Origin of the sequence: Tsukamurella pseudospumae (genome assembly GCF_001575195.1) — a bacterium.
Taxonomy (GTDB): Bacteria; Actinomycetota; Actinomycetes; order Mycobacteriales; family Mycobacteriaceae; genus Tsukamurella; species Tsukamurella pseudospumae.
The window spans coordinates 729,764-785,060 of the sequence record NZ_LSRF01000058.1 but is presented as its reverse complement, the minus strand read 5'-3'; the positions used below and the strand labels follow the sequence as shown (position 1 = coordinate 785,060).

Below are 55,297 nucleotides of genomic sequence, written 5' to 3'. Positions count from 1 at the left end.
CGGCCGACTACACCTCCTCCGGCACCTCCGCGGCGGCGGGAGCGGGAGCGGATCGTCGAAGCGCGTACCCGCCACACAGGGCGCAGGTGACCGCGGAGATCACCCCGCCCACCAGGAGCGGCGCGGCGGGCGTCGTGGCATCGGCGATGGCGCCGAGCAGCGGCGCTCCCAGGGGCGTACCGCCGAGGAAGGCGAGCATGTAGATGCCCATCACCCGGCCGCGGAACTCGGGATCCACGGACAACTGCATGATGCTCATCGCGGAGGTGGTGAACGACATCTGCAGCAGCCCGACCGCCACCAACAGCACCGCCACCGCCCAGAACCACGGCGCCAGCCCTGCCAGCACCGAGGCCGCACCGAAGGCGCAGCCCCCGATCAGCGCGGTCCGCATCGATGCGATCCCCGTGCGGCGGGCGGCGATCAGCGCGCCGCCGAGCGTGCCGACGGCGAGCATCGTCGACAACAGCCCGTACGCGTCGGCGCCCAGCCCGAACCCCTGCCGCGCCAGCAGCGACAACGCCAGCGGGAAGTTGATGCCGAAGGTCGAGACGAAGAACACCGCGACCAGCACCAGCACCAACTCACGCCGCCGCCGGACGTAGGCGAACCCGGCCCGCAACTGCCCCTTCGCCCGCTCCACCGGCGGTGACGGGAACAGCTCGCCCGGCCGCATCGCCACCAGCGCCACCACGATCGCGCCGGTGAACACCGCGTTCACGGCGAACACCCAGCCGGTGCCGACGCCCGCGATGAGCAGGCCGGCGATCGCGGGCCCGACGATCCGGGCGGCGTTGAACACCATGGAGTTCAGGCCGATCGCGTTGGGCAACAGCTCCGGCCCGACCATCTCGATGGTGAAGGCCTGCCGGACCGGCCCCGCGATCGCGGCGTTGCAGCCGAAGACGAAGGCGAGCAGCAGCACGTGCCAGAGTTCGACCACACCGGTCAGCGTCAGCACCGCCAATGCCGCCGCGCAGAGCGCCGCCGCGGTCTGCGTGACCATGAGCATGCGGCGCTTGTCGTACCGATCCGCGAGCAGCCCCGCCCACGCCGACAGGAACAGCGTCGGCCCGAACTGCAGCGCCATCACCACACCCAGCACCCAGCCCCGGCCGTGTGCGAGGTCGAGTACCAGCCAGTCCTCGGCGACGCGCTGCATCCAGGTCCCGGTCAGGCTGACCGCCTGGCCTCCCGCCCAGAGCCGGTAGTTCCTCGCTTTCAGGGACACGAAGACACTCGGCACTCGTCCGATAGTAGTCCTAAGTTTCTGGCCGGATCTCAGACCAGCCCGCTCGTCAGCGCTCCGACCACCGCGCACCAGGCGATGACGACCGCCCCGGCGAACCCCGCGCAGAACCATCGCGTCACGGGGCGCCGACGGTACGCCGCCAGCACCGGCACGGAGCCCGCGGTCCCCAGCGCGAGGAGGAACAGTCCCAGCCACCGGTTCACCATCATCACCGCCACGAACAGCCCGGAGAACACCCCGCCGGCGAGCAGCGCCACCAGCGCCGCGACGGCGACACCGGTGAACCACGGCGGATACCGCGGCGGGAACGACCGGGGCGCGCTCACGTGCGGGCGCGCTCGTAGAGGGCCAGGGCTGCGGCCGTCGCGACGTTGAGCGAGTCCGTGCCGCGCGACATCGGGATCCGGGCGCGGACATCCGCCGCGGCCATCGTCTCCGGGGTGAGGCCGGGTCCCTCGGCGCCCACGAGGTACGCGACCCGGTCCGGGGTGCCGGCGACCGCGCCGGCCACCGTCGTCTCGCCCGACGGGGTGAGCGCCACCGTCCGGAACCCGTTCCGCGACAGCAGCGACAGGCCGTCCCCGGGCCAGCCGTCCGCGGGCAGGTGCGCGAAGGGCACCAGCAGCACGTGCCCCATCGACACCCGCACCGCGCGCCGGTACAGCGGGTCCGAGCAGCGCGGACCGAACAGCACGGCGTCGGCGCTCAGGCCCGCGCCGTTGCGGAAGATCGAGCCCAGGTTCTCGTGATCGTTGACGCCCTCGAGCACGACGACGGTGCGCGCCCCGGCCAGCAGGTCCGCCACTGCGAGCGGTTCGGGCCGCCGCGCCGCGGCGAGCACGCCACGATTGAGGTGGAAGCCGACCACCCGCGCCATGAGGTCCGCGGTCACGAGGTAGCGCGGCACGTCCGGCGCGACGCCTCCGAGGCGCGCGAGCTTCGACTCGACCCCCATGATCGCGTGCGGCACGAACCGCGACGCCAGCATCCGCTCCACCACGGGCACGCCCTCGGCGAGCACCACGCCGCGTGCCAGATCGGGTCGCCTGTCCGCCGCCGACAGGTCGCGGAAGTCGTTCAGCCGCGGGTCATCCGCGTCGTGAATCGGATAAATCGGTTGCGCCTGCACACCACCAGCCTAATATCGGGCCACGTGATCGAGATCCGTACCGCCGTCGAGGCCGACTGGCCGGAGATGTTCGCGCAGGACGTGCGCGCCTTCGGCTCCCCGTTCGAGACCGAGGCGCGCCCGCTGATCCGGCGCACGCTCGACCTCGACCGGTTCGTCGTCGCACGGGACAGCTCCGACGGTGCCCTGGTCGGCGTCGCGGGGTCCTTCGCGCTGACCCTGACGGTGCCCGGCGGCGCACAGCTGGACGCGCCGGGCGTCACGTGGGTGTCGGTGGCGCCCAGCCACCGGCGGCTGGGCGTCCTGCGGAGCATGCTCGACGAGCTGCACGCCCGCTACCGCGCCGAGGGCGCCGCCGTGGCGGTCCTCACCGCCAGCGAGGGCACGATCTACGAGCGGTTCGGCTACGGCGTCGCGACCCTGGTCGACGAGGTGACGATCGCGCGCCGCACCGCGCGCCTGCGCGATCCGCTCCCCGGTCCGCTGCGCTCCCGCGCGGTCGAGGCCGACGCGGCCCGCGAGCGCGTCGAGGAGCTGTACCGCCGCTGGCACGCCGCGACACCGGGATCCGTCTCGGCGGAGCAGTTCTGGGAGCTGTTCCACGCGGATCCCGAGTGGGCGCGCTGGGGCGGCTCGGCCCGCCGGTACCTGCTGCACCCCGACGGCTTCGTGACCTACCGGGTGGACGAGAAGGACCGGGCGCAGCTCGACGACGTCAAGGCGCTGACCGACGACGCGGCCGCCGACCTCTGGCAGACCGTGTTGGGACTGGACATCTTCGACGTGGTGACCGCCGACCTGCCCTCGGACCATCCGCTCCGCGAGATGCTCGTCGACCCGCGGTCGGTGAAGACCACCGACCGCAAGGACCGGCTGTGGCTGAAGTTCCTGGACGTGCCGGCGGCGCTCGAGGCCCGCACCTACGCGAGCGACGGCGACCTCGTGCTCGCGGTCGACGGGGTCCCGTACCGGCTCACCGTCTCCGACGGCACGGCGCGCTGCCGGGCGACGGAGGAGGCACCGTCGGTCTCGATGACCGGGCCCACCCTGGCCGGCCTGTACCTGGGCGCGACGGCGCCGAGCACGCTGGACCGCGCCGGGCGGTTCGCCGGAGAAAGCACCGCGCTGCGGATTTTCTCGACCTCCCGGCAACCGGAACTCGGCACGTCGTTCTAACCCGCCGAGAAATTCATCCCATGAATAAGTAATTGCCCGAGAAAAGGAACGGCCCTATCGGAATCAATCCGATAGGGCCTGATGATGAAACCGGGTGAATCCGCCTTACTTCTCCTCGGCCGCAATGAGTCCGTTGAGAATGTCCACGGCGCCGTTCAGCGTGGACCGCTGCTCCGCGGTGAGGTCCGCGAGCTTGCCGCGCAGCCACGCCTCGCGCGCCGCGGCCTCGCCCGTGATGACCCGTTCGCCCTCGTCCGAGAGGCTGACGATCACCTGACGCCCGTCCGTGGGGTGCGGAGCTCGCCGCACCAGCCCCAGGTCCGCGAGGGATGCGATGACCCGCGTCATCGACGGCGGCTGCACCCGCTCGCGGGCGGCGAGTTGGCCCGGCGTGAGCGGCCCGTCGTTCGCAAGAGCGTTGAGTGCGGAGAGCTGCGTCAAGGAGACGAGCGAATCACGCCGCCGGCCACGCAAGTGGCGGGCGAACCGCACGGTGGCCAGCGCGAGTTCTCCAGCCAGCCGATCGTCATTGTCAGTCACGGCGTTAGACTACATCCGTCAGAATGTTTTCCGCGCACGAACCCCGGGAGAACCCGTGAACCTTCAAGGAAGCGATCCCGAACACGCCACGGAAGCCCCTGAACTTCCCCGCGCTCTCACCGAACCGCGCCCGGTCGTGATCGCCGGAACGGTCTTGTTCGCAGCATTCTTCGTCGTCGCGCTGCTCGCCCGGAACACCTTCGGCGCGGCCTGGATCGTGTGCGCGTGCGGCATCGGGGTCGGGGTTCTCGGCGCGACGGTGCTCACCCTGCAGCGTCGGGCGGCCCTCCGGGGCGATCGAGGGGCGCAGCGCGGGCTGGTCTGATCCGGCGCAACACCGCCGCGCGCACCGCGAGTCCCAGCGCCACCACCACCAGCCCGATCGCCCAGCCGGCCAGAACGTCGGTCATCCAGTGCGCCGCGAGGTACACCCTGCTCAGGCCGATCGCGATCGAGCCCGCGAGAGCGGCGGCGAGCGGCCACCGCCGGCCCGTGAGGGCGTGGGCGGCCACCGCGAGGGTCGTGAGCACCACCATCGAGTTCAGCGCGTGCCCGGACGGGAAACTGAGACTGTCGATCTGGAGCAGCCGCGGCGGGATCGGCGGGCGCTCCCGACCGAGGGCGTTCTTGACCGCGATCATGAGGAAGAGCCCCGACAGCGAGGTCAGGCCGCAGTACAGCGCCCACTCGATCCGGCCGCGGTACAGGAGGACGAGGAAGCCCACGATCGCGATCGCGAACATCGGGATCGTGTTGCCCACTGTGGTGATCGCTCGGACCACCGCCGTCAGGGCCTCGGACCGGATCGACACGACCCAGTCGAGCACCGCGCGGTCGACCGGATTGGGCCAGGCACCGTCCTGCATCACCATCGCCCCGACTGTACGTGCAGGACACCCCCCACGAGAACGTACGGCACCCGCCGCGCGCCGGCGGCCACCCGCACGATCAGCTCGTCGTGGATCTCCGTCTCCGGTGCGTCCGGCAGCTCGCCGAGGGCCTGCGCCAGCGTCACCCCGGGATGCGCGCCACGTACGAACCGGTCACCGCCGCTGACGATCTCGATCGGCTCCGCACTCGCCAGCGGCAGGTCGAGGGTGTCCGCGAGGTCCACCGCCACGTCGAGTCCGCCGAACACCAGGCCATCGGCGGTGAACCTCGCGTGCGGCACGTCGAGCACCGCGGCGGCCTCCGCGTCGAGGACCGCGCCGTCGATGCCCCGTACCCGGGCGGGCAACCGCGCCAGGCGATGTCCCGCGATCGCCCGGTGCGCCGCGGACACCACCGCGGGGGTCGGCGACCGGTCCGGGTCGGCCAGCCCGTCGGCGAGGACCTGCGCGTCCGCCCCGCCGCGCACCGCGGTGAACAGGGCCGCGCGCAGACGCCCCGCATCGGGATGGGTGCACGGGTCCAGCAGGCCGGCGAAGGTCCCGTCGTCGGGAGAGCGCAGGCTCCCCAGGGCCGTGCGCGTGCGCAGCCACCACGCCGTGTAGCCGTCCGGATCGTCCAGCACGCCCGGCAGTTCCGCGATCAGCGCCAGCGCGGGGTCCCAGTGCTCGACCAGGTCCAGGTCGCGCACCGCGACCAGCTCGTCCGGCTCGCCGGGCAGGTGCGCCCACCAGTCCTCGGCGCCGTCGAGGCTCGGCTCCGGTTCCGTCGGCAGCGCCTCGCGGAGCACGCCGAAGGACCAGCCCACCCCGATCGCCCGCAGCGCCGCGGCGGGGTGTCGCGCCTCGAAGTCCGGGTCGACGGTGCCGTACGGGTGGTCCGCCCCGAGCGCGGCCCGCAGCGGCGCCCCGGCGGCCAGGAGCTCGTCCGCGGGGTACAGCGCACCGTCGTCGCCCGGGACCGGGAGCGCGCCCAGCCAACCGGGCCCGACGATGCCGTCCTCCCCCAGCAGGCCCAGCACGGCCTCGGTGAGCTCGACGTCCTCGTCGGAGGGCCCCGCCTCCCAGTCGATCCGGCCGACCTCCTCACGGAGCGCGGGATCGCCGAGCAGGTCCGCGGCCGCGAGCCGGCGGGCACCGGCCCGCTCCAGCAGCGGGTGCTGCGCGGCCGGATGCACGACGCGGGCCCAGGTGACGAGGGCGAGCGCATCGGCGCCGCCCGCGACGAGCGCCGCGCCGCGCGCACCGGTGACGACACGGCCGTCGGCGAGCGGGACCGGCAGCGCGCCGAGATCGTCCGCAGACAGGCGTGCCGCGTCGAGCGCCCCGTACACCCCTGCGTACCAGCCGGGTTCGCGATCGCGGGGCATCGCGTCGGCGAGGTCGGCGGCGGTCAGCTCGCGCGCACCGAGCGCGATCAGCCGCGCCGCGTCGGGCGCCGACGAGAACGCCGGCGGCACCAGCGGCAGGGTCTCGGACAGCAGCGCGAACAGCTCGTCGGTGAGCCCCGGCAGCACCGCGGCGCGGTCCGGGCGCAGCCGCGCACCGTCGGGCCCGGGGACCCAGGCGTGCCCGCGCAACTCGTCCTCGATCACCTCGCGGAGCAGCGCGTCGACGGCCCCGGCGGGCGGGCGGCGCGGTGGGAGCAGGGGCATCGGGTCGGGCCGGGAGGCGACGAAGGCGGCGTAGCCGCGGGCCGCGCGCGCGATGTCGGCATCCGGGTGCAGGCGGCGGCGGTCGGGCGTGGTCGGCAGGTCGGCGATGACCCGCACGGGCAGGGTCAGCGGCTCGTCGGTGCGGGTCGGCGCGTGCAGGAACCGCGCGTCTGCGCCGATCACCCAGCGCGCGTGCGGGCCGTGTCCCTCGACCAGGTCGGGACGCCCGGTCCGCTCCCCCTCGACGACGACCGCGGCCAGCGCGGGCAGGTCCAGCAGGAGGTCCTCGGCCTGTTCGGCGAACTCGCCGACCAGCGCGGGATCCGCGCCCACCAGCACGATCTCGGTGGCGAAGCCCGCGCGGGGCGGCGTGTCCAGCGGGTAGGGCAGCCGCATCACGGCGACCTCGGCCCGGCCGGCGTCGGCGCGTGAGCGTTCCGCGGAGAACGCGATCCCGCCCTCCGCGGAACGGATCTCGACGTGATCGGTCACCGTGAGGACCGCGGCGAAGCCGACGCCGAACCTGCCGACGGAGCCCGCGGCACCGTCGGCCTTCGGGGAGACGCGCAGGGCGGCGAGCGAGGCCACGCCCGCCGTGGACAGCGGCGTACCGGTGTTGGCGACGTGCACCCCGTCGGGCTCGGCCCAGACGGCCAGCTCGCCCGGGACGCCGGCCGCGGTCGCGGCGTCGGCGGCGTTCTGCGCCAGCTCGACGGCGACCCGGTCGCGATAGCCGACGTCGACCAGATCGCACTCGGAGGCGAGGTCCTCGGCCGCGCGGGTGGGCGAATCACGCCAGGCGGCGAGCACGGCCGCCCGCAGCGCGGCGGTCCCGAAGGGGTCCCGCTCAGCCGTGTTCGACAGGGACCTTCTCCACTGCGCCGTCGTCGTAGGGCTCGTAGGCCGGGCTCCCCTGGCCCGACGGTGCCGCCACCGACGAGTGCGCGCCGCAGCCGTAGTGCGCGTGCACGACGTGCCCGTCGGCCGAGTACTCGTTGCCGCACGCGCCGAACGCCGCGCCCAGCACGCCGGCCAGCGGCAGGAAGAAGGCGCAGTCGCCGCAGTGGTACCGGGTGGAGCGGGCCATCTCCGACTCGGGGCCGAACGCTCCGGCCAACCACCGCTCCGCCGCGTCCACGCGGCCGATCCGGGACATCACGCGCTCGAGGTTCACACCGATCTCGCCGGCCACCTCGTCGACCGCCGGGTCGCCCGAGAGGGTGTACCCGGGCTCGATGCGCTCGTCGGCCTCCCGGGGCGGCAGCACGTCGCCCGGAGCGAGGTCGCCCGCGCGGACCCGCCGATCCCACGGCACCCACTCGGGGGCGGTCAGGGACCCGGGGCCGGGCAGCAGCGCCGTCTCGGACACCGTCAGCTCGCCACCGGGCGTGGCGGCGATGACGGCGCACCACTGCCAGCCGCGGTACGCGGGCAGGTTCGCCTCGAAGTAGTGGGCCACGGCGAACTCGTCCTCGACGACCGTGGCCACGTGCGCACCCACCGGCGCGCCCTCCTCGGCTTCCAGCACGGCACGCGCGAGGTCGACCGCGGCACCTGACTGCAATGCGGAACTCACCTGAGTGATTGTGCCGGACGCCGGGATCGCCGGTGCACGCGGGCGGCGAACGACCGGTGTCGGCGGCGCCGTCGCCGATGCGGAACAATGGTCCGCGTGAGCGGTCATCCGGGGCAGCAGCAGTATCCCCCCGACGAGCCCCGGCGCCGTCCGGGGTCGGTTCCGCGTGCGCACAGCGGGCAGTCGCCGCGGCAGGGGCCACCGTCGAACGGCGAACCGCACCGCCCGCAGTACGTGTCCAACCATCACCTCCCTCCCCTCGAGGACACCCCGACCCCGTCCGAGCGGCGCGCGACCGAGGACGAGCAGCGGCGGATGCCGCGCAAGATCACCGTCACCCGCGTGGCGGCGATGCGCGGGCGCGAGATCACCGAGGCCGGGATCGCGAAGTGGCACCGGGCCACCACCGCCGACGGTGCCGACAAGTCCGGTCTGACCGCGCTCACCTACCCGGTGATCCTCAACAACGCCGTCGACGCCGCGATGATGGTCGCGCTGGCCAACACCCTGTTCTTCGCGGCGGCGCAGGCCGAGTCCAAGTCGAAGGTCGCGCTGTACCTGCTGGTGAACATCGCGCCCTTCGCGATCATCGCGCCGTTCATGGGACCGCTGCTCGACCGCATCCAGCACGGCCGGCGGATGGCCCTCGCGGCGTCCTTCGTGATCCGCGTCGGGCTCGCGGTGCTGCTCATCACGAACTGCTCGTACGACCCGGTCGCGAACACCGTGAACTTCGATCCCTGGGTGCTCTATCCCTGCGCGCTCGCGATGATGGTGATGAGTAAATCGTTCTCGGTGCTCAAGTCCGCGGTCGTGCCGCGGGTGTTGCCACCGTCGATCGACCTCGCCCGGGTGAACTCGCGGCTGACCCTGTTCGGGCTGGTGGCGGGCACGGGCCTCGGCGGCGCGATCGCGTCCGGCGCCGAGTTCGGGCTCAGCCGGATGCTGCACATCCCCGGCGGCATGTACGCGCTGATGGCGTTCGCGGTGGCCGGAGCGGTGCTGTGCATGCGCATCCCCAAGCGGGTCGAGAACACCTCCGGCGAGGTCCCGACCACGCTGTCCTACACCGGTGCCATGGCGCGCGAGGCCGAGCAGGAGACCGAGACCGGCCGCGCGAAGCTGGGCGCCGCCTTCAAGAACCTGCGCGCGCCGCTGGGCCGCAGCGTCGTGACCGGACTGTGGGGAAACACCACGATCCGCGTGCTCACCGGCTTCCTCACCCTGTACATCGCGTTCTACAGCAAGGCGCAGACGGCGGCCGGCGGCGATCCGTTCGCCTCGCTCGCGATGATCGGCGCGGTCGGCGCCGCCGCGGGGGTGGGCAACTTCATCGGCAACGGCATCGGCGCGCGGCTGCAGCTGCCCCGGCCTGCGCGCATCGTCGTGCAGACGACGATCGCCGCCACCGTCGGCGCGATCGTCGCGGCGGTGTTCGGCAACATCGTGGTGGTCGCCGCGGTCACCTTCATCGCCTCGGGTGTGTCCGCGTTGGGGAAGGTCTCACTCGACGCGTCGATCCAGGACGACCTGCCCGACGAGTCCCGCGCCTCGGCCTTCGGCCGCTCGGAGACCGCGCTGCAGCTCGGCTGGGTCGGCGGTGCCGCGCTCGGCGTGCTGCTGCCGCCCACGCTGTGGATCGGCTTCGCCACCGTCGCCGCGATCATGGTCGTGGGCACTCTGCAGACGGTCCTCACCTACCGGGGCGGCTCGCTCATCCCGAACTTCGGCGGCAAGCGCCCCGAACACGTGCCGCCCACCATGAACACCCACCCACGATGAACGGGGTCGCTCGATGATCAAGCCCAGCCGGAACGTCCTCATCGCCGGGGTGGTGTTCATCGTCGCAGCGGCCGTGCTGTTCGCGTTCACGATCAGCGCCGCGCTGGACAAGCGGGCCGAGCCGCGCCCCCGCCCGGCGCTCCACGCCACCGTCGGGGAAACGAAGGTGGACGTCGGACCGATGCTGTACTGCACCGATGTCCGCACACAGCAGTGCGATCGCGTCGTCGGTGCGATCAGGATGCCCATGACAGCCGGGCAGGCGATCGTGATCTCGCTCCCCGACTACATCACCGAGCGCCCGTGGGACATGCGGATCGAACGGTTCGACACCCGCATCGGGGACTGGAAGGTCGAACAGGTCACCCACGTGAAGCCGACCGCAGCGACCCTCGTCCTGAAGTCCACGGAGGAACTGCGGCTCGCCACCGTCACCATCAGCGTGCCGTCGTCCGTCGAGGACTCTTCGGGGAATCTGCTCGCTCAGGCGTCGTGGGGAATCAACACCCTCCCCGACGACGTCGCGACGAAGCTCGCCCCGTCGCAGTAGCCGCACACCGCACCACGGTCGGTTCGGGTGCGGCTGTATTCCCGCAACCATTCCCGGTCGCACCCGGCGTGCCGGCTGCGTGCGTGTGTTTCGGGTGCGGATGCCCTGTGGATGAATACGCGGCCCGTGTTGCGCAGCGCTGCCGCCCTGTGGATGAACGGCTCCGGCCGCCGATGTCCCACGATCACGTGCGGTTGAATCAGCCGCATGGGGGAGATCATGCCGCGGGCGCACCTGCGGTCCATCGGCTGGAGCAGCAACAAGATCACCAAGGCGGTGCGGGATCAGACGCTGATCCGCCCCGCGCCGGGTGCCTACATCGAAGCCGCATCCCTCGACGCCGATGCACTGTATCGACTCAAGGTCGTGGCGACCATGCGCCGCCGCGCCGGCGCCGCCAGTCACCAGAGCGCCGCCGCGCTGCACGACATTCCCTGGTTCGAGCCGGACCGTTCACTGGTACACATCACTGTCGACCGGCGGCAGGGCGGCGGTTCCCGCGGCAAGGTCTTCCTGCACCCGCGTCCGCTCCCGTCGGACGACATCGTCGAGGTGGCCGGGGTCGTCGCGACCTCACGCATCCGGACCGCGCTCGACGGTGCCTTGACCGGCAACCTGGTTCGCGCGGTCATCGGTTTCGACGCGATTCGGCTCAAGCGGCGGTATCCCCGACCGGAGGACCCGGATCCGATTCCCTACGGCGAGATCGAAGCGTGCATGGCACTGATGGGGCGTCGGCGCGGCTGCGACATCGCACGCAGGGGACTTGCACTGTCGGTGGACAAGAGCGAGTCCGCCGGCGAGTCGTGGGCGCGGATGCAGATGTTCGCGTGGGGGCTGCCGACACCGGAGCTGCAGATCCGCTACGACCTCGACGGCTCCACCTACTACGCCGACTTCACCCTCGGCGAGGCACTCATCGCCGAGTTCGACGGCAAGGGCAAGTACGGCGACACCGACGAGGAGAAGGAAGAGGCGCTCGAACGCGAGAAGACGCGACAGGAGGCGTTCGAGAGGGCCGGTTTCGAAGTGATCAGGTTCGGCTGGCCGGTCCTGAAGCGCGACGGTGCCCTCCGCGCCCTTCTCGCACCGTCACTGCGCCGGCACGGGATCCTCGAAGCCGACTGAGGCTGGCAGAACAGGTGCGAATGCTTCGTCACCGGGCGAAACCGGTGCGGAGGCCGCCAGCGGCCGGGCGAATCGGGTGCGGACAGACTCGCGCACCCGATTCGCGCGGTCGCACCCGGCATGACGGGTGCGCTCGGGCGTACAGGGTGCGGATGGCTTCCCGCACCCGAAATGCCCGTCCTACGCCGCTTCCGCACCCGTTCCACCCGGCCGGACACAACGAACCGGCGCTGAACTACGAATCCAACTCCCGGGCGATCTCGCGGAGCACCTTGGCGATCTGCTCGGAGGCCTTGCGGTCGGGGTAGCGGCCCCTGCGCAGCTCGGGCTGCACGCCCGCGTCGAGCAGCTGGATCATGTCCTCGATGAGCACGTTCAGATCCTCGGCAGGACGACGGTTCGCCGCGGGCCGGCGGCCGCGCGCAGCACTCGCGCCCGCACCCGCACCCGCGCCACGCGAGACCGACGGGGCCGGCTCGAGCACGGTCACCGTCAACGCCTGCGGGCCGCGACGACCCGCGGCCATGCTGAACTCGACCCGCTGGCCCTGCCGGAGGCCGTCGGCACCGTCGGGCAGCGCGGAAGAACGGACGTAGACGTCCTCCCCGCCCTCCTGGGAGAGGAATCCGAAACCCTTGTCCGTGTCGTACCACTTGACCTTGCCGGTAGGCATGTCTTCGTCACCTGCTCTGCGCTCAAAGAACAACAAAACGCGCCCCGCGAACTGCGAGACGCACTGGGACTAGTCTAGACGTGTGGGCAAGTCCGTTTCCGTCGCCGTCTCCGTGTCGATCGCGCTGTTCGCGATCGGATTGATCGCGATCATCGCCCTGTTCGTCACTCCCCTCCTCGCGCACGGCGGCACCGCACCCACCTGGGTGTACGCACTGACCCCGCTGACCCCGGTCGGCTTCCTCGTGGGTGTGGTCGCCGTGATCCTGGGAGGCCGCGCCGAGGACCGCGAGTAGCGGACATGAAACCCCTCATCGACACGTACGGCCGCGTGGCACGCGACCTGCGCGTCTCGCTGACCGATCGGTGCAACCTCCGCTGCACCTACTGCATGCCCGCCGAGGGACTGCAGTGGCTGGCCGGCGAGCACGTCCTGACGGGGCCCGAGATCGACCGGCTCATCACCATCGCGGTGCGCGACCTGGGCATCACCGAGGTCCGATTCACCGGCGGTGAGCCGCTGTTGCGGGCGGACCTGGACCGGATCGTGGCGCACGCCGCTGCGCTGGAGCCGCGTCCGGAGATCTCGCTGACCACGAACGGACTCTCCCTCGCGCGGCACGCCCGGAAACTCGCCGGCGCCGGGCTGGACCGCGTCAACGTCTCCCTCGACACCGTCGACCGCGAGGAGTACGCCCGGGTCACCCGGCGCGACCGCCTCGACGACGCCCTGGCCGGACTGCGGGCCGCCGCATCCGCCGGACTCACCCCGGTCAAGGTCAACGCCGTCCTGGGCCCGGGGCGCCTCGGCGACGCGCGTCCCCTGCTGCGCCTGTGCCTCGACGCGGGCTACGAGCTGCGGATCATCGAGCACATGCCGCTCGACGCCGACCACACCTGGGATCGGGCCACGATGATCACGGCCGAGCACATCCTCGCCGAGCTGCGCCGCGAGTTCGTCCTCACGCCGGACGGCGAGCCCCGGGGCAGTGCGCCGGCCGAGCGCTTCCTGGTGGACGGCGGACCGTCGACGGTGGGCGTCATCGCGTCCGTGACGCGCCCCTTCTGCGGCGACTGCGACCGCGTCCGGCTCACCGCCGACGGTCAGATCCGTACCTGTCTGTTCGCCGCCGACGAGACCGACCTCAAGCCTCTGCTCCGCAGCGGCGCCTCCGACGAGGAGATCGGTGACGCGTGGGCCGCGGCGATGCTCGGCAAGCAGGCGGGCCACGGCATCGACGACCCGACCTTCCTGCAGCCCACGCGCACGATGAGCGCGATCGGTGGCTGACACGTGCTGATCCGCTACTTCGCCGCCGCCCGCGCGGCCGCGGGGGTCTCCGAGGAGACCGTCCCCATGCCCGACGGTGCCTCTGTCGCCGAGGTGGCCGACCTCCTGACCGCCCGCCACCCCGAGCTGGGCCGCGTGCTCACGCGCTGCAGTTACCTGCTCGATGAGGTCGCCGTCCGCGACCTCGAGGCGCCGGCGACGGGGTCGATGCTCGACGTGCTCCCACCCTTCGCGGGCGGCTGATCCTTCCGACACCGGCTCGTGACATCCATCACACTCCACAAAATCACGGTCCGGTAACGGTTGGGCCACGGGCCGGGGTCTGTTACCGTCGCTGAGGGCCGCAGCAGTGGCCACCCGATCGGTCGCAGCGCAGAGCTTCGTCCAGTGTCCGTTTCGGGGAACGCACCATGATCTACACCTGGACGAAGGCGGAGGAACCACCGCGGCCGCAAATGCCGCAGGGCACACGCCCTAGGGGTCAAGCCAGCAATGGCCGAGCAGCCTCTCGCTCGAACCCGACAGCTAACTTCGCACGCGCGTAGAGAGGGAATGACTTCACACGATGACCGCTCGTCACCGCAAGCAGTCCACCACCAGCCTGAGCGCCGCCAAGATCGCCGCCGCCGGCGCGATGCTCGGTGGCGCGGGTCTCGCGCTCGCCGCCCCCGCCGCGAACGCCGCACCCGATTCCCAGTGGGACCAGGTCGCCGCGTGCGAGTCGGGCGGCAATTGGGCCATCAACACCGGCAACGGCTACCACGGCGGCCTCCAGTTCAGCCCGTCGACGTGGGCCGCATACGGCGGCACGCAGTACGCGCCCACCGCCAACCAGGCCACCCGCGCGCAGCAGATCGCGATCGGCGAGAAGGTCCTCGCAGGCCAGGGCAAGGGCGCATGGCCGTCGTGCGGTACCGGCCTCGGTGCCGCGACCCAGCGCACCGTCTCCCCCACCGAGACCTCGAACACCACGCGTCCGGTCACCAAGCCGGTGACCCCGGCCGCGCAGAAGCCCGTCGCCAAGCCCGCCACCCCGGCGGCGCAGAAGCCGGCTGCCAAGCCCGCCGTGAAGCCCGCGGCCAAGCCCGTCGCGAAGCCGGCCGTCAAGCCGGCGCAGAAGCCGGTCGCCGGCCAGACCGCGAACTCGGCCTACGTCCAGCAGGTCATCGCGCAGGCCCAGAACGGCGGCAAGCAGGTCGACCCGGCCGTGCTCGCCATGCTGCAGCAGGCCGCGGCCAAGGGCTACTGAGCCTCCACACACGCTTCCCCCGAAGGGACCGACGGCATCGCCGTCGGTCCCTTCGTTCTTTCACCCCATGCTCGCACGCTGTGAACTGCGACACACCGAATCGATCACGAGGAGGTAACGTTTTGCAGTCGCACATCATCTGCTAGGTTCTTGTCGATCACATTTCGTGACTGCAAAGCACAGTAGGAAGAGAGCCAGGATGACTGCTCGCCCCCGCACCTCGCGCACTGCCGGCAAGATCGCCGCAGTCGGCGCACTGATCGCCGCCGCGGGCCTCGTCGTCGCAGCTCCGGTCTCCGCCGCGCCCGGCTGCCCGTGCGCGAACCCCACCCCCGTGCCGACGCCCGCACCGGGCGCAGCGGCCCCCGCGGCCGCGAAGCCCGCCCCGGCGAAGCCGGCGGCCGGCACTCCCGCCCGGCCCGGCTCGGTGAACGTTCCCGGCGTCGGCGCGGTCGTCATTCCCGGTGTGGGCGGGGTCGGCGGTTCGACGGTGCCCGGGCTCGGCGCCGTCGGCACGGGAACCGGCGCGGTCGCCCCCGCCACGGGCACCCGCCCGGCAGCACCGCGCGGCACCGGCAACGGCACCGGCAACGGAGCGGGCGTCGTGGCGCCGGTCGGCGTGGGCGCCGTCGCGCCCGCGGTCGGCGCAGTGGTGCCCGTCGGTACCGGCACCGTCGCCCCGCGCGGCACCGGCGTGGTGGCGCCTCGCGGCACCGGCACCGTCGCGCCCGTCACGGGGGCGGTCGCACCCCGCGGAGTCGGCACCATCCCCGGCGGCCTGGGTGGCCCGGCCATCGCGGGCGTCGGCGGCGTCCCCGTCGGCGCTCCCGGCGCGGGTATCGGCGGCGTGATCGGCCGCCCCGGGCATCCGCTCGCTCCCGGCGACAACGGCGGCATCGACGGGGTCGGCGTGACCGGCACCAGCTCGGGCGTCAAGCCCGTGCGGCCCGTCGTGCCCGCGACGGCGAACGTCCCGTCGCGCCCGGCGAATCCGGGCGCCACGATCCCCGACGGCGTGCTCGGCGTCCCGGTGGTCCCCGGACACCTCGGTGTCCCCCTGTTCACTCCGCGCCCGTGCGACCCCACGAAGGTCACCACGTGCGCGTAGTTCCGGTCACCTCGTAACGAACCGGCATCGAGTGGGTCGGCGGCTACGCGCTGCCGACCCATTCGTCTGTTCCGTCCCCGAACAGCTGGTGCTTCCAGACGGGCAGCGCCTCTTTCACGGCGTCGACGATCCGCGCGCAGGTCGCGAAGGCAGCGGCGCGGTGATCCGCCGACACGGCGACCACCAGCGCGGCGTCGCCGATCGCCAACGGGCCCACGCGGTGCGACACGGCGACCGCCCGCACTCCCTGCGCGGCGTCCGCTTCGGCCTGCACGACCTCGGCGAGGACCCGCCCGGCGCTGGGGTGCGCCGAGTACTCCAATCGCGTCACGCCGCGGCCCCCGTCGTGATCGCGGACGGCGCCGACGAAACCCACGACCGCGCCCGCCTCGGCGCGCGTCACCGCCGCCTCGTGCGCGGGCAGGTCGATGGGGTCCTCGGTGACCTGCGCGATGACGACCTCAACCATGATCGCCGCCGCGGATCTGGTCCAGCGCGTGCAGCAGCACCCCGTCGAGCACCTCCAGCCCGTCGCGGACACCGCCGGTGGACCCGGGCAGGTTCACCACCAGCGAGGATCCCGCGACGCCGGCGAGCCCGCGGCTGAGCACGGTCGTCGGGACGTCCGGCAGGCCCGACGTGCGGATGGCGTTGGCGAGGCCGGGGATCTCGAAGGTGAGCGCACCGCGCGTCTCCTCGGGCGTGCGATCGGTCGGCGTGAGGCCGGTGCCGCCCGTCGTGAGCACGACGGCGTCGCCGCGCCGGACGGCGGACCGGATGGCTGCGCCCACCTCCTCGCCGTCGGGCACGACGACGGGGCCGTAGACCTCGAAGCCCCGCTCACCGAGCCAGGCTGCGATGAGGGGGCCGGTGGTGTCCGCACGCTCGCCGAGGGCGGCGCGGGTGGAGGCGACCACGACGGTGGCGCAGCGGTCGCGGGACGGTCGGAGCGGTTCGGTCATCATCTCTCCCAGTGGCCGGTCTTGCCGCCGTCCTTGGTGAGCACGCGGATGTCCGTCATGACCGCGGCCGGGTCGAGGGCCTTGACCATGTCGTGCAGGGTCAGGCCCGCGACCGACACCGCGGTGAGCGCCTCCATCTCGACGCCCGTACGGCCGGTGCAGCGCACGGTGGCGGTGACGGTGATCTCCGTTCCCGAGGGCTCGAGGTCCACGGTGACCCCCGAGATCGGCAGCGGGTGGCACAGCGGGATCAGGTCGGCGGTGCGTTTGACCGCCATGATCCCCGCGATGCGGGCGGTGGCGAGCACGTCGCCCTTGGGGACCGCACCGTCGGCGATGGCCGCGATGACGGTCTCGGTGGTACGGAAGGTCCCGGCCGCGACCGCGGTGCGCGCGGTCACGTCCTTGCCGGACACGTCGACCATGCGGGCGGCACCCGTGGCGTCGACGTGCGAGAGCTCTCCGGTCAGCGGTTGATCTTCGTCGACGGGTGCACGTACGGGATGTGCGCCTGCGGGAACTCGACCTCGCCGAACGGCGACATCGCGCCGACCACCGGGGCGGCCAGCTCGTTCACGGCGTGGGCGGCATGGCCGTCGTTCGCCTGCGGCCAGCCGTTGTCGACGTAGCCGGGCTTCTTCGCATTCGAGGTCTCAGACACGCCGCTATTCTGACATGCCGCGGTGTCTAGGCTGTATCGGTGAGCAGTATTGCGGCGTCGGCCGCCCCCGCGGCGCTCCTCGCGGAGTGGTTGCGCGGCCGCGACGACGCGGAGATCACGGCCCTCCTCGACGCCCGCCGCGACGTCGCGACGCCGGTCCCCGCGGGTTTCCCGGTGCTCGCGAGCCGTCTGCTCAGCCCCTCATCGCTGGGCCGGGTGTCCGAGCATCTCACCCTGTTGGACCTGGCCGTCCTGGAACTCGTGCTCGCCGAGTCGGGGATCGACCTCGACGCGCTGGCCCGCCGGCTCCGCGGCCGGGCACTGAAGAAGCAGGTCGCCGCGTCGGCGGGCAAGCTCGTCGGGCTGGCCCTGATCCGGGGCGAGCAGGAGCTGCACACCGCGCCCGCCGTCCGGGAGGCCGTCCCGTGGCGGACGGCGCAGCTGATCGCCCCGCCGGACCTCGCGGACATCGACGCCGCCCTCGCGGTCGCGGGCGAGGACGAGCGGGCCCTACTGGACCGACTCGCGGAGGGCTCGCCGCTGGGCCGGACCGCCGCCGCGGGCCCCGGTACATCGACCGAGCATCCGGTGCAGCGGATGCTCGCATCCGGGCTGCTGGCCCGCGTCGATCACCAGACCGTCGAGCTGCCGTGGGAGGTCCGCGCCCGACTGCGGGGCGAGTTGCCGCTGGGCGCCTCCCTCAAGCCGCCCGTGCTCGACGGTCCGCCCGTCCCCGGCGTCGACGGTGCCGGCGCGGTCGCCGCTCTGGAGCTGCTGCGCCACGCCGACGACGTGCTGGGCGTGCTGGGCGCAGTCCCCGCGCAGCGGGTGAAGGCGGGTGGCATCGGGATCCGCGAGCTGCGCCGCGTCGCGAAGGCGGCGGGCCTGCCCGAGGAGCGCGCCGCGCTCCTCCTGGAGCTGCTCGCGGCCGCGGCGCTGATCGCGGAGGGCGAACTGGACGGCGAGGAGGATTCGGTGTTCGCGCCGACCGTCGCGGTCGACGAGTGGCAGCGGTCCGAGCCCGCGGACCGCTGGGCGCTGCTCGCCCGCACCTGGTTGGACCTGCGGCGACAGCCCGCGCTGATCGGCACCCGCGGTGAGGAGGGCATCGTCGGTCCGCTGCACCGGGCGGCGCGCAGCACCGTCGCCCCGCAGGACCGCGCGGCCGTGCTCGACGCCCTGGCCCTCGCCCCGGAGGGCACCGCCCCGGCGACGGCCGACCTGCACGCCGCGACCCGGTACGCGCACCCGTCCTGGTACCGCAGGCTGACGCTGCAGGCGATCGCGGACATCGTCGAGCAGGCGCAGGTGGTGGGCCTCGTGGCGGGCGGCGCGCTGACGGCCGCCGGCCGCGCGGCCCGCACCACCGATCCCGCGCAGGCGATGGCTGCGGCGTTGCCGAAGCCGGTCGAGGAGTTCCTGCTCCAGGCGGACCTGACACTGACGATCCCCGGTCCCACGACGCACGACTTCGCGGCGTCCGTCGCGCTGGTCGCCGACCTGGAGTCCGCGGGCGGCGCGGCCGTGTACCGCGTGACGGACGCCTCGGTGCGCCGGGCACTCGACGCCGGGCGCACCTCCGCCGAGGTGCACGCCTTCTTCGCCGCGCACGCGGTGACGCCGGTGCCGCAAGGCCTCACCTACCTGGTCGACGACGTCGCGCGCCGGCACGGTGCCCTGCGCGCGGGCGTCGCGGGCTCGTTCCTCCGGTCCGACGACCCCGCCCTCGTCGCAGCGGTCCTCGCCTCCCCCGCGGCGGAGGCGCTCGCGCTGCGGGCCGTCGCCCCGACGGTGCTCATCGCCCAGGTCACGCTGTCGGACCTGGTTGCCGGCCTGGCCGCCGCGGGCTTCAACGCGGCCGCCGAGGACTCGCGCGGCGTCGTCGTCGACCTGCGCCCGTCCGCCGTACGGCTGCCCCCGCCCCGGTCCCGGCCGCCGGCGGCGCGGCCCACGCTCGAGCAGTTGGCCGACGCCGCGGTGCAGATCCGCCGGCAGGACGCCCCGTCGGACGACGGTGCCGGCGTCTCCGGCCGGGAGCTGATGGAGCTGCTCCAGTCCGCGGCCGGCGACGGCCGATCCGTCCGGCTGGGCTACGTGGATGCGAACGGGGTGTTCACGCGGCACGTCGTGGTGCCCGAGTCGGTGCGGCACGGTCAGCTCACGGCGGTCGACGGTGACTCTCCCCGCCGGTTCGCCCTGCATCGCGTGACCACCGCGGAGTACGCCGAGTAGGTCGCAATCATCGGTCCTCGCACGAATTCAATCGTGCAAGAATGGTTGTGTGGCTCATTCCCTGCTCGACCGAGCGATCTACTCCTATTCGGACGTGGATCGTCTCGTCGGGCTTCACTCAGGAACCGCACGCCGCTGGCTGGAGGGCTATGCCCGGGCCGGCAAGTTCTACGATCCGATTCTTCGCGACGAACCAACATGCTCCGATGCAGTGACGTGGGGCGAGATGGTCGAGTCCCGGCTGCTCGCTGAGTACCGCGATCGGCGCGTACCCGTCCAACGGCTTCGACCCGCGATCGTCCAGCTCAGGGAGGAGTTCGGTCGCTACCCCCTCGCGCACGCTCGACCACTCCTCGACGTCGCCGGCCGAGAGCTTGTGCGGATCGTGCAAGAGCGGGTCGAACTCGAGAGTCCGCTGCAGTTAGTGGTGGTGAGGAACGGCCAGGTCGTACTCGCCGACGCCGCCGAGCGATTTTACTCGGCCGCCGGGTACAGCGATGACGTGGTCGCCCGACTGACGCCGGATGTACGAACTCCCGACGTCACGATGAATCCCCGGACAGCGTTCGGGCGGCCGTCCGTCCGTGGCGTGAGGACCGAATCCCTCGCTGAGGACTTCCGCGCCGGCACGACCCGCGCCGAACTGGCCGATCTCTACGATCTAAGCCCGAGCGAGGTCGACGCGGCGATTCGCTTCGAACTGATCGCGGGCAGCGAGCGCAGCGCTTGAGCGCCCAGGGTTTCGCGCCGGTGTACTTCACCGACGAGAACACCCTGGGGCTGGGCAAACTGCTCCGCCGCGCCGGGCGCACAGACGTCTTCTACCCCGGACATGAGGGGCTCCCTGAGATTCCGCGCGGCACCGAGGACCAGGATTGGCTCCCGATCGTCGGAGCGCGCGCGATGATCGTCGTCAGCCGCGATCGAAGAATCAGGACGCGCCCTGCGGAACTGCGCGCCTACCACGAACACGGTGTCCGGTCCGTGTGGATCGGCGCGAAGCAGGACCTCGGGCCACAGCAACAGATGGACCTGTTTCTCGCCCACGAAGATCGCCTTCGGCGCGAGATCATCAAACGCGGCGCCGGCCCCTGGGCAGTCGCACTGGGGCCCTCCGGGATACGCCCTTTGCCGCTTCGCCCGAACCCCGCGGGATCTTGACCACCTTGGTCACACCAGCTCGCCGCGCTTGCGAGTGAGGTAGGCGCGCTCGGCGGAGTTGCCCGACGCGGCGATCGCAGCGTCGTACTCCGCCTTCGCCTCGGCGGTGCGGCCGAGCCGCCGCAGCAGATGCGCCCGGGTGGCGTGGAACGGGTGGTAGTCGGTCAGCGGCAGCGGGTCGACGAGAGCGAGCGCGACGTCGGGGCCGTCGAGTTCGGCGACCGCGACGGCCCGGTTGAGCCGCACGATCGGCGACGGGTCGATAGCGAGGAGCTGGTCGTAGAGCGCCACGACCTGCGCGTAGTCGACGGTGTCGGCGCTGGGCGCGTCGGTGTGGACGGCACCGATCGCGGCGAGGATCTGGTACCGCCCGGGCCGGTTCAGCGCGAGGCACTCCCGGACCAGACGGTGCCCCTCCGCGATCGCGACGCGGTCCCATCCGGCACGGTCCTGCTCGTCGAGCGGCACCAGCTGGCCGCCGCGCACGCGCGCCTCGCGGCGGGCGTCGGTGAGCAGCATCAGGGCGAGCAGGCCGGTCACCTCGGGGTCGTCGGGTAGCAGCACGCGGACCAGCCGCGCCAGCCGGATGGCCTCGGTGGTGAGCTCGGCGAGGATCGGCTCGCCGTCGCCGCTCGCGAGGTACCCCTCGTTGAAGACGAGGAACAGCACCGTCAGCACCCCGTCGACCCGGTCGGGCAGGTCCGACGGTGCCGGTACCCGGTACGGGATGCGGGCCGCGGCGATCTTCTTCTTGGCGCGGGTGATCCGCTGCCCCATCGTGGTCTCGGGGACGAGGAAGGCACGGGCGATCTCGGGCACCGTCAGGCCGCCGAGCAGGCGGAGTGTGAGCGCGATCCGCGCTTCGGGGGCGAGCGCAGGGTGGCAGCAGGTGAAGATCAGCCGCAGCCGGTCGTCCTCGACCGCGCCGGTCGGTTCGGGGTCGGAGTCGTCGTGGATCATCTCAGCCGCCCTGTGCTTGGCGTCGCGCTGGTTCTCGCGCCGGATCCGGTCGATCGCGCGGTTGCCCGCGGTGGTGGTGAGCCAGGCGCCGGGGTTCGGCGGGATGCCGTCGGCCCGCCAGCGCTCGACGGCGACCAGGATCGCCTCGCCCGCCGCCTCCTCGGCGATCGTGATGTCGCCGAAGCGGCGGACGAGCGAGGCGACGACCCGGCCGTACTCCTCGCGGAACACCCGGTCGAGGGCGGCGACCGAGTCGGGATTCGGCCCGCTCGCTCCGTTCCCGGCGCCGGGCTCGGTCACGCCAGCCCGTCGAAGGCGCGGACCTCGACGGTGCCGCCGCAGGCCTTGGATCCCTCGGCCGCGAGCCGCAGCGCGACGTCGAGGTCGGGCGCGTCGATCACCCAGAACCCGCCGAGGAGCTCCTTCGACTCGAGGTAGGGGCCGTCGGTGATGATCGGCTTGTCGCCGCGGCCGTCGACGACGGTTGCGGTGGTCGCCTCCGCGAGCCCGCCGGCGAAGACCCAGTAGCCGTCGGCCTTGAGCTGCTGGTTGAACGCGTCCGTTCGCGCGAACGCCTCCTCCATCGCCTCCTTCGTGCCGTAGTCGCCGAAGTCGCCGCGCTCGGCGGGTCCGTGCACGGAGAGCAGGTAGTTCGTCATGGTCGTTCCTCTCGTCGTCGGATCGCCTGGTGGCGGTCCCTCACCTTCACTACGAACTCGGGCGTACCGATACGACACCACCCTCGGAAATTCTTCGCAGCACCGATGTCGAAATCCGTCGGCCCCGTTCGTGGAAGGGGTAGGACGCGCCCGCCCCGGGCACCGTCAACCACCGCTGAGGAGCACGCCATGAGCACCATCGCCGCCACCGTCGCACCTGTCCGTACCGACCGCCTGCCCGTGTGGAAGCACGGATTGGGCGCCGCCGTCGGCGCGTCGGTCGCCACCACCGCGATCGCCGCGGTCGCCTCCGACGCGGGTGTCACCTTCGCCGGGCCCGACGGTGCCTCCATCCCCCTGCTGGGGTTCGCGCAGCTCACGATGATCTTCTCGCTGATCGCCGTGGGCATCGCCGCCGTGCTGGCACGGCGTGCCCGGCGCCCGCGCTCGACCTTCGTCCGCACCTGCGTCACGCTCCTGGTCCTGTCCTTCGTGCCGGACCTCACCTTCGGCTTCGACGGTGCCTCCGCCGCAGTCCTGATCCTCACGCACGTCGCAGCGGCGGCGATCGTGGTGCCGGTACTCGCCCGCCGCCTCGACACGATGTGACCGACTGAACCGCCCACCGCCTCTCTCTCGGCGCCGTTACTGCGGAGCGACTTGTGCGTACAGCTTGGTGTCCTGGAACTCGGCGACGGCGCTCGGACCGCACAGCACGCCGTACCCGCTCTGCTTGAGCCCACCTTCCTCGAACGCCTCATGAATGACGCCCCAGCAGTTCGTCCACACGAACCCGGCCCGCATGTTGCGGGTGACCCGCCGCGCGCGCCACTCATCGGTGGTGAACACGGCGGCACCGAGCCCGAAGGAAGTTCCGTTCGCCATACGAACGGCATCCGCCTCGTCGTCAAAGATCTCGAACGTCTGCACAGGACCGAACAATTCGTCCTGCACGAGCGGAACGTCGAGGCGATCGACCTCGACGAGGCTCGGCTGGTAGAAGGCCCCGCCAGGGCGATCAGCGTCTTCCACGACCCCTCCCCGAACGAGGATCGTGCCGTACTTCGCCGCGTCCTCGACGACGGCGTCCACACGGCGGGCGCTCGCAGCGTCGATCAGCGGTCCGAGATCGCTCGTGGGATCTTCACTCGGTCCCGGACGAAGGCCGCTGAGTGCCTCGACGATCATCGGTCGGAGCTTGTCCGCGATGCTGTGCTGGATGAGAAGTCGGGAACCGGTGAGACAGAACTGGCCGTTCATCAGCGTGCACGCCGCCACGATGTTCTGCATGGCCACATCGAGGTCGGCATCATCGAAAACGATCAGCGGTGTCTTGCCTCCGAGTTCGAGACTGAGCCTTTTCAACGTGTCCGCTCCTGCCTTCGCAATGGCGCGGCCGACATGAGTGCTCCCGGTGTAGCTGATCATGTCGACGTCGGGCGAATCCACGAGCGCCGGCGCTACCGCGTTCCCACCCTCGGTCAGAACACTCACCACTCCAGCAGGAATCTCTGTGGTCTCCGCGATCACCTCGGCGACCAGCGTGTTGGTAAGCGCAGTTTGCCCCGGCATCTTCACCACCATCGTGCACCCCGCTGCGAGGGCGGGTCCGATCGACCGCATGGACAGGATCACCGGTGAATTCCACGGCGTGATGATGCCGATGACACCCATCGCTTCACGCCCGGTCTGGAAGTAGACGCCGGGCGAGACCTCCGACGACCGCCCGCCGTCCAGAACGATCGCGGAGGCCGCTGCGTACCGGAGCCAATCCACCGTCGTGGACACCTCCCACATCGTCTCCCCGATTCGCTTGCCGTTCTCCCTGGAGAGGCTCAGCGCGATCTCCTCGACGCGCCGCTCGAGGTTGTCTGCCAATGCGCTGACGGCCCGCGACCGACGTCGCGCATCGCGCGACCAGTCCGTGTCGTCGAAGGCGCGCCGCGCTGCGGCGATAGCAACGAGGGCGTCAGCCTCTCCCGCGCTGGCATAGGTTCCGATGCTCTGCCCCGTCGAGGGATTGATCGTCTCGAGGCGCTCTCCTTCGTCGCTCCATCGGCCTGCGATGAAGTTGCGGCCGACCGACTGCGTTGCGGAAGTGATCGAGTCGATTGTCATTGGATCTTCACCTTTCACGGCATACGGGCGGTGCTGTGTGCGCCGCCTCCCATCTGGTGTTGGAGCGCCATCGATTCGCCACCGACTGGTGGATATCGCGATGTGACCTGGCACACCCACTGCTCCACCCTGGCTTGAATCAACATGTTTGTCAATAGATCGACATTAGTGTTGACTTTCGTTCGTTCAAGTCCTACCGTTGCCGCAGTCGCCCCACCGGACGGGTGCGGTGACCAGCGAAGGAGCGAAGAAGATGAGTGTTGTCCAAACGCATGAGGGACGGGTCGCGGTGGTAACTGGCGCCGGTCAGGGCTTCGGTCGTGCGATCGCAGTGGAACTCGCCAAGCGCGGTGCAGACATCGCGGTGATCGACCTCAACGAAGCGAGCGAGACAGTGGCTGCGGTAGAGGCCGTTGGACGCCGAGCGATGGCCGTCGAGGCAGACGTCTCGCAACCGGAGTCCGTCGCCGATGCCGGCAACCAGATCCTGACGACATTCCGTTCCGTCGACATCCTGATCAACAACGCGGGTGTGTATCCGTTCCGGGAATTCTTCGACGTCGATTTCGGCTACTGGCGCAAAATCCAGGCGATCAACCTGGACTCGCAGTTCCTCACGGCGCGTGCCTTTGCGCCGTCGATGCGGGACAGCGGGTGGGGACGAATCGTTAATCTCGCGTCCAACTCCCTCGGGCTCGCGGTCCCCTCTCTGTCGCACTACATGGCCAGCAAGGGCGGCGTCGTCGGCTTCACGCGGGGGCTGGCGACCGACCTGGCGCCGTACGGCATCACCGTCAACGCCGTTGCCCCCACTGCGTCACGTACCCCTGGCGGAGAGGCCAACATCGCCGGGGACGTCCTTGACGGTGTCGCATCCATGCAGGCGATCAAGCGCGGGGGCGTTGCCAGCGACATCGTCGGCACCGTCAGCTTCCTCAGCAGCGAAGACTGCGCATTCGTGACCGGGCAGACGATAATGGCCGACGGCGGCCTCGTGCGTCTGTGACGAGGAGCGGAAGTCGCGCCGCACGCGGCACAATGGAGGGATGACCGACGGACCCCTCATCGTCCAGTCCGACAAGACCCTCCTGTTGGAGGTCGACCACGAGCTGGCCGGTGCCGCGCGCGCGGCGATCGCGCCCTTCGCCGAGCTGGAACGCGCGCCCGAGCACGTGCACACCTACCGCGTGACCCCGCTGGCACTGTGGAACGCGCGCGCCGCGGGCCACGACGCGGAGCAGGTCGTCGACGCCCTCGTCAGCTTCTCGCGCTACCCGGTGCCGCAACCGTTGCTGGTGGACGTGGTCGACACCATGAGCCGCTACGGCCGGCTGCAGCTGGTCAAGCATCCAGCGCACGGCCTGACGCTGGTCTCGCTGGACCGGGCCGTCCTCGAGGAGATCCTCCGACACAAGAAGATCGCCCCGATGGTGGGCGCTCGCATCGACGACGACACCGTCGTGGTGCATCCGTCGGAGCGCGGTCACCTCAAGCAGCTGCTGCTCAAGGTCGGGTGGCCCGCGGAGGACCTCGCCGGCTACGTCGACGGCGAATCGCATCCGATCACGCTGGACACGGACTCGACCCCCTGGGAGCTGCGGGACTACCAGAAGACCGCGGCCGATTCGTTCTGGCTGGGCGGCTCCGGCGTCGTCGTGCTCCCCTGTGGCGCGGGCAAGACGATGGTCGGCGCGGCGGCGATGGCCCGAGCACAGGCGACGACGCTCATCCTGGTGACGAACACCGTCGCGGGGCGGCAGTGGAAGCGCGAGCTCCTGGCCCGGACCTCGCTCACGGAGGAGGAGATCGGCGAGTACTCGGGCGAGAAGAAGGAGATCCGCCCGGTCACCATCGCCACCTACCAGGTGCTCACGCGGAAGTCGAAGGGCGAGTACAAGAACCTCGACCTGTTCGACTCCCGCGATTGGGGCCTGATGATCTACGACGAGGTGCACCTGCTCCCCGCGCCCGTGTTCCGCATGACGGCGGACCTGCAGTCCCGCAGACGTTTGGGACTCACCGCCACGCTGGTGCGCGAGGACGGCCGTGAGGGCGACGTGTTCTCGTTGATCGGCCCGAAGCGCTACGACGCCCCGTGGAAGGACATCGAGGCGCAGGGTTGGATCGCGCCGGCGGACTGCGTCGAGGTGCGGGTGACGCTCACCGAGAACCAACGCATGCAGTACGCGACCGCAGAGGCGGACGAGCGGTACCAGATGTGCTCCACCGCGCACACGAAGATCGCCGTGGTGAAGTCGATCCTGGAGCGACACAAGGGCGCTCCGACGCTCGTGATCGGCGCCTACCTCGATCAGCTGGAGGAATTGGGGCGGGAGCTCGATGCGCCCGTGATCACCGGGTCGGTGAAGAACAAGGAACGCGAGGCGCTGTTCGACAGGTTCCGATCGGACGAGATCTCGACGCTCGTGGTGAGCAAGGTCGCGAACTTCTCCATCGACCTCCCGGAAGCCTCCGTGGCAGTGCAGGTCTCGGGCACCTTCGGGTCGCGGCAGGAGGAGGCACAGCGTCTCGGCCGACTCCTGCGTCCCAAGGCCGACGGTGGCACGGCCCACTTCTACTCCGTGGTCTCCCGCGACACCCTCGACGCCGATTACGCCGCGCACCGCCAGCGGTTCCTCGCGGAGCAGGGTTACGCCTACCGCATCGTCGACGCCGACGACATCCTCGGCCCCGCCATCGGCGAGGCGAACTGAATCCTCCTCTCAGGCCGCCTGGTTCGGGGCGGTGGATCGGTGGACATGCCCCGTCGGGGTTCGGGTTTCGACGGTGTGCCTCCCTGACGGGTCGTCAACGGTTGCGCTGCGCCAGCCAGGTGCTTCCTTCGCGTAGTTGCACGCCGCGCACAGACCCTGCCCGTTCTCCAAACTCGTCGCTCCACCTTTCGCGTGCGGGGTGACGTGGTCGGTGTGCGCGATCGGTGCGTCGCAGTACGGGGTGCGGCAGTACCGATCCCGCAGGCGGATGACATCGGCGAGGCCGTCGGGGAAGAGCCGCTGCCGCGAGTCCATCGCCACCACCGCCCCGGTCTCCGGCGCTATGAACAAGCGGCGCACCCAGGCGACGCCCTTGGCGGTGGCCTTCCCGATGAGGTCGCGGGCGATCTCCGCAGGCATGACCCCACCACCGTCGAGGTGGGCGGTGCCGGGCTGGTCGCCCAGCAGTACCTCCGCCGAGACGGTGAGGTTGACGGCGACCGGCTGGCCGTCGGCGGCGTCGCGGCCGGTGAGGCGGGCGAACGCGGTGTCGGCCATGAGCTGCGGCCGGGTCCGTAGTTCCTGATCGTGGCCGACGTGGGTGTCGGCGTGGTTGCGGAGTGCGGCGTAGGCGCCGACGGCCTGCGCCATCGGCAGCAACAGGGACAGGCGGGCCATGCCCTCGGGTTGCGGGCGGAGGGTGACGGTGCGGTCCTTCTCCGCCGCCGCATTCCGGTCGACGGTGGCCTGCGCGTCGAGCCGGTAGGCGACCTGTTCGACCTTCGCCGCCAGCTGTTTGAGCCCCAACCCCGTCAGGGTCGCCGGGTCGGCGCAGAGCTCTTCGTCAGCCTGCTGGCGCTCGGAGATGTCCAAATGCGAGAGGCCGGCGAGAAGTGCGGGTATCGCTTCCGGGGAGAGGTCCCCGTTGTAGAGGCGGGCGCGGGTGTGCGGCATGTGCTTCTCCAGTTCCACGGCCCGGGCGACGAACCGGCCGGCGGTGTTCGGGGAGATGTGCAAGGCGAGCGCGACCTCCCCGGCGACGCCCTGCTGCCACCGGTCCTGCGGCACGCCCGCCGCGACCCGCTCGCAGACCCGTTGCCGGAGCAGGTCCGCGGCGAGCGCGTACTGTTCGACCGCCAACCGGCACCGCTGGATTTCACTCGAACGCAACCGGTCCACCACGTCCCCACCAACAGCACCGTCGGGAGGTGGGTCTTCCTCTACTGCAATGTTTTCGTCCATACCAGGACGCTACCCGGAACCACTGACAAGTTTTCGAGATGCGGAGCTAGATCGAATAAATGTCCGGTACGCGACTCCTTCGCCCCGCCGCCAGCACCGCGACACCCAGCAGGGCAGGCACCGTCGACCAGACCGCGACGGTGACGTACCCGCTCTGCGCAGGAAGGAGCGCACCGTCGGGCGTGGCACGCGAGAGGAGGAACCCGGCGAGCGCACTGCCGACGGCGAAGCCGACGGACCGGGCGATCTGGTTGATCGACATGACGCTGGCGGTCTCGGACTGCGGAGTCCCGTCGAGCACGAGGCGCGGCATCATCGCGGACGCCCCGCCGACCCCGAGGCCCAGTACAGCGAGCGCGAGCAGCACCGCCGGGAGGTGGTCCCGCCCGGCGACGAAGACTCCCGCCGCGACGACCACGAGAACCGAAGCCGCAGCGAAGGTCCCGCGCGCGCCGAGCCGATCCGACATGGGCGGCACGAGCCTGCCCGCGACCAAGCCGAGCACCGAGAACGGGATGAGCGCGGCGCCGGCGAACACGCCGGGGAGCGCGAAGCCGTACGCCGCATCGGACGGCACCTGGACGTACCGCGTGAGGTCGCTGAACAACAGGTACATGCCGATCCCGGCGACCAGCATCGCGAGGTTCGCGGCGGCCACGGCCGGTCGCGCGGCGAGCCTGAGGTCCACCAGTGGTGATGCGACGCGCAGCTCGACGGCCACCCACACGCCGAGCACGGCGACGGTGCCGGCAAGGACGCCGAGCGCCATCCCGGGCCGGCTCCACAGCGCGGGTTCCGCGACGAGCAGCAGCACACCGAGGGTTCCCACGCCGAGCAGCAGCGAGCCGGGTACGTCGATCGGCCGGCGCACCCCGGGATCGTCGACGGGGACCGCCCGCCACGCGACGGCGAGGGCGACCAGGGTGATCGCGAGACCGGTTCCGTAGGCCGCACGAAGGCCGAGCAGCTGGTCGACGAGGCTGATCAGCGGGTAGCCCACCCCGATGCCCACCGTCGACGCGACCGACAGCGACGCGATCGTCCCCGCCGCCCGCTCGGGCGCGAGGGCACTGCGCGCCACGCTGATCAGCAGCGGCACCAGTGCAATGCCGACGCCCTGCAGCGCGCGGCCCAGCAGGAGCGCGCCGAACGGCAGCGGCAGCACCGTCAGAACACCGCCGAGCGCGACCAGGCCGAGCGTACCGAGGATCGTTCGACGCCGGAGCGGGCCGGCACCGAGTCGCCCGAGCACGGGCCCGGCGATCGCGCCCGTGAACAGCGTGATCGTCAGGGTCCACTGCGCCGCACCCAGCGACACGCCCTCGGACCGGGCCACGGCGGTGATGAGCGGCGCCCCGACGCTCCCGATCACCGCCGCACAGAGGGCGACGGTGACCAGCGCACCGGACAGCCTCCCGGTCACGTGGACGCCGGCCCGTTGGTCTCGGTCCGCACGTGCTCGAACAGGCCGGGCCGGATGAGGGTCCGGACGCCGTCCGCCCAGGGCGCATCGACCTCGCCGACGCCGAGCGCGGCCCCCGCGTTGAGCAGCATGCCGAAGGCCAGAAAGGTTTTGACGGTGACCGGGTCGAGCCCGGTTCCGTCCGCAGTGGCGTCCCACAGTCGGGCGAAGCAGCCACGGACGACCTCGCGGACCTCGGGGTCGCCGCACGCGGCGAAACCCTGGAGCTGCAGGCGCAGACCGGTGTCGTCCGCGAGGTTCTCGTAGTACTCGCCGCCCATCCGCGCGAGCGCCTCGATCCCGACGGTGCCGCTCCCCACCCGGGCCATCGCGTCGACCAGCCCGCCGAACGCGTCGGTGACGAGTTGTAGGAACAGCGCCTTCTTCGTGCCGAACATCCGGAACACGTAGGCCTGCGTGATGCCCGCCTCCGCGGCGACGGCGTCGATCGACGCACCGTGCAGGCCGTGCGCGCCGAACTCGCGCGCGGCGATCTCCAATACCTGCGCTCTGCGCTCGGGTCCGCTCATTCGGGTGGCCACCCGAATAGATTAGTAGTTACTAACTACTAATTACAACCCCGTGCCCCTCGGGGGTGACCACGTCCAGCGGACGGCACGGGCACCACCCTCCCCGCGTCACCGGAGGCCGTGCCCGCCCGACGACGATCGATCCGTGCAGGGTCCCGTCCGAGCCCCAGTGCAGGATGTCGTGCGTCCACGGTTCGAGCAGGATCTGGCGCCGCTCGTAGAGCTCGACGTGGGTGCGACGGAGCTCGCCGAAGCGCGCCCACATCTCCGTGAGGTGGTCGTGGAATCGCATTGGTCACCCGCCTTTTCGTCGGATCGTGCATCGTTCTCCACGATCCTGCGGGACCCGCGGGGTCAGGTCCAGCGAGTATTTCTACCGCCATTCGGTGGAGTTACTGAACGGTCGACCGCGCATCGCGAAGCGACGACGCCGGGCGGTCGGCGGCGAGACCGTCGATGCTCAGCGCGAGCCGAAGATTCACCGCCGACGCACCGTCCCCCCAGTCACCGCCCAGCAACTCGGTGATGCGACGGTGTCGTTTGATCACCGTGTTCGGATGCAGGCCTAGCCTGCGAGCCGTCGCAGCCGTGTTCATGTTCTCCTCGAAGAAGACCGCCACGGTGCGGACGAGTTCGGACGACGTCGCCGCGTCGAATTCCCGAAGCGGGCCGAGCAGCGAACCCACGAAGTCCGCCAACTCCGACGCCGACACCGACTTCAGCAACGAGACGTAGGCGGGAAGTGCGGCCACGTCCACCGCACCCACCCGACGCCCGGCCACTCGCAGGAACCGTTCCGCTTCCGCCACAAGCTCATACGCGCGCATCACGCCACCCGACGCGGCGTGGTCCACGGAGACGGCGCAGACGAGCACGTCGATGCCGGCGGTCCGCCGGATTCCCGCAGCGATGTCGCTCGCCGTTCCCGCTGCATCCGCTCCGCCCGCCATGACGACCACGACACCGCCGTGGATCGAAACGAGGTCGAATCGGCAGTCACCGATCGCCGTCCGAATCCTTCTCGGATCCGCCCGCGAGTTCGGCCCGACGACGGCGACCGTCCACTCCGCCGACAGATCGATCCCGGCCCGGGCGGCCCGCACACGAAGGTCCGAGTCGACCGTGTGGTGCGTGAGCAGGTCCTTGATCACAGGAAGATCCTCGACGCCTCCCGGCGGCAGCAGTGCGAGGTCGCGGGCCGCGACCAGGGAGTACAGGCCCGCGAATCGTCCAACGGTCCTGACGAATCCCGCAGAGACGTCACCACGCGCTAGTACGACGAGTCCGCCCACGTATCGACCCGACACCGTCGCCGGATGGAAGACCGCGTTCACGCCCTCGCGGGGTACGACAACCGGCCGTCCGGCTCGGTGACCTTCGACGACCAGATCGAGAACCCAGCGATCCCTCCGCGGGTCCAACGTCGCGCTGGCAGGCGCACGTGCCACTTCACAATCGACGCCGTCGACCACGAGAGCAGCGGTGATCGTGTCGCACCCGGCCACCACCGCATCAATGATCTCAGGCGTACCCGCCCCTGCGAGGACACGCGCGAACTGCTCGTCGTACAGGTCGAGCGTGCGCGTCGTCGACTCGATGATCCCGACGTGCACGTCCGATTCCCTCCTACACCGCTCGAAAGGTCACGAGCGCCGAAGGAAACGATAGGCCCGGGATCGGCTCGCCGCTTTCACGAAATGCGCGGCGATGTCACGAAACGACTCAGTGCGCGGCGCGGTAGGCGGAGGGTGTCATGCCAACCCGGTGTTTGAACGCGGTGGCGAAATGGCTGGGACTCGCGAATCCCAGCGCCGTGCCGATCTCGGTCATCGACAATGAGCTCGTCACGAGCAGCGATTTTGCTTGCGCGATACGCCGGTCCTGCAAATATCGGTGCGGCGTCGTCCGGAAGGTACGAGCGAATGTCCGACGGAACGCCTCCACCGACATTCCCTCGGCCTCCGCCAGCGATCTGAGATCGATGTCACCATCGGCCGCATCGTTGAGCGACTCGGTGATCCTCTGTCGGGCGCGGGTATCCCACTCGCGCGCAGGTTCGCGGGAAACCGGCTGATCACCGTACTGGTCCAGGATGTGCAACCTCGTCACGTCGAGCAGTGACTCGAGCAGCAATCGCGCGACGGCGTCGTGCCGACCGCCCACGCTCGCCACGCGCTCCACGAGGCGGTGCAGCAGCGGATCACGCCGATTCACGACGGGCTGGAGCACGGCCGAACCGGACAACACGGCGGGAAGGGTCACACGGGCGAAGGAGTATTCGGCGTGCCGCGCCAACGCGGTGGATCTGTCTCCCGCTGGCACCACCCAGACATTGCTCACGCCAGGCACGATCCGCCCGGACGCACCGCTGTCGAACTCGAACTCCTTGGAGCGCGCCGTTCCGCTCCTCCAGATGAGGACCTCATGGCGCTGCCCTGCGATCGTCCAGTCGACGCTCTCCGCGAAATCCTGACGGAGGAATCGGATATCCATCCCACGCATTCGGCGATTCTACTCCGGCGGCACGTCCGATAGTGCGCCCGAGAACGAGGCGGAATCACGCCGCCCGGATCCTCTGTTCCATCGCGTCCAGCAAAGCCGGAACGTAGTTCGAGCCGGTCCGGCATTCCAATGCTCGCAGCACGTACCGTCCGTCCGAGCGGATCCCGGCCGCGCAATACCAATCACCCTCGCGGGCCACGATCGGGCGCAGGTACCACTCACCGGCGGACTGCTGGACCCGCCAATCGTTCGCCTCCGCTCCGTCGCGGACGAAGAAGGACTGCGAGCACCTCGCCACGTCGTTGTTGATGCGGTCGACCGCCGAGCGCGCCGACGCCTCGTCCGCGAACCGCGCCACCCCGAGCTCCACCTGGCGGGCTTCGGGCCGGCCGCTGTCGAAGGTCCTGTCGACGGTGGTCGCCGATCCGACGACCGTCCCGCGTAGAGGTTGCCAAGCCGTGCGGCACGCGTCCGCTCCGCGGAATTCGTCGGGCTCGGCTCGCGGATCGTCCTCGGTCTCGGTCGCGAACGCCGCCTTCGTGATCCGTTCGACGTCGCTCTTCGGAGGCAGCACCGTCACGATCCACGCGTCGGATTCCGTGGGCCTCGGGTCATCGGACAGCACCACCCACCCGAAGAACGCCACGAACAGCAGTACGAGCACCGAGAGCGCGCCGCCGATGGCCCACGGCCATCGCCTACGACGGGGCCGGGCGGGACCCGGGTGGGGATTCCTGGACGGAGACACTGTCATGGCTGCGCTTCTTCCTGCTCGTCAACGGGTCGACGACGTCCGAGCGGCGATCCGCGCGAGCTCGCGGACGCCGACGCCGGGGAGGTAGGCGGCGGTCAAGCCGAGGCCGATCCGCGGGAGATCCGCCTCCTCGCGGTAGCACAGGTAGACGGGCTCGGTACGCGGCCGGAACTTCGCCTTGAACGCGTGCAGGGATCGGAATCCGTACACCGGCTCGAGAACGGCCCCCAGCGCGTCCAGGGTCTTGGCCACCGCACCGTCGGGTGCACCGTCGGACCGCGCGAGGGGCGCGCCGGACAGCGAAGCGAACTCCAGCCCCTCGGTCGCGAAGGCCTGGCACGACGAGGCGATCAGGAACTCGACGACGGGACCGAAACCGCCCGGGCGACGCCGCATCACATCGAGGGTGCGGCCGCGCAGTCGGCCCGAAGGGCCGTAGACGGGCAACCAGCTGGTGACGCCGTGCACATCGCCCTCGTGATCGACGGCCAGTCCGACGACGACCTCGGGGTCCATCGCCTCGTCCACGCCGCCCAGCGTGAAGCCCATCTCCGGCAGGTCCCGCTCCCCCATCCACGCCTGCGAGATCGCCCGCACCTGCGCGACGATCGAGAAGGGCTGATCCGCCAGCCGGACCTCCCGGTACTCGATACCGTCGCGTTTCGCCCGGTTGAGGGCCGTGCGCACGTCCTGCCAGGCCTTGCCCGTGAACGCGAGCGACTCCAGGTCGACGACGGTGTCCTCGGCGATCCGGACGGACGACATCCCGTGGGCGCGGGCGGCATCGGCCACCTGCTCGGTGACCGAGAACAGGCACGGGACCACGCCTCGGCCCTCTGCGGCGCGCAGGAAACCGACGACCTGGTCGCGCACCGCCTCCGGTGGGCCGATCGGGTCGGCCAGCGCGATGTCGACGCCCCGGTGCCGCTGGTACGCCTGCACTCCCGCGCCATCCGGCGCCGCGAGGTACCGATTCCCGGGCCACGTGATCATCCAGCCCATCGAGGAGCAGCCGTACTCCGCGATCGCCGCACGTGCGATCGCCGGATCCCCCTCGGGGTCGGGCCGTCCGCGTACCGCGAACGCCGACCGCTCACGGATCAGGAGCACCAGGACCGGCCCCCAGAGCAGCGCCGTTCCGACGGCGAGCGCGATGACAGGCTCGTCGACGGTGCCGGATCCGGCCAGGGCGAGCGCCGCCGCGGCGGCGACCACTGCCAACCCGCCCAGTGCGAGCGCGGAGTAGCGCGCCCACCGGCGCCCGGTACGCAGCCGGTTCGCGATCACGGCTATCACGACCACCTGCGCCATCGTCGACCACAGCACCGCACCGGACCCGGCGGTCGCCCCGAGCGGACCGCTGCCGGGATCGATCACCACGAGGATCCGGACCGCCGCGATCACGAGCACACCGGTGAAGGCCAGGAGGCGGACCTCGCGCCTGGTCCGGGGACGCCACCCTCGCTCGACCGTCGAGAAAAAGCGCTCCCCCAGGACCAGCCAGACGGCTGCCGCGATGACGTGGGTGATGTCGGAGAGGGTTCCCCAGAACAGGAGCGAGGCGAGGACGTACGCGGTCAGTAGCGCTCGCACCCGCAGCCGCCACGGACTGCGGAGGGTCGCTGTGGCCGCCGCAATCACGCCGATCACCGCCGTAGTGCAGCCCAGGTCGCGGACCTGCGCGAGGTGCGCCGCCCAGTCACTCCCGGCGGCCCGCAAGCCGACCACGATCCCCACCGCTCCCGCGAGGCCGGCGACCTGCGCGGTGACGATCACGAGCAGCGTGCGCGCCGAGCCGAGCCTGCGTTCCGCCCAGCCCACCGCCAGCGCGAACAGGAGGAGCCCTGCCACGTACTGCCCCGGCGTGATCGCGAAGAAGCCCGCGGTGAACACCGTCCACCACCGGCCCTCCTCGATCGCGGGCACTCCCACGGCGAGGTCGGGGAACCAGGCGAACTGCGCGGCCGGGCGCCACAGTGCGCCGGTGATCAGGCCGAAGCCCAGGATCAGGATCACGCCGAGACCGGTGATCACGGGGAGGAACGGTCCGACCGCGGCGGCGTCCTCGGCGGTCGTCCGCGCCGGGAGCGACACCGGATCGCGAGGCTCCTCCGCTTCGGGTTCGACGGGGCTCGGCGCGCCCCCGAGAAGCACGACGGAGATCCGGTGGGAGAACACCGCGATCGCGGTGAGCCCGAAGGCCAGCGGCACCAGCGCGACGAACTGCTCCTGCAGGAAGTGCACCTCGGCACCCAGGAGCGTCGAGATCAATGCTGCCAGTCGAAGGTTCTGCAGGCGGCGCACCGGATCCGGCCCGCGGCCCAGGAGCGCCGGGACGCTCAGGCCCAGGCACGCCATCGCCGAGACAAAGAGCAAACCGTCGGCGACCCCCATCGGTCCGGAGAACAGATCGGAGTCGACGTGGCCGGGCAGGAAGCCCTCGGTCGCGAGCTGCACCATTCCGGCGACTGCGGTCGGCACCGCTAGGACCACCTGCATCCACCCGAAGACCTTCACCCACACCGGGCTCCGGAACACGGACGGAGTCGCAGAGGCGACCCTGCGCCCGAAAGCACGTAGCCGGTCGGGGCGCACCAACACTTCATCCAGTAGCGACCCGACGGACTCGACGGCGGCCGGATCGGCCCCCAGGTCCCCCGCACGGGCGAGAAGAGCACGCGCGGAACGCATTCGATGGTCGGTGAGTCCGCCCGAGACCCCCAGCGCCGCTTGATGTGCGGCGTTCGCAAGACACTCCTCAGCCGAGAAGCCGCGCATCGTCCGCACCGCGCGCACGACAACGAGGAAGGCGAGGACGCTGGTGTACATGATCGCCGCGGCGGGACGGAAGAAATAGTCGTTGTCCCGCGTGACGAACTTGCCCACCTCGTCGAGGAACAGACCGAAACCCACTCCGCCCAGCACCACCACAACGGACTGAGCGAACTGTGAGAACACCATCCAGCCCGTGACGAGTGCCGCCATCATGAGCGCGCCACCCCAGACGGCGTGCGCAATGTGCAACGACCCGCCACCGATCTGGGGATACCCGGTGAGCGCCAGGTAGCCTCGAGTCACGAGCACGGTCAGCACCGCGATGACGAGCGCTGCCTCCGCGCGATCGGACCCGAACGCGTCCCGCTGCAACCGGACCACTAAGCCCTCCGTTCCGAGCGCCGGCACCCACCCCGACGAGCTGCAGACTAACGCGCACTTCGAGATGTCCGGAGTGTCCTATTCCACCACCTGCACCAGCTTGCGGTGTACACCTCTCATACCATTCAGTTTTGCAGGCTCACATTATCTCTCGCGTTTGCGGACAGGTATCGAAATGCGGTTAGCATAAGGCGATTTCCCCACGCAACGTCGACGAGCGGAGCATCATGCCCCCCCTTTCCCGGTTGGCGATCATCGCAACCGTCGCTGCGGCGACCCTGGGCTTCACCGCCTGCACCGCGGGCGAGGCCGACGGCACCCCGGCCGGGTCCGCCACCACCGATGTCACCGCGCTCGTGCAGTCCGCCCTCTCAACCGCGAGGGCCGTCGAGTCCGTGCACTTCGTACTCACCACGTCCGGGTCACTCGAGAGGCAGCAGGTGATCTCGGCCCGCGGCGATCTGGTCGTCCGGCCGAAGACCAGCGCGAAGGGAACCGCCGTCGTCCGCGCGAACGGCGACGCCGACGCGCAGTTCGTCCTCGTCGACGACACCATGTACGCCGACATCGGCGGCAAGGGCTTCGTGGCGCATCGGGCGGGAACCGCGTTCTACGACGTCGGCGCCCTGTTCGACCCGAAGGACGGCATCCCCGACATCCTCGAGCACCTCGGGAGCGCCGCGATCGCGGGCGACGAGCAGATCGACGGGACGGCGACCACGCGCGTGACCGGCACGGCCAAGGCCTCCGACCTCGCGGAACTCGCCGGGATCCGAGCCGCGTACGGCCGCGACTCCGCGCCCGCGCCGACGACAATCTGGATTCAGAAGTCCGCGCCCCACCACGTCATCCGGATCTCCGGGGCACCGCGGACCAACACCGAGGTGCGGGTCGACCTGTCCGGCTGGGGTGTCCGGCCCGACATCGCCGCACCCACGACCCGCGCAGTGCCCTCCGGGCCCACGTCGCCTCCGCCCGGCGCGACCGCCAAGCCGGCGAAGTGATTTCAGCTACCGCAAGGACATCCTCATGAAGCACCGAATCCTCACTCTTGCCGTGGTCGTGGCGGCCGTCGGAGCGACCCTCTCGGCCCCGGCGATCGCCCAGGCCGAGTCCCTGTGGGGCGCGATCGCCGTCGACGACGACGGGACGGCGTGGCCCACTACGAACCACCACTCCGCCGCTGCCGCCGAGGCCGATGCGAAGGCCTATTGCGGCGGGCGTCGCGGTTGCGACGTCCTCGTCGTCTTCAACGACGGATGCGGCGCCGTCGCCTGGAGCGACGAGCAGTGGCACGGCGGGCACGGCCCGACCCTTGGTGCGGCGCAGGAATCGGCTCTGCGGCTCAACGGCGGCGGCGCGATCCAGGCTTGGGTCTGCACGGATGGGCACGGATGACCAGCGACACCGGGCGGACGTCATCCCGTCGTTCCGGCATCGGACCGGAGCGATGGACGGCGATCGCCGTGATCACACTGATCGTGCTCGCCGCCACCGTCGTCGCGGTCTGGGGTGACACCTCTAGGAAGCGTTCCGCAGAGGCTCCCACCACCACAATGACGACGCATCAGTACCTGTCGGTGGCGGGCGTGAGTGGGGACACCCTGAGCGGCTTCCTGTTCCGCCCGGCGCGGGGCGCGGATGACACGACCCCGACCCCGACCATCGTGCTCATCCACGGCGGCGGCTGGCTCAAGGGAGCGACCGCGGAGTACGTCCGCCCCGCCGCGCAGCGGCTGGCCGACCGCGGATTCGTCGTCTGGAGCCTGAACTACCGCCGGGTCGGTGACGGCGGCGGCTGGCCCACCACCTTCACCGATCTCGCAGCCGGTGTGGACCACCTGGCGAAGCTGAAGTCCTCGGTCCCCGAGATCGACCTGAGCCGAGTCACCGTGGTCGGCCACTCCGCCGGTGGGCAGCTCGCCGCATGGACCGCGGGGCGCGCGACTCTGCCCGACGGTGCGCCCGGAGCCGGTCCCGTGGTCCGCCCGCATGCGGTCGTCTCACTCGCGGGTGTCCTCGACATGCGTCTGTCGCTCACCAAGAACGACCACGTCCTGCGCGTGATGGGCGGGACACCCGAACAGTACCCCGACCGGTACCTACTAGTGGATCCCCTCGAGCGCATGGATCCACGCGTGCCCGTCGTCGCGATCACCGGGACGGACGACACCGTCGTCCCACCCCGTGAGGCAGCCGAGTACGTCGAGACCCTGCGCCAAAAGGGCGGGAGCACCGCGCTCATCGAGATCCCCCAGACGGGGCACGCCGAGGTCGTCGACGTCAGCAAGCCGTGGTGGCCGATGATCGAGAGCGCGATCGCGACCGTCGCCGAGCACGGGCCGCGGGCGGTGCCCGTCGGCGCCGGGGCATGACACGGTGAGGGCACGCCGGGGCGTCCTCACCGCCGTGGCACTCCTGCTGCTCGGCGTCTTCACCAGCGCGCTGTTCCTGGTCGATCGCACCTACGGGTACGCGGGACTGGCCGCCGGCCCCGATGAGTCCGAGCTCAACGGGGTCGACGCGGTCCGGGTCACCGTCGTCCTCAAACGCATCGACACCTCGTCCAGCACGGCCATCGCCGACATCCTCGTCGAACCGATCGGCACCCTCACGGACGGCAAGGGCCGCTTCCTGCGGCCCGCATCGGTGGAACTGTCGACCTACCGCACCGACCCGATCGCCGCCTCGGCCGGCCGCATGCCCTCGGTGGAGGAACGCCGGATCGCGGTGACCGGCACCGCCGTCGACTACCCCTTCGACCGGTACCGGATGAGCTTCTCCGTCACGCCGCTCAGCGCCGACGGCCGTCCCATCCCGGCCACAGTCATCGTCGTCGACTCGGTCGGATCGTTCGCCGTCAAGCCGGTCGCCCAGACCAACGACGGCGGCGCGCTCGACGTGGACCTCACCGCCGCACGCACCGCACCGTCGATCGCCTTCGCGGGCTTCGTGATGCTCCTGATGTTCGGTCTCGCGGGCGCCGCGCTGACGGCCGCCTACTACGTGCTCGCCATCCACCGCGGCCTCCTGTTCCCCGCCTGCTCGATGCTCGCCGGGATGCTCTTCGCCCTCCCTCCCCTGCGGCACCAGCTGCCCGGCGATCCCGCGCCACCGACCGGGTCGTTCATCGACTTCGTCGCGTTCTTCCCGGCCCTGGCGATCGTGGCGCTGTCCCTCATCTCCGCGGTTCTCGGCGGATACGCGATCGAGCGGCGCGCCGCTCGGACGGAGAGCGGGTGATAGGCCGGGAAAGACCACGCTCACCGACGTCATGAAACACGAAAGGAACACATCCATGCGAAAGCACACCACCGCGGTACTCGCGAGCATTGCAACACTCGTTCTCGTCACAGCGGGATGCTCCGGAGGCTCCGAGCCCACGTCGTCGACGAGCTCGGCGAAGGCACCGTCGAGCTCCGTGTCCGTGTCCACAACCCACCACCAGACACCCGCAGCGGGCAAGCCCGCGACCGGCAACGGTGGGAACCGAGGCGGCGGGAACACCGCCCCGACGAAGACCGTCACCCAGCGCCCCGGGCCGACCAAGACTGTGACCGCGCCGCCACAGGGCAACGGCAACGGCAACAACGGCGGCGGGAACACCGAGCCCGATTGCACCGGCCCCGACCAGGGCTCGATCTGCACCAACCCGAATCGCGGCGCCGGCGACAACCCCGAGGAGAACGGGACCTACGAGCCGCCGTGCGACGGCAGCGCCGACCAGGGCTCGATCTGCACCAACCCGAACCGCGGCGCCGGCGACAACCCGACGGAGAACGGTACGGCGACGACTCCCGCCAGCAGCGGCGGCGACAAGTCCGGCCAGCCGTGCACCACGGGCATGGGTGTCTCCGGCGTGTACGTCTCGGACGAGCAGGGCGGCTGGGTCTGCCAGATCAGCTGACCCCGACCGTGCCCGTGCCGAACCGTCGGCGCGGGCACGGGCGTCTGCGACGGCTCAGTACTCCTCGAGGCCCGGACCGTGCGCGAGCGCGTGCAGGTTCAGGGCGATCCGGATCGCAAGCGAATCGGAGCCGGCCTGCCAGTGCGGGCCCAGCAGGTCGCTCACCCGGTGCAGTCGCTTGATGACGGTATTGGGGTGCAGTTCCAGCGCTCGCGCGGTGGCGGCGATGTTCATGTTCTCCGCGACCAGCACCTGCATCGTGCGCACCAGCTCCGAGGAACTGTGACGGTCGTGCTCGATGACCGGCCCGATGGTGTCGTCGAGGAACCGCACCACGGAGTCGACGGTGACGGAGCGCAGCAGCGGGAGATGCGCGGGGAAGTCGTCGACGTCGAACGCGCCACGACTCCGACCCAGCGAGAGCAGGAGCCCGAGAGCCTCGTCCGCGCCGTGACGGGCTTCCGCAAGCCCGCCGAAAGGCACGTCGTCCGCCGCCGAGGAGCACACCAACGGCTCCGCCCCGGTCAGGCGCCGGATCTCGCGGAGGACGACCAGCGCCCGCTCCTTCGGATCGCCGACGGTGACGACCACGATCCGTCGATCGAGTATGGCAACGGTGTCGCTCGCGAGCGCCCGGTGCAACAGTACCGCCACCTCGTCCGGGTCGGTGTTGCGCGCGAGGGCGGCGACCACGACGACCCGGGACAGGTCGAGATCGAAGCCGGCCCTCGTGACCCGGGCTCGCAAGTCGTCGCTCACGCGACCTCGAGTGCTCAACAGGCTGCGCACGTGATAGCGGTCGAGCCCAGCGCCCGGAACGTCCTCCGAGTCGATCCGGCGAGCGAGCACGAGCGCGTACAGCGACACCAGGCGCTGGACGGCGTGGGCCTCCGCGTCGTCGATCGGGCGGCCGAAGACGACCACGACGGCGCCGACGTACCGCTCGCCGGCGAGTGCAGGCACGAACAGGGCCGCTCCCTCGCCGCGCTCGACGACGGCCGCCTCTTTGCTCCGGCGGAGCTCGACGATCCCGCTCAGGATCCACCGGTCCCGCAGGGGATCCAGCTCCGCCGACTCCGGAGCCGTCGCGATCGCCTGGTCTGCGGCGTCGACACCGAGGGCCCCGATCGCACCGTCGCACGATTCGACGATCGCGTCGACGACCTCGGCCGCCCCGGCACCGTCCAGAATCCGCGCGAGCAGCGTGTCGTGCGCCGCCACCGACCGGGCGAGCACGTTGCGGGAGGCCATCGTCCGCGACATCGCGGCCTCGAGTTCGCCGTACGCGACGACGAGCCCAAGTACCGGAGCTGCGGCACGGGTCACCTCGGCGAGCCGAGTGACATCACTCTCGTCGAACATGTCGACGGCGCGGCCGTTCGTGTAGACGGCACCGATCGCCTTGTCGTCGACGACGATCGGGGCGCAGATCGCGGAGACGACGCCGTCCGCCCGGCACGCCCTGTCCAGCATCTCGTCGTGCTCGAAGGACCGGTCGGCGAAGTAGTCCCCTGTGCGCACCGGGAGCATGTGTTCGGCCGCTCGCCCCCACAGTCCGTTTCGGTACGGGCCCCGGCCGAACCGGAACTCGGGCGAGACGAGGCCGGTCGACGAGACGATGGTCAGGTCCCCCGTCTCAGTCCCCGCCAGCGAGACGAAGACGATCTCGGCGCTCGGCACGGCGCGTGACGCAGCCTTGACCAAGGCGCGACACGCGTCCTCCACACCGTGGGCGGCACTCACCTCCCACACACCGTCGACCACCGACCGCAACTCGGCGATCCGCCGCCCGCCACCGCCGTCGTGTCTCGTCATCTCAGCGTGTCCCGTCCACTGCGGACAGCGGCGCCGATGCCAGGGCACGAAGGATCGCCGGGTCCTGGTACTCGAGCCATGCGACGAGGTCCGCATGCGTGACGCAGAGGGTCTGCGCGCGGCCGCAGACCTCCGCCATGAAGTCGGCCGTCGCCGGATTGAACGCGTTGCCGTTCCAGCTGTTGAAGTGGTTCGCGATCACCAGCGGCGCACGATTGCCGGAGTAGGCCCGGTCGTACATGTACCTATACGTCTCACGGACGATACGGCGCAGGCGGTTCGTGTCGCCCGGAACGTTCTTCGCGCCGTTGACGGTGTACCAGAAGTTGTAGTCGAGGGCCGTCTGCGCGCGCTTCAGCGGCGGAGAGTAGGCGTACGGGACCGCGAACTCCCATATTCCGTTGGTCTTCTGAGGCCACGCCAGGCCCTTCACCCGCGAGGGCTGCGACGAGTCCCACGTCATCGCGTGCGACCGTAGGGCCGGGAAGAGTCGCTCGGGAGATCCCTCGAGGCACTGGGTGCGGCCGCCCTTCACCACGCTGCGATCGAACGCCAGATCCTCTCCGCCCACGACACCGGTGTTCCGGCGCCAGTTCTGCATCAGGGCGAAGAACTGATCCAGTTCGCGGTTCCAGTCTGCGCTCGACCACCGTTCTCCGGGATAGCGATCGCCGCGGCAGAAGTGGCCCACGTAATGGGTGCCGAGCTCATGCCCCGCGTACCAGGTGCGATTGAGATACTGGATCTGCTGTTGCACTTCCGCTTTCGTGCCCCCGAAGCCGATCGCCGCCTCGCCGGGGCGGTGCCCCGGACCACTGTAGATTCGGCGGGCGTCGTCGGTCAGGAAGTACAGACCCGTCATCAGCGCGGTGAACCGCGCGCCGGTGCGGTCCGCGGTGCGCAGGAACAGGTCCCAGTTGGGACTGACCCCGACGCCGTCGAACGAGAACAGGACGAACTGCGGCGGACGTTCCCCCGGACCGAGGCGACGCATCGGGAGATTCGTCGCCCGGCGGATCGACTCCGCGCCAGAGGCGCCGGCAGTCCCGGGCACCGAAGGCGGGACCTCCGGGACGGCAGTTCCCGGTACCACGCACCCGGACGCCGAGATCAGGAGCGCACACAGGACCGCGAGCACCCCCGGGACACGCCCGCGCCCCAGCTTCACCACGACTCCTACACATACTGATCACCGTGGGACGAAGTCCTCCCCCCATCCCTCCGGATCGGCAGCCTATGCCCGTATCCAGGTCGGCGCATCGTCCTGATCCACCACTGCGGTCGAACTGCGGTGTCGATTCCCACCACCCCGTGTGCGATCGTAAATTTCTTTGCAAGGCTATGCTATTCACGTCCTACTGTGCCCGGGGTGCCGCCTTCGCCGCATGCCGGCCGACAACGCCGCACAGCCGGGGCCTGGGCGTACCACCCGACCTCGGCGACGACGGACTCGATGCGGCCACCGAGAGCACGCGCGGACAGAGCGAGGTCCGGCGGGTGTTTCTACCGCCCTCCGATGGAGTTGCTGGACGGTTACCCTGGGCGGCGTCCACCCAGACCGGGAACACCCCAGAACGGAGAAGACACTCATGATCCACACCAGGTCTTTCGTGGCCGCCACCGGCTTCGCCGCACTGCTCGCCGCCGCGGCGGCCTGCTCGAACGACGGGGCTCAGACCCCGCCGTCGGCGACCTCCACGACGGCCACCAACACCACTACCGCCCAACAGGATCCGCCGGCGCAGACCGTGCATCCGACGAAGACGGTCACCGTCCAACCGACGCGCCAGGCCCCGACCACGATCCCGAAGCCCACGAAACCCACCGGACCGGGCAGCGAGTACGACGTCCCCTGCACCGGAGGCCCCGGCGAGGGCACGATCTGCACCAACCCGAACCACGGCGCCGGCGACGATCCGTACGGAACCGGCACCGTCGCCCCGACTCCGTCGAAGCCGCGCTGACCACGGGGGTGGACCGTGTACGACAGGATCGTCACGACGTTTCGAGGCGGTCACCCTCGACCAGGCGCTCATCGCCTCCACCGAGCGGGCCGATCCCTCGACGCCATCCGCGCCCTGTCGACGACGACTCAGGCGATCGCGGCCTCCGCGATGGCGGCGTCCTGCTCGGGGGCGCCGCCCGAAACGCCCAGACCGCCGATCAGTCGGCCGTCGTCGTCGACGATCGGCACACCGCCACCCACCAGAAGCAGGCCACCGGCGTGGATGTGATCGAAATGCAATGCGGGCTGCCCGATCTGGATCGGTGCGGCGAGCCCGGCCGTCGGCGCCTCGAACATCACCGAGGTCCGGGCCTTGGCGACGGCGAGCTCGTTGGACGCGAGCCAGGCCCCGTCGGTGCGGGCGAAGGCCACGAGGTTCGCGCCCTTGTCGAGCACCGCGAAGACGGCCTTGACGCCGGCCTCCCGGGCGGCACGGTCGGCTGCGGCGATGAGCTCCTGGGCGTACGCGAGAGTGATGTCAGGCATTCTGGGTCCACTCCGTCTCCTGCCACTGCTTCGCGGCATCGATGGTCGCCACCGGCCGCATGGTGCGGTACAGGTGCTCGTCGGCGGGGATGATCTCGACCATGGCGTCGATCATCTCCTGCGGGTCGGCCTGATCCGCGAGGCTGTCGCCCATGTCGGGCATCGGCACGACCGCGGAATCGGCGTCGTACCACTGCACGTAGCTCTCCGCGCCGGTGTCGTTGAAGCCGGTCCCGAAGACGCCGGGGTTGACCGTTGCGACCTGCACGCCGTACGGCGCGAGCTCCGCCTTCATCGAGCCCGCGATCGCCTCGATGGCGTGCTTCGTCGCGCAATAAGCGCCGACGAAGGGCACGACCAGGATGCCGCCCATCGAGGACGTCCACACCACCTTGCCCGACTTCCGCGCGACCATCTTCGGCACGATCGCCTGCACCAGGGCGAGGTGGCCGAAGACGTTGATCTCGAACGACTCCCGGACGCGCGCGAGCGGCACATCGACCATCGAGCCACCCTCCATCACGCCGGCGTTGAGCACCAACACGTCCGGATCGAACGACGATGCGTGCTTGATATCGATCTCGTCGGTCAGGTTCAGCTTGATCACCTCCAGCCGCACGCCCGCGTCCGTCGCGGCGGCGCGGAGGCTCCGGACCTGCGGCCAGGTCTCCGCAGCGGCGACCACCTCGTGCCCCTGACGCGCCAGCTCAAGGGCCGCGCCGGCACCGAAACCCGAACTGGCCCCGGTGATCAGAATCTTCTTCGGCATCGTCTCTCCTTCGTTCCGCCCGCACTCCGCGAGCGACGCCTTCGAGGATGCAAGATCGCCGAACGTTTGTCAATAACTAGTTAGTTACCTACATACTCGGAGGGCGGTACTCTCCTCCTGTGCCACCCGACGCCACGGAGACGAAGCGGCGGATCCTCGACGCAGCGCGCCGGGAGTTCGCCGAGTTCGGCCTGGCCGGAGCACGTATCGACCGCATCGCCGAGCACGCGTCGGCCAACAAGCGCTCGATCTACGTGCACTTCGGTCCGAAGGAGGACCTGTTCGACCTGATCGTCATCGACGCCCTCCGCACGATGGCGGACGCGGTCCGGTTCGACGCCGGCGACCTGCCCGGCTACGCGGGCAGGCTGTACGACCACCTCCTGGCCGAACCCAGCACGCTCCGGCTCTCGACGTGGGCGAACCTCGAACGGCCTTCGAGCACGGACGACGAGGGCACCACCTACCGCAAGAAGGTCGACGAGCTGCGACCCCGCTACGGCGACGCCGCGGTCGATGCGCTCGTGCTCACACTCGGCCTGGTCACGGCGTGGTTCGCCGCCTCTCCCGCGCTGACCTCCCTCGCACCGTCCGACGACGGCGCCGCGCGTCGATCGATCGTCGTCGCGGCGGTAGCGGCCGCCGTCGCCGCGATGCCATCCACCGGCGCGGCGACGTAGCCGCGGACTACAGCGCCCGGAGCGCGGCCTTCGCCGCGTGCCACCCGACCATCCCGTGCACGCCCGGGCCGGGGGCCGCGGCGGCGGAGCAGAGGTACACCCGATCGGTGAGCCGGTACGGATCGACCAGCTTGGGTCGGCGGACCAGCTGCGCGGGAATCGCAGCGCCGGCGGCGATGTCGCCGCCGACGAGGTTGGCGTTGCCCTCCTGGAGGCCGGCCGGACCCACGGACCGGAGTTCGACGATGCACTCCCGCACGCCCGGCGCGTGCCGCTCGACCTCGGCGACGACGGACTCGGTGAGGTCGCCGGGGAATCCGTTGGGGCAGTGCACGTACATCGACACGGGCACCAGATCACCGGCGCAGCGCGACGGGTCCGCCAGGTACTGCTGGGAGAGGATCATCACGGGGCGCTCCGGCATTCGTCCCCGGTTCACCATCAGTTCCTTGGCGGCGATCTCCCGCGCCGTGCCGCCCAGATGGACGAAGGCGGACCGTCGGAGATCCTCGTGCGCCCAGGGGATCCCGCCGTCCACCACCATGTCCACCTTGAACGCGGCCGCACCGAACCGCCACTGCCGGGCACGGCGCCGCAGCCACCGCGGGGCGCGCTCCCCCAGCAACTCCCGCGCCGCGGGCACGCCCGTGTCGAGGAGGACGAGGTCGGCGTCCGGGAGCGCGGTCACCCGCTCGCCCGTGCGGATCGTGCCGCCGTGCGCCTGCACCAGTGCGGCCAGCCCGTCGGAGATCCTCTGCGAGCCGCCCAGCGGCACCGACCAGGGCCGCACGCCCGCCAGGATGTACCCGAGCGAGCTCGTGAGCGGCAGATGCTGGGGCACGATGCCGTGCGCGGCGACACCGGCGAAGACTGCGCCGCCGACCCGACCGAGCGCGGCGGCGGTCACCGCGGCCGGTAGCGCGAAACGCGGCCCCCATCGCGTGGCGAGCACGGGGTGCCGCGGCACGTCGGTCATCGGCGCGAAGAAGGCCGCCATCACGTCGGGGCCGCAGTCCGGCACGTCCGCGAGGGTTCCCACCGCATCGGCCGGGTCGGGCGAGAGCGGGTGCGCCACATCGATCTCCGCCGTGCCCCAGGCTATGTCGAGTCCCACGTCCCGGAGCGCGGGCGAGGCGTACGCGAGGGGATGCCCCGTCGAGAATCGATCGACGACGGTGCCGCCCATCCGATCGGATCTGCAGGCCCCGCCGAGTGTCGCCTCGGCCTCGAGCACCGTCACCTCGAGCCCCGCGCGGGCCAGGTAGGCGGCAGCGGTGAGCCCGTTGGGGCCGGATCCGACGACGACGGCGGAGGTCATTCCTCCACACTAGCCAGCGGCGTCAGTAGGCTGCGGGTATGCGCACGGTGCGACGACTGCAGCCCTTCACGTCGACGATCTTCGCGGAGATCTCGGCCCTCGCCGCCGAGACCGGCGCCGTCAACCTGGGGCAGGGGTTCCCGGACACGGACGGCCCGGCCGGAATGCTCGCGGCCGCGAAGGCGGCGATCGACGGCGGGATGAACCAGTACCCGCCGGGCGACGGCCTGCCAGAGCTCCGTCGGGCCGTGTCCGCGCAGGTCGAGCGCGAGTACGGCCTGCACTACGACCCGGACGGCGAGGTGCTGGTCACCGTCGGCGCTTCCGAGGGGATCGCCGCCGCCGTGCTGGGCCTGGTCGAACCGGGCCAGGAGGTGATCCTCATCGAGCCCTTCTACGACTCCTACGCCGCGACGGTGGCGATGGCCGGCGCGACCAGGGTCGTGGTGCCGCTCGTCGAGGACGGCGGCCGCTACCGCCTCGATCCGGCGATGCTCCGGGCCGCGGTCACGGACCGGACCGCGGCGATCATCGTCAACTCCCCGCACAACCCCACCGGCACCGTTCTGTCCGACGAGGACCTCCAGCTGATCGCCGACCTGTGCGTCGAGCGGGACCTCCTGTGCTTCACCGACGAGGTCTACGAGTACCTCCTCTTCGACGGCCGGGTGCACCGCCCGCTCGCCGCCTTCGTGGGCATGCGGACACGCACCGTCCGGATCTCGGGCGCCGCCAAGGCTTTCAACGTGACGGGGTGGAAGGTCGGCTGGATCACGGCCCCGCGCGAGCTCGCCGACGCGTGCCGCTCCGCCAAGCAGTGGCTCACCTTCACGGGCGCCACACCGCTGCAGCACGCGGTCGCGCACGCGCTCGACAACGAGTCCTCGTGGCTCGAGAAGCTCTCCCCCGCACTGCAGGACAGCCGCGACCTGCTCACCGCCTCGCTCGTCGATGCGGGGTTCACGGTGCACCCGTCGGAGGGCACGTACTTCGTCGTGGCCGACGCGCGGGCCCTCGGCTTCGACGATGCCGCCGCTCTCGCCCGGGAACTGCCCGGCCGCATCGGCGTGGCCGCGGTGCCGGTGAGCGCGCTCGCCGACGATCAGGCCCGCTGGGGGCACCTCCTGCGCTTCGCGTTCGCCAAGCGCGAGGACGTGCTGGCGGAGGGCGCGCATCGCCTCCGTCAGCTGAAGGCGGGAATCACCTCGCGCTCGAACAGCTCGAGTCCCGATGTGTCGTAGGCGATCTCGGGGAAGTAGCAGATGGCGTAGGTCATCCCCTCCGCCTCGAGACGCTTGAGGTTCGCGACGATCTCGGCGGGCGTGCCCACCCCCGGCATGCCGAGGAAGCTGCCCATGGTGGCGTCGACCGCCGCCTCCGGCGCGTGCTCGAGGAGCCGGTTGCGCGTCTCGTCGAGCCTGGTCTGCACGTCGCGTGCGGCTTCGCCGATCGCGATGTTGTAGTTGGCGGACCGCGTGATGGCGTCGAAGTCGCGGCCCAGGTCGGCGCAGTGCTTCCGCAGCACCTCCGACTTGTGCGCGAACCCCTCGAAGGTCCCGTCGAAGTTGGTGTACTGCGCGTACTGAGCCGCGATCCGCAGCGTCTTCTTCTCGCCGCCACCGGCGACCCACAGCGGGATGCCCCCGTCCTGGAGCGGACGGGGCTCGCAGATGGCACCGTCGACCTGGTAGTACTTCCCGTCCAGGCTGGAGACGCCCTCGGTCCACGCCTGCCGCATGATCTGCACGCCCTCGTCGAGCCGGCCCAGGCGCTCGCCGGCCGGCGGGAAGCCGTAGCCGTAGGCGCGCCATTCGTGCTCGTACCAGCCGCCGCCGATCCCCATCTGCGTGCGGCCGCCGGAGATCAGGTCGACGGTGGCCGCCACCTTCGCCAGGTAGGCGGGGTTGCGATAGCTCATGGCCGTGCACATCTGGCCCAGCTTGACGGTGTTCGTCGTGGCGGCGAGGGCCGCCATGAGCGACCACGCCTCGTGGGTCGCCTCGCGGCTCGGGACCGGCGTGGTGTGGAAGTGGTCGTACACCCACACCGAGTCCCAGGGGCCGGCATCGGCACGCTGGGCGAGGCCGTTCATGACGGACCAGTGGTCCGCCGGGTCGATGCCGACGAGGTCGAAACGCCAGCCTTGCGGGAGGAAGAGTCCGAATCGCACTCCTCAACCCTACGGAGGTCGCGGCGAACATGTCGGTGGGTCGTCGTATCGTCGTGGGCGATGCAGGACTCGCTGTTCGACGACGCCGTACCGCTGGCCCCGCACCGTCGGGACCTGGCCGACGGTGCGTGGCTCGACGTGCGCGCGGACTGGCAGGTCGGGGCCGACGAACTGTTCGAGGCCCTGGGCCGCGACGTGCCGTGGGTCGAGGAGAAGCGCCGCATGTACGAGCGCACGCTGCCCGTGCCCAGGCTGCTGCGCTACTACGACACGGGCGCGGCGCTGCCCCACCCCGAACTGGCCCGCACGCGCGATCGGCTCACCGAGCTGTACTGGGACGATCTGCGCGAGCCCTTCACCTCGGTCGGGCTGTGCCTGTACCGCGACGGCGCGGATTCGGTGGCCTGGCACGGCGACACGATCGGCCGCGGCGCCACCCACGACACGATCGTCGCCATCGTCTCCCTCGGCGCGTCGCGCCCCTTCCTGATGCGGCCGCGCGGCGGCGGCGCCAGCACGAAGCTGTCGATCGGCCACGGCGATCTGCTCGCGATGGGCGGCTCCGCACAGCGCACCTGGGAACACGCGGTGCCGAAGGTCCCGCACGCCGGGCCGCGGATCAGCGTGCAGTTCCGGGTGGCCGGGGTCAGATGACCCACTGGTCATGACCTGGTGTGACAAGATGGGATCATGATCGCGGACGGCCCGATTCCGAAGCACGAGCAGTTGCGATCGCTCCTCGAGAAACGCTGCGCCGACGGCCTCGAGCCGGGCGCCGCGCTCCCCAGCGAGCGGCAGCTGTGCGAGGAGTACGGGGTCTCGCGGATCACGGTGCGTGAGGCGCTGCGCCAGCTCGTCGCCGAGGGCACACTGGTCCGGATCCGCGGCAAGGGCACCTTCGTCGCGGACCGCCCCGCCCGCTCGCAGCTGCACCTCGCCTCGTTCCACGACGACATGCGGCGCCTGGGCCGCTCACCGTCGACGGTGGTGCTGCAGACGGAGCTCCGGATCCCACCCCCGTCGACGACGGCGGCCCTGCAGATCCGCGCCGCGGACAAGGCCTTTCACATCAAACGCCTGCGCCTCGCAGACGGGGTGCCCATCTCGATCGACGACGCGTGGTACCCGCAGGCGGTCGCGCCCGGGATGGACGTGCACGACCTCACGCAGTCGATCTACGACCTGCTGCGCACCGAGTACGGCCACCCCATCGACCGCGCCGAGCAGTCCATCGGGGCCATCTCCGCCGACGGCGAACTCGCCCGTCTGCTCGGGGTACCCTCGGGCGCCCCGATCCTCGCCTTCGATCGCGTCTCGTTCTCCGGGGAGGTCCGGGTCGAGCACAGCTACTCCTGGTACCGCTCCGATCGCTACCAGGTGCAGATGACGGTCACCGAGACCGGCCGCTAGGGCGCGCCAAGCGGGACACAAGGGGCGCTCGGCACGATCGCTGACAACAGCAGCAGATCACCCCGAACGAAGGAAGTCCCATGCGCAGGTTCACCATCGCCGCCGCCACGATCGCCGCCATCGCGACCGGCGGGTTCGTCGCCGTCCCCGCCGCCCAGGCCGCCCCGCACCCGAACGGCTGGTACTGCAGCGGCGTGGCCGCCAACGGCCTCCACGCCGGCACCTACGTCCGCTGGGGCCAGGCGTACTCGAACTTCGGAGCGGCGTCGTGGTTCCACCGCCAGACCGGCGCCCGCCGAGTGACCTGCAGCTGATCGCTGAGAACGCGACCCGTCAGATCGCCTCGTACTGCGGTTCTCCCCGGAACCGCGATGCGCGGCCGCCGATCCCGAGCGCCGACCACACCCGGCGCGAGACCGGGTTCATCAGGCCGATGCGCTCGGCCAGCGCACGCACGTCACCGAAGACCTCGGCGCGCATGCGCCGCGTGGCGGGATCGCGCCAGAAGATCTGCTTGCGCACCTCGTCCGGAACGTCGAAGGTCTCCCAGAACTGCTTGGGCGGCACCATGATCACGTTGTTGAGCGACCACATGACGAGCGGCGTGACCACCGACAGGATGCCGCGTTGCACGCGGCTCATCTTCGGGACCTGGTAGTCGAGCAGCTGGTGCGCGAAGGAGATGTGGCGCGCCTCCTCCGCGACGTGGATCGCGATGATCGCGGTCAGCGCGGGGTGCTGGGTGTCTGCGGCGCGCAACTGGTGCTTCTGCATGTGGTCGATCGGCTCCTCGCCGCCGAGCACGCCCACGAAGAACCCCGGCGGCGCCCAGACGGCGGCGCGGGTCAGGCGCGGCATCACCGTGCGGAACCAGCGCGGCGCACCGGGCACCTTCTGGCCGGTGCGGTTGACGAACTCCTGGAACATGAGCGTGTGGTTGCACTCCTCGCGGGCCTCGTGCGTGGCGTAGCGGAACTCCGGGGAGCCGTTGCGCTGCACGAACGAGTACTGCATCAGCGCCGCGATGAGCACCTGCTCGAACTGCAGGCCGGCCTTGACGAGGTTCGCCTGCCGCCAGACGCCCATGGCGATCCGCTTCTCCAGCGGCTGCGCCTGATACCAGGGACTCCGGCCGATGTAGTCGAGCTCGGGATGCAGTTCCCATCGCGGGTCCGCGGGGTCGATCGCGAGCTCCGGCGAATCCCAGGCGATGTCCAGGTAGGGGTCGAAGTTGCGTTCGACCGACGCGGTCGACAGGTCCGACAACGTCCGGTGGAAATCGGCGCGCTGGGCGCTGCTGTGCGCGCCCTCGACATCCGTGTGAGCCACGTCAACCATGATCACCTCGTAAGATAGACACTCTGTTGAGAACTGTCTACCACATGCGGTTCGCGCTCACGCCCCCGAGAAGCCCGACGACGGCGTGAAGGAGGTGCCGTAGAAGTCCCGGCCGAACGGGGTGATCTCGATCCGACGGCGGACGGTCTTGGCGTACCGGCCGGCGGTGCTGATCGCATCGAGGATCTGCGGCTGGACCTGGAGCAGCTCGTACCGCCGCACCTCCACCTGCTCCTTCGAGAACCAGATGAGGCCCAGGCGGTGCAGATTGCCGAGGTACGCGGCGATCCGCTCCGGATGGCGGCAGCCCGCGACCTCGGGGATCATCGACAGTCCCGCGGCCACCGTCTCCGCGCCGACCCCGAACGGCCGGTTCGTGCGGACGTCGATGGCCGGCTGCGCACCGTCGTTGTGGAGCAGCCGCAGGATGCGGGCCTCGTCGGGGCAGAGCTCCTGCAGGATGTGCGCGAACGCCGGGTGAGGAGCCTGCGCCCCGGCCGGCTCGGCCGACTGGGCGAGCAGACGGTCACCCGTGCGACGGAGCTCCTCGGAGGTGGTGACGGGCTCGTCCTCACGCTCGTCGAGCTCCTCGACGACCTCGCCGTGCACGACGATGCGCGGCGCCACCTCGGTGGTCAGCGCGACGTCCACGAGATGCCCCGCCTCGCTGACGAACTGCTGAGTGAGGCGCTGCGCCGAGCCGCCGATCTCGCGGGTCACGTTGAACGCCGAGTTCGACACGCGCCCGAGCCGCCCGAGGAGGCCGCCGCCGGACTCGTGCTTGTCGACCTCGGCGATCCCGCCCTCGCCACGCACCGCCAACTCGCGCCCCTCGGCGTCGAGCGCGTCGTCGACGTCCCGCGCCGCGTTGGAACCGGACTTGTCACTCACGTCTGTCACACCCCGAAGATCGCTAGATGAAGGAAGCCGGCGAACGAGCCGAGCACCGCTCCGTGCAGGAACAGCAGCCACTCGTCCTGCTTGATCGCCGACCGGAGCAGCTCGCTGAGATCGTCCGGGCTGAGCTTGCTCATCCGCTCGATGACGAACTCACGGACCTTGGTCTGCTGTTCGGCCACGAACTGCGGCTGGCTGACCGTCGCCTCGGCGACCTTGAGCGCCTCCGCACCGACCAGTTGCGGCACGCGGTCGTAGGCCTCACTGCCGACCGACAGCTTGACGAAGCCGCGCGCCCAGCCCGCGGCGTTGTCGATCGAGTCGCGCAGCACCGTCTCGACGGTGGCCCGGGTCCGGTCCGAGCGCGGACCGTGCAGCAGCTCGTCGCAGATGTTCTCGATGGTGATCACCTTGTCGGCCATCACCTTGGCGTACTCCTCGCCGATCTCCTTCTTCCGCTTCAGGAAGAGGCCCTGCTTCCACGGCACCCACCAGGTGGGGTGGATCGGCTCGAAGATCATCAGGATCCCGATGTAGTTCACGACGTAGCCGATGACGATCCCACCGAGCGGCAGGAGCCACCAGTACGGGAAGAAATGCAGCAGGGCGACCAGCAGGAAGCCCATGGGGAAGCCGAAGTAGAAGCCGAAGTTCTGCATGAACTTCAGTTCCTTACGGCCCATGTTGTAGAAGATGTCCTTCAGGACCGAAGGGTTGTTGGTGAGGTAGCGGATCACCAGAAGTTTGGCGTCGATGTAGTCGTCGATGTTCTCGCCGATGGTCGACGTGATCCGCCGGACGTCCTTCGGCAGCGACGCCGACACGCGGCGGTAGACGAGCAGCTTCACGTCCTCGGGGAGCGAGTACCACAGACGCGGGTTCTCGCGCTGCATCACGGATTCGACGATCGACGGGATCATCGGCAGCGACGCGCGGGTGAGCACCTCGGAGACGTGCTCGGGATCCATCACCTCGTAGAACTCGGCGATACTGCCAACCTTGTTGAGCGACTTGTCGACGGCGATGCTCGCCATCTTCTCGGCCCTCGAGGGCACGATCCCCTGCCATCCGACGCGGCCGTCCGGCTGAATGGCCGGGATCACCTGGACGCGCCGCGGGAGCAACGGATACAACGTGGCCATGCCGGGAATCTTGATGCCGTAGAACCGCTTGGGCTCGAACAGCATGAGAATGCCGGTCCAGTTGGTGATGTAACCGATGATGCCGGTGAACAACGGGATCGTGATGAGCTGCTCGATCAGATGTGCGTTCACGACACGCACCCCTCACCGACGTTCGTCGTCGAGCGCACCACGTACCCTCCATCTCCGCTCGCGCGGCCCGAATCACTCGTCCTACGAATGGTTCACGGTCACCCGCTCGACATCATTCGC

59 protein-coding genes and 1 riboswitch are annotated in these 55,297 nt (G+C 70.6%); of the genes, 27 read left to right on the top strand and 32 right to left on the bottom strand.

Annotation, left to right across the window (positions count from 1 at the left end; genetic code table 11):
- Window positions 1-7: 7 nt before the first annotated feature.
- From AXK60_RS22300 to AXK60_RS22290, 3 genes are read right to left on the bottom strand one after another with little or no spacing between them, the layout of a single operon-like run.
- Window positions 8-1,246 carry an MFS transporter gene (locus tag AXK60_RS22300; RefSeq protein WP_068574615.1) on the bottom strand — a complete coding sequence of 413 codons (1,239 nt, stop codon included), beginning with the start codon at window positions 1,244-1,246 and terminating at the stop codon, window positions 8-10.
- Window positions 1,247-1,281: 35 nt separating this feature from the next.
- Window positions 1,282-1,578 carry a DUF2537 domain-containing protein gene (locus tag AXK60_RS22295; protein WP_068574613.1) on the bottom strand — a complete coding sequence of 99 codons (297 nt, stop codon included), beginning with the start codon at window positions 1,576-1,578 and terminating at the stop codon, window positions 1,282-1,284.
- Window positions 1,575-2,381 carry a TrmH family RNA methyltransferase gene (locus tag AXK60_RS22290; RefSeq protein WP_068574610.1) on the bottom strand — a complete coding sequence of 269 codons (807 nt, stop codon included), beginning with the start codon at window positions 2,379-2,381 and terminating at the stop codon, window positions 1,575-1,577. The genes AXK60_RS22295 and AXK60_RS22290 overlap by 4 nt, the downstream gene beginning before the upstream one ends.
- A 24-nt stretch (window positions 2,382-2,405) precedes the next feature.
- On the opposite strand from AXK60_RS22290, the gene AXK60_RS22285 reads away from it, so the two are divergent.
- Window positions 2,406-3,557 (top strand): GNAT family N-acetyltransferase, encoded by a 1,152-nt coding sequence (locus AXK60_RS22285; protein ID WP_068574608.1) that lies wholly within the window; start codon window positions 2,406-2,408, stop codon window positions 3,555-3,557.
- Window positions 3,558-3,662: 105 nt separating this feature from the next.
- Here AXK60_RS22285 and AXK60_RS22280 read toward each other — a convergent pair whose 3' ends face one another.
- Window positions 3,663-4,097 (bottom strand): MarR family winged helix-turn-helix transcriptional regulator, encoded by a 435-nt coding sequence (locus AXK60_RS22280; RefSeq protein WP_068574607.1) that lies wholly within the window; start codon window positions 4,095-4,097, stop codon window positions 3,663-3,665.
- Window positions 4,098-4,152: 55 nt separating this feature from the next.
- On the opposite strand from AXK60_RS22280, the gene AXK60_RS22275 reads away from it, so the two are divergent.
- Window positions 4,153-4,422, top strand: coding sequence for a DUF2530 domain-containing protein (locus tag AXK60_RS22275; protein WP_068982564.1), 270 nt, complete (start codon window positions 4,153-4,155; stop codon window positions 4,420-4,422).
- On the opposite strand, the gene AXK60_RS22270 is transcribed toward AXK60_RS22275, so the two are convergent.
- From AXK60_RS22270 to AXK60_RS22260, 3 genes are read right to left on the bottom strand one after another with little or no spacing between them, the layout of a single operon-like run.
- Window positions 4,361-4,969 (bottom strand): phosphatase PAP2 family protein, encoded by a 609-nt coding sequence (locus AXK60_RS22270; RefSeq protein WP_068574603.1) that lies wholly within the window; start codon window positions 4,967-4,969, stop codon window positions 4,361-4,363. The two genes, AXK60_RS22275 and AXK60_RS22270, sit on opposite strands and share 62 nt — an antisense overlap.
- Window positions 4,963-7,449 (bottom strand): sacsin N-terminal ATP-binding-like domain-containing protein, encoded by a 2,487-nt coding sequence (locus AXK60_RS22265; RefSeq protein WP_068574601.1) that lies wholly within the window; start codon window positions 7,447-7,449, stop codon window positions 4,963-4,965. Before AXK60_RS22265 ends, AXK60_RS22270 begins: the two co-directional genes overlap by 7 nt.
- Before the next feature lie 37 nt (window positions 7,450-7,486).
- Window positions 7,487-8,215, bottom strand: a complete 729-nt coding sequence (locus tag AXK60_RS22260) for a DUF3027 domain-containing protein (protein WP_068574599.1) — start codon at window positions 8,213-8,215, stop codon at window positions 7,487-7,489.
- Window positions 8,216-8,302: 87 nt separating this feature from the next.
- Here AXK60_RS22260 and AXK60_RS22255 point away from each other — a divergent pair, with 87 nt between their 5' ends.
- From AXK60_RS22255 to AXK60_RS22245, 3 genes are all read left to right on the top strand, one after another.
- Window positions 8,303-9,997: an MFS transporter gene (locus AXK60_RS22255; RefSeq protein ID WP_068574597.1), complete on the top strand. Its 1,695-nt coding sequence runs from the start codon at window positions 8,303-8,305 to the stop codon at window positions 9,995-9,997.
- 13 nt (window positions 9,998-10,010) lie between these two features.
- Complete coding sequence (locus AXK60_RS22250; protein WP_068574594.1) at window positions 10,011-10,547, top strand: DUF2771 family protein; 537 nt, start codon at window positions 10,011-10,013, stop codon at window positions 10,545-10,547.
- A gap of 207 nt (window positions 10,548-10,754) precedes the next feature.
- On the top strand, window positions 10,755-11,675 hold the full coding sequence (locus tag AXK60_RS22245; RefSeq protein WP_068574593.1) for a hypothetical protein: 921 nt from the start codon (window positions 10,755-10,757) through the stop codon (window positions 11,673-11,675).
- A gap of 235 nt (window positions 11,676-11,910) precedes the next feature.
- On the opposite strand, the gene AXK60_RS27860 is transcribed toward AXK60_RS22245, so the two are convergent.
- A complete protein-coding gene (locus AXK60_RS27860; RefSeq protein ID WP_068574591.1) occupies window positions 11,911-12,348 on the bottom strand; it encodes a cold-shock protein in 438 nt (145 codons plus the stop codon).
- 82 nt (window positions 12,349-12,430) lie between these two features.
- Between AXK60_RS27860 and AXK60_RS22235 the strand changes: the two genes are divergently transcribed.
- From AXK60_RS22235 to AXK60_RS22215, 5 genes are all read left to right on the top strand, one after another.
- Entirely contained in the window at window positions 12,431-12,643 is a 213-nt protein-coding gene (locus AXK60_RS22235) for a hypothetical protein (RefSeq protein WP_068574589.1), read from the top strand.
- A gap of 5 nt (window positions 12,644-12,648) precedes the next feature.
- Window positions 12,649-13,638: a GTP 3',8-cyclase MoaA gene (moaA, locus tag AXK60_RS22230; protein ID WP_068574587.1), complete on the top strand. Its 990-nt coding sequence runs from the start codon at window positions 12,649-12,651 to the stop codon at window positions 13,636-13,638.
- 3 nt (window positions 13,639-13,641) lie between these two features.
- Window positions 13,642-13,881, top strand: coding sequence for a MoaD/ThiS family protein (locus tag AXK60_RS22225; protein WP_068574586.1), 240 nt, complete (start codon window positions 13,642-13,644; stop codon window positions 13,879-13,881).
- 151 nt (window positions 13,882-14,032) lie between these two features.
- Window positions 14,033-14,194, top strand: a riboswitch (cyclic di-AMP (ydaO/yuaA leader).
- A gap of 9 nt (window positions 14,195-14,203) precedes the next feature.
- The gene (locus AXK60_RS22220; RefSeq protein ID WP_068574584.1) at window positions 14,204-14,887 is read left to right on the top strand and encodes a transglycosylase family protein; all 684 of its coding nucleotides are present in this window, start codon (window positions 14,204-14,206) and stop codon (window positions 14,885-14,887) included.
- Between the two features lie 199 nt (window positions 14,888-15,086).
- Window positions 15,087-15,995: a hypothetical protein gene (locus AXK60_RS22215; RefSeq protein ID WP_068574581.1), complete on the top strand. Its 909-nt coding sequence runs from the start codon at window positions 15,087-15,089 to the stop codon at window positions 15,993-15,995.
- Between the two features lie 43 nt (window positions 15,996-16,038).
- On the opposite strand, the gene AXK60_RS22210 is transcribed toward AXK60_RS22215, so the two are convergent.
- The 4 genes from AXK60_RS22210 to AXK60_RS22195 are packed head-to-tail and all read right to left on the bottom strand — an operon-like array spanning window position 16,039 to window position 17,618.
- Entirely contained in the window at window positions 16,039-16,464 is a 426-nt protein-coding gene (locus AXK60_RS22210; protein ID WP_068574579.1) for a molybdenum cofactor biosynthesis protein MoaE, read from the bottom strand.
- Window positions 16,457-16,957 (bottom strand): MogA/MoaB family molybdenum cofactor biosynthesis protein, encoded by a 501-nt coding sequence (locus tag AXK60_RS22205; protein WP_068574577.1) that lies wholly within the window; start codon window positions 16,955-16,957, stop codon window positions 16,457-16,459. Before AXK60_RS22205 ends, AXK60_RS22210 begins: the two co-directional genes overlap by 8 nt.
- Complete coding sequence (moaC, locus tag AXK60_RS22200; protein WP_068574575.1) at window positions 16,957-17,382, bottom strand: cyclic pyranopterin monophosphate synthase MoaC; 426 nt, start codon at window positions 17,380-17,382, stop codon at window positions 16,957-16,959. The genes AXK60_RS22205 and moaC overlap by 1 nt, the downstream gene beginning before the upstream one ends.
- A gap of 41 nt (window positions 17,383-17,423) precedes the next feature.
- Complete coding sequence (locus AXK60_RS22195; protein ID WP_068574572.1) at window positions 17,424-17,618, bottom strand: hypothetical protein; 195 nt, start codon at window positions 17,616-17,618, stop codon at window positions 17,424-17,426.
- A gap of 39 nt (window positions 17,619-17,657) precedes the next feature.
- Here AXK60_RS22195 and AXK60_RS22190 point away from each other — a divergent pair, with 39 nt between their 5' ends.
- From AXK60_RS22190 to AXK60_RS22180, 3 genes are read left to right on the top strand one after another with little or no spacing between them, the layout of a single operon-like run.
- A complete protein-coding gene (locus tag AXK60_RS22190; RefSeq protein ID WP_068574569.1) occupies window positions 17,658-19,850 on the top strand; it encodes a helicase-associated domain-containing protein in 2,193 nt (730 codons plus the stop codon).
- Between the two features lie 49 nt (window positions 19,851-19,899).
- Entirely contained in the window at window positions 19,900-20,580 is a 681-nt protein-coding gene (locus AXK60_RS22185) for a DUF433 domain-containing protein (RefSeq protein WP_068747141.1), read from the top strand.
- Window positions 20,577-21,011 carry a PIN-like domain-containing protein gene (locus AXK60_RS22180; RefSeq protein ID WP_068574565.1) on the top strand — a complete coding sequence of 145 codons (435 nt, stop codon included), beginning with the start codon at window positions 20,577-20,579 and terminating at the stop codon, window positions 21,009-21,011. The genes AXK60_RS22185 and AXK60_RS22180 overlap by 4 nt, the downstream gene beginning before the upstream one ends.
- A gap of 9 nt (window positions 21,012-21,020) precedes the next feature.
- Here the strand turns inward: AXK60_RS22180 and AXK60_RS22175 are convergent, their stop codons facing one another.
- The gene (locus tag AXK60_RS22175) at window positions 21,021-22,271 is read right to left on the bottom strand and encodes an RNA polymerase sigma factor (RefSeq protein WP_068574563.1); all 1,251 of its coding nucleotides are present in this window, start codon (window positions 22,269-22,271) and stop codon (window positions 21,021-21,023) included.
- Window positions 22,268-22,630 (bottom strand): YciI family protein, encoded by a 363-nt coding sequence (locus tag AXK60_RS22170; protein WP_068574561.1) that lies wholly within the window; start codon window positions 22,628-22,630, stop codon window positions 22,268-22,270. The genes AXK60_RS22175 and AXK60_RS22170 overlap by 4 nt, the downstream gene beginning before the upstream one ends.
- A gap of 189 nt (window positions 22,631-22,819) precedes the next feature.
- On the opposite strand from AXK60_RS22170, the gene AXK60_RS22165 reads away from it, so the two are divergent.
- Window positions 22,820-23,239, top strand: coding sequence for a DUF6069 family protein (locus tag AXK60_RS22165; protein WP_068574559.1), 420 nt, complete (start codon window positions 22,820-22,822; stop codon window positions 23,237-23,239).
- A 36-nt stretch (window positions 23,240-23,275) separates the two neighbouring features.
- On the opposite strand, the gene AXK60_RS22160 is transcribed toward AXK60_RS22165, so the two are convergent.
- The gene (locus AXK60_RS22160) at window positions 23,276-24,766 is read right to left on the bottom strand and encodes an aldehyde dehydrogenase family protein (protein WP_244881153.1); all 1,491 of its coding nucleotides are present in this window, start codon (window positions 24,764-24,766) and stop codon (window positions 23,276-23,278) included.
- Window positions 24,767-25,001: 235 nt separating this feature from the next.
- On the opposite strand from AXK60_RS22160, the gene AXK60_RS22155 reads away from it, so the two are divergent.
- Complete coding sequence (locus tag AXK60_RS22155; protein WP_068574555.1) at window positions 25,002-25,754, top strand: SDR family NAD(P)-dependent oxidoreductase; 753 nt, start codon at window positions 25,002-25,004, stop codon at window positions 25,752-25,754.
- Window positions 25,755-25,794: 40 nt separating this feature from the next.
- Window positions 25,795-27,462, top strand: a complete 1,668-nt coding sequence (locus AXK60_RS22150; RefSeq protein WP_068574553.1) for a DNA repair helicase XPB — start codon at window positions 25,795-25,797, stop codon at window positions 27,460-27,462.
- A 9-nt stretch (window positions 27,463-27,471) separates the two neighbouring features.
- On the opposite strand, the gene AXK60_RS22145 is transcribed toward AXK60_RS22150, so the two are convergent.
- From AXK60_RS22145 to AXK60_RS22110, 8 genes are all read right to left on the bottom strand, one after another.
- Window positions 27,472-28,704 (bottom strand): HNH endonuclease, encoded by a 1,233-nt coding sequence (locus tag AXK60_RS22145; protein ID WP_082778188.1) that lies wholly within the window; start codon window positions 28,702-28,704, stop codon window positions 27,472-27,474.
- 46 nt (window positions 28,705-28,750) lie between these two features.
- Window positions 28,751-30,127 (bottom strand): MFS transporter, encoded by a 1,377-nt coding sequence (locus AXK60_RS22140; RefSeq protein WP_068574549.1) that lies wholly within the window; start codon window positions 30,125-30,127, stop codon window positions 28,751-28,753.
- Window positions 30,124-30,708 (bottom strand): TetR/AcrR family transcriptional regulator, encoded by a 585-nt coding sequence (locus AXK60_RS22135; RefSeq protein WP_425315230.1) that lies wholly within the window; start codon window positions 30,706-30,708, stop codon window positions 30,124-30,126. The genes AXK60_RS22140 and AXK60_RS22135 overlap by 4 nt, the downstream gene beginning before the upstream one ends.
- Window positions 30,709-30,727: 19 nt before the next feature.
- A complete protein-coding gene (locus AXK60_RS22130) occupies window positions 30,728-30,988 on the bottom strand; it encodes a hypothetical protein (protein WP_068574547.1) in 261 nt (86 codons plus the stop codon).
- A gap of 100 nt (window positions 30,989-31,088) precedes the next feature.
- The gene (locus AXK60_RS22125) at window positions 31,089-32,309 is read right to left on the bottom strand and encodes a PucR family transcriptional regulator (RefSeq protein ID WP_068574544.1); all 1,221 of its coding nucleotides are present in this window, start codon (window positions 32,307-32,309) and stop codon (window positions 31,089-31,091) included.
- A gap of 109 nt (window positions 32,310-32,418) precedes the next feature.
- The gene (locus AXK60_RS22120; RefSeq protein WP_068982562.1) at window positions 32,419-33,198 is read right to left on the bottom strand and encodes a helix-turn-helix transcriptional regulator; all 780 of its coding nucleotides are present in this window, start codon (window positions 33,196-33,198) and stop codon (window positions 32,419-32,421) included.
- A 55-nt stretch (window positions 33,199-33,253) separates the two neighbouring features.
- Window positions 33,254-33,952: a sensor domain-containing protein gene (locus AXK60_RS22115; RefSeq protein WP_082778187.1), complete on the bottom strand. Its 699-nt coding sequence runs from the start codon at window positions 33,950-33,952 to the stop codon at window positions 33,254-33,256.
- A gap of 21 nt (window positions 33,953-33,973) precedes the next feature.
- On the bottom strand, window positions 33,974-37,108 hold the full coding sequence (locus AXK60_RS22110) for a DUF2156 domain-containing protein (protein WP_244881152.1): 3,135 nt from the start codon (window positions 37,106-37,108) through the stop codon (window positions 33,974-33,976).
- 227 nt (window positions 37,109-37,335) lie between these two features.
- Between AXK60_RS22110 and AXK60_RS22105 the strand changes: the two genes are divergently transcribed.
- Genes AXK60_RS22105 through AXK60_RS26630 form a run of 5 tightly spaced genes read left to right on the top strand, consistent with a single transcriptional unit; the run spans window position 37,336 to window position 41,015 of the window.
- A complete protein-coding gene (locus AXK60_RS22105; protein ID WP_082778186.1) occupies window positions 37,336-38,112 on the top strand; it encodes an LppX_LprAFG lipoprotein in 777 nt (258 codons plus the stop codon).
- A 25-nt stretch (window positions 38,113-38,137) separates the two neighbouring features.
- Window positions 38,138-38,506, top strand: coding sequence for a DUF4189 domain-containing protein (locus tag AXK60_RS22100; protein WP_068574536.1), 369 nt, complete (start codon window positions 38,138-38,140; stop codon window positions 38,504-38,506).
- Entirely contained in the window at window positions 38,503-39,483 is a 981-nt protein-coding gene (locus tag AXK60_RS22095; protein ID WP_068574534.1) for an alpha/beta hydrolase family protein, read from the top strand. The genes AXK60_RS22100 and AXK60_RS22095 overlap by 4 nt, the downstream gene beginning before the upstream one ends.
- Window positions 39,484-39,487: 4 nt before the next feature.
- The gene (locus AXK60_RS22090) at window positions 39,488-40,351 is read left to right on the top strand and encodes a DUF4436 family protein (protein WP_082778184.1); all 864 of its coding nucleotides are present in this window, start codon (window positions 39,488-39,490) and stop codon (window positions 40,349-40,351) included.
- A gap of 55 nt (window positions 40,352-40,406) precedes the next feature.
- Complete coding sequence (locus AXK60_RS26630) at window positions 40,407-41,015, top strand: hypothetical protein (protein ID WP_139058078.1); 609 nt, start codon at window positions 40,407-40,409, stop codon at window positions 41,013-41,015.
- Window positions 41,016-41,069: 54 nt separating this feature from the next.
- Here AXK60_RS26630 and AXK60_RS22080 read toward each other — a convergent pair whose 3' ends face one another.
- The gene (locus AXK60_RS22080) at window positions 41,070-42,830 is read right to left on the bottom strand and encodes a helix-turn-helix domain-containing protein (protein ID WP_068574530.1); all 1,761 of its coding nucleotides are present in this window, start codon (window positions 42,828-42,830) and stop codon (window positions 41,070-41,072) included.
- Between the two features lies 1 nt (window position 42,831).
- Complete coding sequence (locus AXK60_RS22075; protein WP_342342464.1) at window positions 42,832-43,824, bottom strand: polysaccharide deacetylase family protein; 993 nt, start codon at window positions 43,822-43,824, stop codon at window positions 42,832-42,834.
- A gap of 595 nt (window positions 43,825-44,419) precedes the next feature.
- On the opposite strand from AXK60_RS22075, the gene AXK60_RS22070 reads away from it, so the two are divergent.
- Complete coding sequence (locus tag AXK60_RS22070) at window positions 44,420-44,794, top strand: hypothetical protein (protein WP_139058077.1); 375 nt, start codon at window positions 44,420-44,422, stop codon at window positions 44,792-44,794.
- A gap of 128 nt (window positions 44,795-44,922) precedes the next feature.
- Here AXK60_RS22070 and AXK60_RS22065 read toward each other — a convergent pair whose 3' ends face one another.
- Together AXK60_RS22065 and AXK60_RS22060 are read right to left on the bottom strand one after the other, a co-directional pair.
- Complete coding sequence (locus tag AXK60_RS22065) at window positions 44,923-45,321, bottom strand: GlcG/HbpS family heme-binding protein (RefSeq protein ID WP_068574525.1); 399 nt, start codon at window positions 45,319-45,321, stop codon at window positions 44,923-44,925.
- Window positions 45,314-46,090, bottom strand: coding sequence for an SDR family oxidoreductase (locus tag AXK60_RS22060; RefSeq protein ID WP_068574523.1), 777 nt, complete (start codon window positions 46,088-46,090; stop codon window positions 45,314-45,316). Before AXK60_RS22060 ends, AXK60_RS22065 begins: the two co-directional genes overlap by 8 nt.
- Window positions 46,091-46,209: 119 nt before the next feature.
- On the opposite strand from AXK60_RS22060, the gene AXK60_RS22055 reads away from it, so the two are divergent.
- On the top strand, window positions 46,210-46,770 hold the full coding sequence (locus tag AXK60_RS22055) for a TetR/AcrR family transcriptional regulator (RefSeq protein ID WP_068574521.1): 561 nt from the start codon (window positions 46,210-46,212) through the stop codon (window positions 46,768-46,770).
- A gap of 7 nt (window positions 46,771-46,777) precedes the next feature.
- On the opposite strand, the gene AXK60_RS22050 is transcribed toward AXK60_RS22055, so the two are convergent.
- Window positions 46,778-48,088, bottom strand: a complete 1,311-nt coding sequence (locus AXK60_RS22050; RefSeq protein WP_068574519.1) for a phytoene desaturase family protein — start codon at window positions 48,086-48,088, stop codon at window positions 46,778-46,780.
- Window positions 48,089-48,126: 38 nt separating this feature from the next.
- Here AXK60_RS22050 and AXK60_RS22045 point away from each other — a divergent pair, with 38 nt between their 5' ends.
- Complete coding sequence (locus AXK60_RS22045) at window positions 48,127-49,329, top strand: pyridoxal phosphate-dependent aminotransferase (RefSeq protein ID WP_068574517.1); 1,203 nt, start codon at window positions 48,127-48,129, stop codon at window positions 49,327-49,329.
- Here the strand turns inward: AXK60_RS22045 and AXK60_RS22040 are convergent.
- The gene (locus tag AXK60_RS22040; RefSeq protein WP_068574515.1) at window positions 49,272-50,258 is read right to left on the bottom strand and encodes an LLM class F420-dependent oxidoreductase; all 987 of its coding nucleotides are present in this window, start codon (window positions 50,256-50,258) and stop codon (window positions 49,272-49,274) included. The genes AXK60_RS22045 and AXK60_RS22040 overlap by 58 nt on opposite strands.
- Before the next feature lie 60 nt (window positions 50,259-50,318).
- Between AXK60_RS22040 and AXK60_RS22035 the strand changes: the two genes are divergently transcribed.
- The 3 genes from AXK60_RS22035 to AXK60_RS22025 all read left to right on the top strand — a co-directional run bounded on the left by AXK60_RS22035 (window position 50,319) and on the right by AXK60_RS22025 (window position 51,982).
- The gene (locus AXK60_RS22035) at window positions 50,319-50,912 is read left to right on the top strand and encodes an alpha-ketoglutarate-dependent dioxygenase AlkB (protein ID WP_068574514.1); all 594 of its coding nucleotides are present in this window, start codon (window positions 50,319-50,321) and stop codon (window positions 50,910-50,912) included.
- Window positions 50,913-50,948: 36 nt separating this feature from the next.
- Complete coding sequence (locus AXK60_RS22030) at window positions 50,949-51,668, top strand: GntR family transcriptional regulator (RefSeq protein ID WP_068574512.1); 720 nt, start codon at window positions 50,949-50,951, stop codon at window positions 51,666-51,668.
- Between the two features lie 80 nt (window positions 51,669-51,748).
- Window positions 51,749-51,982: a hypothetical protein gene (locus tag AXK60_RS22025; protein WP_068574510.1), complete on the top strand. Its 234-nt coding sequence runs from the start codon at window positions 51,749-51,751 to the stop codon at window positions 51,980-51,982.
- A 19-nt stretch (window positions 51,983-52,001) separates the two neighbouring features.
- On the opposite strand, the gene AXK60_RS22020 is transcribed toward AXK60_RS22025, so the two are convergent.
- From AXK60_RS22020 to AXK60_RS22010, 3 genes are read right to left on the bottom strand one after another with little or no spacing between them, the layout of a single operon-like run.
- Window positions 52,002-53,006 (bottom strand): AurF N-oxygenase family protein, encoded by a 1,005-nt coding sequence (locus tag AXK60_RS22020; RefSeq protein WP_068575295.1) that lies wholly within the window; start codon window positions 53,004-53,006, stop codon window positions 52,002-52,004.
- Between the two features lie 57 nt (window positions 53,007-53,063).
- Window positions 53,064-53,906 carry an Abi-alpha family protein gene (locus AXK60_RS22015; protein ID WP_231855646.1) on the bottom strand — a complete coding sequence of 281 codons (843 nt, stop codon included), beginning with the start codon at window positions 53,904-53,906 and terminating at the stop codon, window positions 53,064-53,066.
- Window positions 53,903-55,177, bottom strand: a complete 1,275-nt coding sequence (locus tag AXK60_RS22010) for a DUF445 domain-containing protein (RefSeq protein ID WP_068575293.1) — start codon at window positions 55,175-55,177, stop codon at window positions 53,903-53,905. The genes AXK60_RS22015 and AXK60_RS22010 overlap by 4 nt, the downstream gene beginning before the upstream one ends.
- Between the last annotated feature and the right edge of the window lie 120 nt (window positions 55,178-55,297).

Bases quoted from the DNA above. Each gene is read 5' to 3' on its own strand.
- AXK60_RS22270 (WP_068574603.1), bottom strand. From the start codon at position 4,969: ATGGTGATGCAGGACGGTGCCTGGCCCAATCCGGTCGACCGCGCGGTG.
- AXK60_RS22255 (WP_068574597.1), top strand. From the start codon at position 8,303: ATGGTCCGCGTGAGCGGTCATCCGGGGCAGCAGCAGTATCCCCCCGAC.
- AXK60_RS22250 (WP_068574594.1), top strand. From the start codon at position 10,011: ATGATCAAGCCCAGCCGGAACGTCCTCATCGCCGGGGTGGTGTTCATC.
- AXK60_RS22245 (WP_068574593.1), top strand. From the start codon at position 10,755: ATGGGGGAGATCATGCCGCGGGCGCACCTGCGGTCCATCGGCTGGAGC.
- AXK60_RS27860 (WP_068574591.1), bottom strand. From the start codon at position 12,348: ATGCCTACCGGCAAGGTCAAGTGGTACGACACGGACAAGGGTTTCGGA.
- moaA (WP_068574587.1), top strand. From the start codon at position 12,649: ATGAAACCCCTCATCGACACGTACGGCCGCGTGGCACGCGACCTGCGC.
- AXK60_RS22220 (WP_068574584.1), top strand. From the start codon at position 14,204: ATGACCGCTCGTCACCGCAAGCAGTCCACCACCAGCCTGAGCGCCGCC.
- AXK60_RS22215 (WP_068574581.1), top strand. From the start codon at position 15,087: ATGACTGCTCGCCCCCGCACCTCGCGCACTGCCGGCAAGATCGCCGCA.
- AXK60_RS22210 (WP_068574579.1), bottom strand. From the start codon at position 16,464: ATGGTTGAGGTCGTCATCGCGCAGGTCACCGAGGACCCCATCGACCTG.
- AXK60_RS22205 (WP_068574577.1), bottom strand. From the start codon at position 16,957: ATGACCGAACCGCTCCGACCGTCCCGCGACCGCTGCGCCACCGTCGTG.
- moaC (WP_068574575.1), bottom strand. From the start codon at position 17,382: ATGGTCGACGTGTCCGGCAAGGACGTGACCGCGCGCACCGCGGTCGCG.
- AXK60_RS22170 (WP_068574561.1), bottom strand. From the start codon at position 22,630: ATGACGAACTACCTGCTCTCCGTGCACGGACCCGCCGAGCGCGGCGAC.
- AXK60_RS22165 (WP_068574559.1), top strand. From the start codon at position 22,820: ATGAGCACCATCGCCGCCACCGTCGCACCTGTCCGTACCGACCGCCTG.
- AXK60_RS22155 (WP_068574555.1), top strand. From the start codon at position 25,002: ATGAGTGTTGTCCAAACGCATGAGGGACGGGTCGCGGTGGTAACTGGC.
- AXK60_RS22150 (WP_068574553.1), top strand. From the start codon at position 25,795: ATGACCGACGGACCCCTCATCGTCCAGTCCGACAAGACCCTCCTGTTG.
- AXK60_RS22145 (WP_082778188.1), bottom strand. From the start codon at position 28,704: ATGGACGAAAACATTGCAGTAGAGGAAGACCCACCTCCCGACGGTGCT.
- AXK60_RS22130 (WP_068574547.1), bottom strand. From the start codon at position 30,988: ATGCGATTCCACGACCACCTCACGGAGATGTGGGCGCGCTTCGGCGAG.
- AXK60_RS22120 (WP_068982562.1), bottom strand. From the start codon at position 33,198: ATGCGTGGGATGGATATCCGATTCCTCCGTCAGGATTTCGCGGAGAGC.
- AXK60_RS22115 (WP_082778187.1), bottom strand. From the start codon at position 33,952: ATGACAGTGTCTCCGTCCAGGAATCCCCACCCGGGTCCCGCCCGGCCC.
- AXK60_RS22105 (WP_082778186.1), top strand. From the start codon at position 37,336: ATGCCCCCCCTTTCCCGGTTGGCGATCATCGCAACCGTCGCTGCGGCG.
- AXK60_RS22100 (WP_068574536.1), top strand. From the start codon at position 38,138: ATGAAGCACCGAATCCTCACTCTTGCCGTGGTCGTGGCGGCCGTCGGA.
- AXK60_RS22095 (WP_068574534.1), top strand. From the start codon at position 38,503: ATGACCAGCGACACCGGGCGGACGTCATCCCGTCGTTCCGGCATCGGA.
- AXK60_RS26630 (WP_139058078.1), top strand. From the start codon at position 40,407: ATGCGAAAGCACACCACCGCGGTACTCGCGAGCATTGCAACACTCGTT.
- AXK60_RS22080 (WP_068574530.1), bottom strand. From the start codon at position 42,830: ATGACGAGACACGACGGCGGTGGCGGGCGGCGGATCGCCGAGTTGCGG.
- AXK60_RS22075 (WP_342342464.1), bottom strand. From the start codon at position 43,824: ATGCGTCGCCTCGGTCCGGGGGAACGTCCGCCGCAGTTCGTCCTGTTC.
- AXK60_RS22070 (WP_139058077.1), top strand. From the start codon at position 44,420: ATGATCCACACCAGGTCTTTCGTGGCCGCCACCGGCTTCGCCGCACTG.
- AXK60_RS22065 (WP_068574525.1), bottom strand. From the start codon at position 45,321: ATGCCTGACATCACTCTCGCGTACGCCCAGGAGCTCATCGCCGCAGCC.
- AXK60_RS22060 (WP_068574523.1), bottom strand. From the start codon at position 46,090: ATGCCGAAGAAGATTCTGATCACCGGGGCCAGTTCGGGTTTCGGTGCC.
- AXK60_RS22050 (WP_068574519.1), bottom strand. From the start codon at position 48,088: ATGACCTCCGCCGTCGTCGTCGGATCCGGCCCCAACGGGCTCACCGCT.
- AXK60_RS22045 (WP_068574517.1), top strand. From the start codon at position 48,127: ATGCGCACGGTGCGACGACTGCAGCCCTTCACGTCGACGATCTTCGCG.
- AXK60_RS22035 (WP_068574514.1), top strand. From the start codon at position 50,319: ATGCAGGACTCGCTGTTCGACGACGCCGTACCGCTGGCCCCGCACCGT.
- AXK60_RS22030 (WP_068574512.1), top strand. From the start codon at position 50,949: ATGATCGCGGACGGCCCGATTCCGAAGCACGAGCAGTTGCGATCGCTC.
- AXK60_RS22025 (WP_068574510.1), top strand. From the start codon at position 51,749: ATGCGCAGGTTCACCATCGCCGCCGCCACGATCGCCGCCATCGCGACC.
- AXK60_RS22020 (WP_068575295.1), bottom strand. From the start codon at position 53,006: ATGGTTGACGTGGCTCACACGGATGTCGAGGGCGCGCACAGCAGCGCC.